Origin of the sequence: Marinobacter sp. CHS3-4 (genome assembly GCF_030053415.1) — a bacterium.
Taxonomy (GTDB): domain Bacteria; phylum Pseudomonadota; class Gammaproteobacteria; order Pseudomonadales; family Oleiphilaceae; genus Marinobacter.
This window is the reverse complement of the sequence record NZ_JASGBJ010000001.1, coordinates 745,582-801,355: the sequence shown is the minus strand read 5'-3', so window position 1 is coordinate 801,355 and position 55,774 is coordinate 745,582. Positions and strand designations below refer to the sequence as shown.

The 55,774-nt window shown below is 57.2% G+C and carries 57 protein-coding genes and 1 other RNA gene (2 of these 58 running past the window's edge); 41 read left to right on the top strand and 17 right to left on the bottom strand.

The genetic code is table 11. The features are described 5' to 3' along the window. A protein-coding gene (locus tag QLQ17_RS03715) for a DUF8198 family protein (RefSeq protein ID WP_283208190.1) crosses the window boundary here: on the top strand, window positions 1-161 show its 3' portion. Its footprint begins 589 nt before the window's first position; the window shows 161 of its 750 coding nt (coding positions 590-750); the start codon falls outside the window, past its left edge; the stop codon is at window positions 159-161. Between the two features lie 8 nt (window positions 162-169). Here the strand turns inward: QLQ17_RS03715 and QLQ17_RS03710 are convergent, their stop codons facing one another. Then, the gene (locus tag QLQ17_RS03710) at window positions 170-448 is read right to left on the bottom strand and encodes a polyhydroxyalkanoic acid system family protein (protein ID WP_283208189.1); all 279 of its coding nucleotides are present in this window, start codon (window positions 446-448) and stop codon (window positions 170-172) included. 155 nt (window positions 449-603) lie between these two features. On the opposite strand from QLQ17_RS03710, the gene ubiE reads away from it, so the two are divergent. Genes ubiE through QLQ17_RS03665 form a run of 9 tightly spaced genes read left to right on the top strand, consistent with a single transcriptional unit; the run spans window position 604 to window position 6,767 of the window. Further along, a complete protein-coding gene (gene ubiE, locus QLQ17_RS03705) occupies window positions 604-1,389 on the top strand; it encodes a bifunctional demethylmenaquinone methyltransferase/2-methoxy-6-polyprenyl-1,4-benzoquinol methylase UbiE (protein ID WP_283208188.1) in 786 nt (261 codons plus the stop codon). Continuing rightward, window positions 1,389-2,030 carry a ubiquinone biosynthesis accessory factor UbiJ gene (locus tag QLQ17_RS03700; RefSeq protein WP_283208187.1) on the top strand — a complete coding sequence of 214 codons (642 nt, stop codon included), beginning with the start codon at window positions 1,389-1,391 and terminating at the stop codon, window positions 2,028-2,030. The genes ubiE and QLQ17_RS03700 overlap by 1 nt, the downstream gene beginning before the upstream one ends. Beyond that, window positions 2,027-3,676 (top strand): ubiquinone biosynthesis regulatory protein kinase UbiB, encoded by a 1,650-nt coding sequence (ubiB, locus tag QLQ17_RS03695; RefSeq protein WP_283208186.1) that lies wholly within the window; start codon window positions 2,027-2,029, stop codon window positions 3,674-3,676. The genes QLQ17_RS03700 and ubiB overlap by 4 nt, the downstream gene beginning before the upstream one ends. Before the next feature lie 14 nt (window positions 3,677-3,690). Next, entirely contained in the window at window positions 3,691-4,131 is a 441-nt protein-coding gene (gene hisI / locus QLQ17_RS03690; protein ID WP_283208185.1) for a phosphoribosyl-AMP cyclohydrolase, read from the top strand. Further along, window positions 4,124-4,465: a phosphoribosyl-ATP diphosphatase gene (locus tag QLQ17_RS03685; protein ID WP_283208184.1), complete on the top strand. Its 342-nt coding sequence runs from the start codon at window positions 4,124-4,126 to the stop codon at window positions 4,463-4,465. Before hisI ends, QLQ17_RS03685 begins: the two co-directional genes overlap by 8 nt. A 42-nt stretch (window positions 4,466-4,507) precedes the next feature. Continuing rightward, the gene (gene tatA / locus QLQ17_RS03680) at window positions 4,508-4,762 is read left to right on the top strand and encodes a Sec-independent protein translocase subunit TatA (protein ID WP_283208183.1); all 255 of its coding nucleotides are present in this window, start codon (window positions 4,508-4,510) and stop codon (window positions 4,760-4,762) included. A gap of 10 nt (window positions 4,763-4,772) precedes the next feature. After that, window positions 4,773-5,270 carry a Sec-independent protein translocase protein TatB gene (tatB, locus tag QLQ17_RS03675; protein WP_283208182.1) on the top strand — a complete coding sequence of 166 codons (498 nt, stop codon included), beginning with the start codon at window positions 4,773-4,775 and terminating at the stop codon, window positions 5,268-5,270. After that, entirely contained in the window at window positions 5,267-6,034 is a 768-nt protein-coding gene (tatC, locus tag QLQ17_RS03670) for a twin-arginine translocase subunit TatC (RefSeq protein WP_283208181.1), read from the top strand. Before tatB ends, tatC begins: the two co-directional genes overlap by 4 nt. Window positions 6,035-6,047: 13 nt before the next feature. After that, window positions 6,048-6,767 (top strand): 16S rRNA (uracil(1498)-N(3))-methyltransferase, encoded by a 720-nt coding sequence (locus QLQ17_RS03665; protein WP_283208180.1) that lies wholly within the window; start codon window positions 6,048-6,050, stop codon window positions 6,765-6,767. Between the two features lie 40 nt (window positions 6,768-6,807). Here the strand turns inward: QLQ17_RS03665 and QLQ17_RS03660 are convergent, their stop codons facing one another. Genes QLQ17_RS03660 through QLQ17_RS03640 form a run of 5 tightly spaced genes read right to left on the bottom strand, consistent with a single transcriptional unit; the run spans window position 6,808 to window position 12,174 of the window. After that, window positions 6,808-7,728 (bottom strand): DUF808 domain-containing protein, encoded by a 921-nt coding sequence (locus tag QLQ17_RS03660; RefSeq protein WP_283208179.1) that lies wholly within the window; start codon window positions 7,726-7,728, stop codon window positions 6,808-6,810. Between the two features lie 18 nt (window positions 7,729-7,746). Continuing rightward, window positions 7,747-8,973, bottom strand: coding sequence for an FAD-dependent oxidoreductase (locus QLQ17_RS03655; RefSeq protein ID WP_283208178.1), 1,227 nt, complete (start codon window positions 8,971-8,973; stop codon window positions 7,747-7,749). Beyond that, entirely contained in the window at window positions 8,970-10,211 is a 1,242-nt protein-coding gene (ubiH, locus tag QLQ17_RS03650) for a 2-octaprenyl-6-methoxyphenyl hydroxylase (protein ID WP_283208177.1), read from the bottom strand. Before ubiH ends, QLQ17_RS03655 begins: the two co-directional genes overlap by 4 nt. Before the next feature lie 22 nt (window positions 10,212-10,233). Continuing rightward, entirely contained in the window at window positions 10,234-11,553 is a 1,320-nt protein-coding gene (pepP, locus tag QLQ17_RS03645) for a Xaa-Pro aminopeptidase (protein WP_283208176.1), read from the bottom strand. A gap of 24 nt (window positions 11,554-11,577) precedes the next feature. After that, window positions 11,578-12,174 carry a UPF0149 family protein gene (locus QLQ17_RS03640; protein WP_283208175.1) on the bottom strand — a complete coding sequence of 199 codons (597 nt, stop codon included), beginning with the start codon at window positions 12,172-12,174 and terminating at the stop codon, window positions 11,578-11,580. A gap of 132 nt (window positions 12,175-12,306) precedes the next feature. On the opposite strand from QLQ17_RS03640, the gene QLQ17_RS03635 reads away from it, so the two are divergent. Then, window positions 12,307-12,909, top strand: coding sequence for a ZrgA family zinc uptake protein (locus tag QLQ17_RS03635; protein WP_283208174.1), 603 nt, complete (start codon window positions 12,307-12,309; stop codon window positions 12,907-12,909). A gap of 23 nt (window positions 12,910-12,932) precedes the next feature. Here the strand turns inward: QLQ17_RS03635 and QLQ17_RS03630 are convergent, their stop codons facing one another. Next, window positions 12,933-13,406, bottom strand: a complete 474-nt coding sequence (locus QLQ17_RS03630) for a DUF3299 domain-containing protein (protein WP_283208173.1) — start codon at window positions 13,404-13,406, stop codon at window positions 12,933-12,935. 117 nt (window positions 13,407-13,523) lie between these two features. On the opposite strand from QLQ17_RS03630, the gene QLQ17_RS03625 reads away from it, so the two are divergent. The 6 genes from QLQ17_RS03625 (at window position 13,524) to QLQ17_RS03600 (ending at window position 16,968) form a co-directional block, all read left to right on the top strand. After that, window positions 13,524-14,240: an ABC transporter ATP-binding protein gene (locus tag QLQ17_RS03625; protein ID WP_283208172.1), complete on the top strand. Its 717-nt coding sequence runs from the start codon at window positions 13,524-13,526 to the stop codon at window positions 14,238-14,240. Continuing rightward, window positions 14,237-15,511, top strand: a complete 1,275-nt coding sequence (locus QLQ17_RS03620) for an ABC transporter permease (RefSeq protein ID WP_283208171.1) — start codon at window positions 14,237-14,239, stop codon at window positions 15,509-15,511. Before QLQ17_RS03625 ends, QLQ17_RS03620 begins: the two co-directional genes overlap by 4 nt. 100 nt (window positions 15,512-15,611) lie before the next feature. After that, window positions 15,612-15,818, top strand: coding sequence for a TIGR02449 family protein (locus QLQ17_RS03615; protein ID WP_283208170.1), 207 nt, complete (start codon window positions 15,612-15,614; stop codon window positions 15,816-15,818). Next, window positions 15,818-16,114: a cell division protein ZapA gene (locus tag QLQ17_RS03610; protein ID WP_283208169.1), complete on the top strand. Its 297-nt coding sequence runs from the start codon at window positions 15,818-15,820 to the stop codon at window positions 16,112-16,114. The genes QLQ17_RS03615 and QLQ17_RS03610 overlap by 1 nt, the downstream gene beginning before the upstream one ends. Before the next feature lie 68 nt (window positions 16,115-16,182). Next, window positions 16,183-16,364, top strand: a non-coding RNA gene (gene ssrS / locus QLQ17_RS03605) — 6S RNA. A 4-nt stretch (window positions 16,365-16,368) separates the two neighbouring features. Beyond that, window positions 16,369-16,968, top strand: coding sequence for a 5-formyltetrahydrofolate cyclo-ligase (locus tag QLQ17_RS03600; protein WP_283208168.1), 600 nt, complete (start codon window positions 16,369-16,371; stop codon window positions 16,966-16,968). 23 nt (window positions 16,969-16,991) lie between these two features. On the opposite strand, the gene QLQ17_RS03595 is transcribed toward QLQ17_RS03600, so the two are convergent. Both QLQ17_RS03595 and ilvA read right to left on the bottom strand, forming a co-directional pair. After that, window positions 16,992-17,156 carry a hypothetical protein gene (locus tag QLQ17_RS03595; protein WP_283208167.1) on the bottom strand — a complete coding sequence of 55 codons (165 nt, stop codon included), beginning with the start codon at window positions 17,154-17,156 and terminating at the stop codon, window positions 16,992-16,994. A gap of 115 nt (window positions 17,157-17,271) precedes the next feature. Continuing rightward, window positions 17,272-18,834: a threonine ammonia-lyase, biosynthetic gene (gene ilvA / locus QLQ17_RS03590; RefSeq protein ID WP_283208166.1), complete on the bottom strand. Its 1,563-nt coding sequence runs from the start codon at window positions 18,832-18,834 to the stop codon at window positions 17,272-17,274. Between the two features lie 144 nt (window positions 18,835-18,978). Here ilvA and rpiA point away from each other — a divergent pair, with 144 nt between their 5' ends. The 3 genes from rpiA (at window position 18,979) to ppa (ending at window position 21,552) form a co-directional block, all read left to right on the top strand. Further along, entirely contained in the window at window positions 18,979-19,659 is a 681-nt protein-coding gene (rpiA, locus tag QLQ17_RS03585) for a ribose-5-phosphate isomerase RpiA (protein WP_283208165.1), read from the top strand. Window positions 19,660-19,776: 117 nt separating this feature from the next. Next, entirely contained in the window at window positions 19,777-20,934 is a 1,158-nt protein-coding gene (locus QLQ17_RS03580; protein ID WP_283208164.1) for an acyl-CoA dehydrogenase family protein, read from the top strand. 90 nt (window positions 20,935-21,024) lie between these two features. Next, window positions 21,025-21,552, top strand: a complete 528-nt coding sequence (gene ppa, locus QLQ17_RS03575) for an inorganic diphosphatase (RefSeq protein WP_283208163.1) — start codon at window positions 21,025-21,027, stop codon at window positions 21,550-21,552. Between the two features lie 80 nt (window positions 21,553-21,632). On the opposite strand, the gene QLQ17_RS03570 is transcribed toward ppa, so the two are convergent. Then, window positions 21,633-22,682, bottom strand: coding sequence for a DUF2333 family protein (locus QLQ17_RS03570; protein ID WP_283208162.1), 1,050 nt, complete (start codon window positions 22,680-22,682; stop codon window positions 21,633-21,635). Between the two features lie 99 nt (window positions 22,683-22,781). Then, window positions 22,782-24,770 (bottom strand): bifunctional diguanylate cyclase/phosphodiesterase, encoded by a 1,989-nt coding sequence (locus QLQ17_RS03565; RefSeq protein WP_283208161.1) that lies wholly within the window; start codon window positions 24,768-24,770, stop codon window positions 22,782-22,784. Between the two features lie 202 nt (window positions 24,771-24,972). Between QLQ17_RS03565 and QLQ17_RS03560 the strand changes: the two genes are divergently transcribed. The 13 genes from QLQ17_RS03560 to QLQ17_RS03500 all read left to right on the top strand — a co-directional run bounded on the left by QLQ17_RS03560 (window position 24,973) and on the right by QLQ17_RS03500 (window position 39,038). Continuing rightward, on the top strand, window positions 24,973-26,589 hold the full coding sequence (locus tag QLQ17_RS03560) for a GGDEF domain-containing response regulator (RefSeq protein ID WP_283208160.1): 1,617 nt from the start codon (window positions 24,973-24,975) through the stop codon (window positions 26,587-26,589). 214 nt (window positions 26,590-26,803) lie between these two features. Beyond that, window positions 26,804-27,244: a type II 3-dehydroquinate dehydratase gene (gene aroQ, locus QLQ17_RS03555; protein ID WP_283208159.1), complete on the top strand. Its 441-nt coding sequence runs from the start codon at window positions 26,804-26,806 to the stop codon at window positions 27,242-27,244. A gap of 26 nt (window positions 27,245-27,270) precedes the next feature. Beyond that, the gene (gene accB, locus QLQ17_RS03550; RefSeq protein WP_283208158.1) at window positions 27,271-27,735 is read left to right on the top strand and encodes an acetyl-CoA carboxylase biotin carboxyl carrier protein; all 465 of its coding nucleotides are present in this window, start codon (window positions 27,271-27,273) and stop codon (window positions 27,733-27,735) included. A gap of 16 nt (window positions 27,736-27,751) precedes the next feature. Further along, window positions 27,752-29,098: an acetyl-CoA carboxylase biotin carboxylase subunit gene (accC, locus tag QLQ17_RS03545; protein ID WP_283208157.1), complete on the top strand. Its 1,347-nt coding sequence runs from the start codon at window positions 27,752-27,754 to the stop codon at window positions 29,096-29,098. Window positions 29,099-29,100: 2 nt separating this feature from the next. After that, window positions 29,101-29,997 (top strand): 50S ribosomal protein L11 methyltransferase, encoded by an 897-nt coding sequence (prmA, locus tag QLQ17_RS03540; protein WP_283208156.1) that lies wholly within the window; start codon window positions 29,101-29,103, stop codon window positions 29,995-29,997. A 62-nt stretch (window positions 29,998-30,059) separates the two neighbouring features. Beyond that, entirely contained in the window at window positions 30,060-31,307 is a 1,248-nt protein-coding gene (locus tag QLQ17_RS03535; RefSeq protein WP_283208155.1) for a DUF3426 domain-containing protein, read from the top strand. A 216-nt stretch (window positions 31,308-31,523) separates the two neighbouring features. Next, window positions 31,524-32,522 carry a tRNA dihydrouridine synthase DusB gene (gene dusB, locus QLQ17_RS03530; RefSeq protein WP_283208154.1) on the top strand — a complete coding sequence of 333 codons (999 nt, stop codon included), beginning with the start codon at window positions 31,524-31,526 and terminating at the stop codon, window positions 32,520-32,522. Then, complete coding sequence (gene fis, locus QLQ17_RS03525; RefSeq protein ID WP_283208153.1) at window positions 32,519-32,836, top strand: DNA-binding transcriptional regulator Fis; 318 nt, start codon at window positions 32,519-32,521, stop codon at window positions 32,834-32,836. The genes dusB and fis overlap by 4 nt, the downstream gene beginning before the upstream one ends. 82 nt (window positions 32,837-32,918) lie before the next feature. After that, window positions 32,919-34,499 (top strand): bifunctional phosphoribosylaminoimidazolecarboxamide formyltransferase/IMP cyclohydrolase, encoded by a 1,581-nt coding sequence (gene purH / locus QLQ17_RS03520; protein WP_283208152.1) that lies wholly within the window; start codon window positions 32,919-32,921, stop codon window positions 34,497-34,499. Between the two features lie 19 nt (window positions 34,500-34,518). After that, the gene (purD, locus tag QLQ17_RS03515; RefSeq protein ID WP_283208151.1) at window positions 34,519-35,805 is read left to right on the top strand and encodes a phosphoribosylamine--glycine ligase; all 1,287 of its coding nucleotides are present in this window, start codon (window positions 34,519-34,521) and stop codon (window positions 35,803-35,805) included. Further along, window positions 35,802-36,746, top strand: a complete 945-nt coding sequence (locus QLQ17_RS03510) for an alpha/beta fold hydrolase (RefSeq protein WP_283208150.1) — start codon at window positions 35,802-35,804, stop codon at window positions 36,744-36,746. The genes purD and QLQ17_RS03510 overlap by 4 nt, the downstream gene beginning before the upstream one ends. A 37-nt stretch (window positions 36,747-36,783) precedes the next feature. Continuing rightward, window positions 36,784-38,364 (top strand): cation:proton antiporter domain-containing protein, encoded by a 1,581-nt coding sequence (locus QLQ17_RS03505; protein ID WP_283208149.1) that lies wholly within the window; start codon window positions 36,784-36,786, stop codon window positions 38,362-38,364. Continuing rightward, entirely contained in the window at window positions 38,364-39,038 is a 675-nt protein-coding gene (locus QLQ17_RS03500; protein WP_283208148.1) for a methyltransferase, read from the top strand. Before QLQ17_RS03505 ends, QLQ17_RS03500 begins: the two co-directional genes overlap by 1 nt. On the opposite strand, the gene QLQ17_RS03495 is transcribed toward QLQ17_RS03500, so the two are convergent. Both QLQ17_RS03495 and senA read right to left on the bottom strand, forming a co-directional pair. After that, entirely contained in the window at window positions 39,013-39,756 is a 744-nt protein-coding gene (locus QLQ17_RS03495; RefSeq protein WP_283208147.1) for a putative 4-mercaptohistidine N1-methyltransferase, read from the bottom strand. The genes QLQ17_RS03500 and QLQ17_RS03495 overlap by 26 nt on opposite strands. Window positions 39,757-39,779: 23 nt before the next feature. Beyond that, complete coding sequence (senA, locus tag QLQ17_RS03490) at window positions 39,780-41,078, bottom strand: selenoneine synthase SenA (RefSeq protein WP_283208146.1); 1,299 nt, start codon at window positions 41,076-41,078, stop codon at window positions 39,780-39,782. Between the two features lie 193 nt (window positions 41,079-41,271). Between senA and QLQ17_RS03485 the strand changes: the two genes are divergently transcribed. The 7 genes from QLQ17_RS03485 (at window position 41,272) to QLQ17_RS03455 (ending at window position 49,727) form a co-directional block, all read left to right on the top strand. Then, window positions 41,272-42,594 (top strand): YjgN family protein, encoded by a 1,323-nt coding sequence (locus QLQ17_RS03485; RefSeq protein WP_283208145.1) that lies wholly within the window; start codon window positions 41,272-41,274, stop codon window positions 42,592-42,594. Then, the gene (locus QLQ17_RS03480) at window positions 42,572-43,636 is read left to right on the top strand and encodes a M48 family metallopeptidase (protein ID WP_283208144.1); all 1,065 of its coding nucleotides are present in this window, start codon (window positions 42,572-42,574) and stop codon (window positions 43,634-43,636) included. Before QLQ17_RS03485 ends, QLQ17_RS03480 begins: the two co-directional genes overlap by 23 nt. Before the next feature lie 84 nt (window positions 43,637-43,720). Continuing rightward, window positions 43,721-44,443 (top strand): ABC transporter ATP-binding protein, encoded by a 723-nt coding sequence (locus QLQ17_RS03475; protein ID WP_283208143.1) that lies wholly within the window; start codon window positions 43,721-43,723, stop codon window positions 44,441-44,443. 4 nt (window positions 44,444-44,447) lie between these two features. After that, window positions 44,448-46,826 carry an ABC transporter permease gene (locus tag QLQ17_RS03470; protein WP_283208142.1) on the top strand — a complete coding sequence of 793 codons (2,379 nt, stop codon included), beginning with the start codon at window positions 44,448-44,450 and terminating at the stop codon, window positions 46,824-46,826. Window positions 46,827-46,853: 27 nt separating this feature from the next. Next, on the top strand, window positions 46,854-48,077 hold the full coding sequence (locus QLQ17_RS03465; RefSeq protein ID WP_283208141.1) for an efflux RND transporter periplasmic adaptor subunit: 1,224 nt from the start codon (window positions 46,854-46,856) through the stop codon (window positions 48,075-48,077). A gap of 86 nt (window positions 48,078-48,163) precedes the next feature. Beyond that, window positions 48,164-48,658, top strand: a complete 495-nt coding sequence (locus QLQ17_RS03460) for an acyl-CoA thioesterase (RefSeq protein ID WP_283208140.1) — start codon at window positions 48,164-48,166, stop codon at window positions 48,656-48,658. A 52-nt stretch (window positions 48,659-48,710) separates the two neighbouring features. Continuing rightward, window positions 48,711-49,727 (top strand): hypothetical protein, encoded by a 1,017-nt coding sequence (locus tag QLQ17_RS03455; protein ID WP_283208139.1) that lies wholly within the window; start codon window positions 48,711-48,713, stop codon window positions 49,725-49,727. A gap of 105 nt (window positions 49,728-49,832) precedes the next feature. Here QLQ17_RS03455 and QLQ17_RS03450 read toward each other — a convergent pair whose 3' ends face one another. Continuing rightward, entirely contained in the window at window positions 49,833-51,422 is a 1,590-nt protein-coding gene (locus tag QLQ17_RS03450) for an isocitrate lyase (RefSeq protein ID WP_283208138.1), read from the bottom strand. 191 nt (window positions 51,423-51,613) lie between these two features. Further along, a complete protein-coding gene (locus QLQ17_RS03445) occupies window positions 51,614-53,560 on the bottom strand; it encodes a CASTOR/POLLUX-related putative ion channel (protein WP_283208137.1) in 1,947 nt (648 codons plus the stop codon). A gap of 126 nt (window positions 53,561-53,686) precedes the next feature. Between QLQ17_RS03445 and QLQ17_RS03440 the strand changes: the two genes are divergently transcribed. Beyond that, entirely contained in the window at window positions 53,687-54,628 is a 942-nt protein-coding gene (locus QLQ17_RS03440; RefSeq protein WP_283208136.1) for a ChaN family lipoprotein, read from the top strand. A 14-nt stretch (window positions 54,629-54,642) separates the two neighbouring features. Here the strand turns inward: QLQ17_RS03440 and QLQ17_RS03435 are convergent, their stop codons facing one another. Then, window positions 54,643-55,173, bottom strand: coding sequence for a macro domain-containing protein (locus QLQ17_RS03435; protein ID WP_283208135.1), 531 nt, complete (start codon window positions 55,171-55,173; stop codon window positions 54,643-54,645). 21 nt (window positions 55,174-55,194) lie between these two features. Next, window positions 55,195-55,774, bottom strand: the 3' portion of a protein-coding gene (locus tag QLQ17_RS03430) for a beta-N-acetylglucosaminidase domain-containing protein (RefSeq protein ID WP_283208134.1). Its footprint extends 494 nt past the window's final position; only the last 580 of its 1,074 coding nucleotides appear in the window; the start codon falls outside the window, past its right edge; its stop codon occupies window positions 55,195-55,197.

Sequence of the window (55,774 nt, the reverse complement as noted above, 5' to 3'; positions counted from 1 at the left end):
TGACCGATCTGCACAGTTTTCTGCATCGGGGGTATTCCGCATTCAGAGCCATGGACAACGTGGAAGCCTTGATTGATCGCCTGGTCGCCAGGGAAAGCCAGGTTCTGGAAAACATCCTGAACCACCATCCGAAGCCGTTCCAGTTGCCTGAAACGCTCTGATAAGGGACTCAGCCGCCGGTGAGCTTATCCAGCTGGCTGTGAATCTCCTGTTCAATCCGGGATTTGAACGGGCGCAGCATCAGGCCCAGTTCAAGATGGATATGCAGGTCCTGTTCAGAGATGTCCAGCTTGCCTTTCACGCCACTGCGCTTGAAGCGCAACAGGTTGCCGTCCCATTCGTAATTAACGTCAAACTGCTCTGAGAGGTCTTTTGCCAGAGCTTCTGCGGCATCCCGGGCGTGGGATTTGTCGAGCGAATGAGCGCGGCGTATATCAATGACGGACATGGATCAGGTTACTCCGGGGATTCATGGAAATGACAGTGTAAGGTGCCCATAAAGCTGTCGCTACCTTGATATGGTGGTGTTGCCACTGATGTCTACCCTTGTAGACCAGCGGGCAAGCGTTAGAATACCAATTCAGATTTCGACAGGACACAGCCATGAGTGAGCAACAAGCGCCGAATCCTCCAACCGGCGAAACCCAGGACGACGTGACCCACTTCGGTTTCCGCAATGTCCCTAAAAGCCAGAAGGCCAGTCAGGTCGCCAACGTCTTTCACTCCGTGGCCGGCAAATATGACCTGATGAACGACCTGATGTCGATGGGCATTCATCGCCTTTGGAAGCGATTCACCATCGAGCTTTCCGGGGTGCGCAAAGGCCACCAGGTGCTGGACATTGCAGGCGGTACTGGCGACCTGACCATGAAGTTCTCGGATCTGGTGGGCCCGACCGGCAAGGTCGTCCTGGCGGACATCAATGCCTCCATGCTGCAGGTTGGCCGTGGCCGACTGATTGATCGCGGTTATGCGGGTAACATCGAATACGTCCAGGCCGACGCCGAACACCTGCCCTTCCCGGACAACAGTTACAACGCGGTGAGCATCGCCTTCGGCCTGCGCAATGTGACCGACAAGGATCAGGCACTCAGAGACATGACCCGGGTACTGAAGCCGGGCGGAAAACTGATGGTTCTGGAGTTTTCCAAACCCACCAACCCTCTGCTCAGCAAAGCCTACGACGCCTATTCATTCAATGCGCTGCCACTGATGGGTCAACTGATTGCCGGTGATTCCGAAAGCTACAAGTATCTGGCGGAATCCATCCGCATGCATCCGGATCAGGATACCCTGAAAGGCATGATGGAAGACGCCGGACTGGTGAACTGCAAGTACTTCAACATGACCGGCGGCGTGGTGGCCCTTCACGTGGGGACCAAGCCCTGATGTTTCCCGGCCCAACGCTGATGTCGGCTGTCACCGCCATTCTGGAGCGGGCCGTGAATCGCGCCCTGGAACTCGATCCGGCCGGCCGCAAGTCACTCATGTCGGCGCTCTCCGGCCCGGTGCAATTTACGGTGGAAGCCCCGTTGCATCTGACGCTGTCGCTGATCCCATCAGAAGTCGGCATTCAGGTTGCCAGCCAGCCACCCGATGATCCTGCGCTTGAACTGGCAGGCAGACCCATGGCTTTCGCAGCCCTGGCCACCGGTGACGATCAGGTTTTCAGTGAAGGCCGCATCCGAGTAGTGGGGGATATGGCGCTGGCCCATCAATTCCAACGCGCCATCGACCAGCTGGACCCGGACTACGAGGCGGCCATGGCGGAGTATGTGGGGGATGTACCCGCGCATTTCATCGGCCAGCGGCTGCGCGGTACGGTGAAATGGAGCCGGCAGGCTTTTCGTTCACTCAACGCCAACGTGGAAGAGTACATTCACGAGGAAAGCCAGAGCCTGCCCGGACGTCGAGAGCTGGAGGCCACGTTCCAGGACATTGACCAGCTGAGCCTGAGAGCCGAGCGATTAGACGCGCGCATCCGACAACTCGAAAAACCCGCCGACCGCAATTCGCAGGAAACAACGTGACGCGACTGCAACGCCTTTTTCGCATTGCCTGGGTATTCTGCCGCTACCGGCTGGACACCTTTCTGCCCCTGAACCAGCTTCCTGTTCCGCTGCGGATCTTTTTCATTCTGGCGCCCTGGCATCTGTTCCCGAAGCCCAGAATGGATCGCGGCGACCAGCTCCGCCTGGCGCTGGAAGAACTGGGACCGGTGTTCGTTAAATTCGGCCAGATATTGTCGACTCGGCGTGACCTGCTGCCTGATGACATGGCGGACTCTCTCAAACACCTTCAGGATCGAGTGCCACCTTTCCCGGGCGCAGAAGCCCAACGCATCATTGAGCGCTCTTTGGGCGGCAAGGTGGGTGACAAATTTGCCTCTTTCTCTCAGGATCCAATGGCCTCCGCCTCTGTGGCACAGGTCCATGCCGCTACCCTGCCAGACGGCCGGGAAGTTGTGGTGAAAGTGATTCGTCCCGGCATTGAGAGGGTCATTAACCAGGACCTGTCTCTGATGTACTTGATGGCCGATCTGCTAGAGCGCTACTGGTCGGAAGGCCCCAGGCTGCATCCCCGTGAAGTGGTGGCCGATTACGACGCCACGATACACGATGAATTGAATCTCCAGAGGGAAGGCGCCAATGCCAGCCAGCTGCGCCGTAATTTCGAAAACTCATCGCTGATCTACATTCCCTACATTGACTGGGACTTCACCACCAAAGACGTGCTGGTGATGGAGCGAATTCACGGCATTCCCATTGCGGACGTTCCTGCCCTGCGAGATGCGGGCGTGAACCTTAAAGTGCTGGCCGAGAAAGGGGTCGAGATTTTCTTCACCCAGGTATTCCGCGACAGTTTCTTTCATGCCGACATGCATCCCGGCAACATCTTTGTGGATGTGTCGAATCCGGCTGACCCGAAGTACATTGCCATCGACTTTGGCATCGTTGGCACCCTGGCACCGGACGATCAGAGCTACCTGGCCCGCAATCTGCTGGCGTTTTTCAGGCGGGATTACCGTCAGGTGGCCGAGCTTCATATACAGTCCGGCTGGGTGCCACCGGATACCCGGGTCAATGAGTTTGAAGCGGCCATTCGCACCGTCTGCGAACCTATCTTTGAGAAGCCACTGAAAGACATTTCTTTTGGCCATTTCCTGCTCGGGCTGTTCCAGACTGCCCGGCGTTTCAATATGGAAGTGCAGCCGCAACTGGTGTTGCTGCAAAAGACTTTGCTCAACGTGGAGGGCCTCGGGAGACAGCTGTATCCGGAACTGGATCTGTGGACCACTGCCCAGCCTTTCCTGGAAAACTGGATGCGCCGACGCATAGGTCCGGCTGGCCTGCTAAAATCCCTGCAGTCTCATTTACCGGACTGGATTGAGCAGTCCCCCGAGATGCCGCAACTGGTGCACGATGCGCTACTGCAACTCCGCCATTCCGGCCCGACAGACACGGCCAGTCGACAGGCGCTTGAGCTATTGCAGGAAAGCAGGGCCCGTGCAGACCGTCGTTGGCGCCGTGGCATCGCAGCTGCCGCGCTGGCGGGCGCTGCCTGGCTGAGCATTGACCACGATCTGGCCAGCCTTGCTCAATCTCTGCCCGCTCACGGCTGGGCATTGCTGGCTGGCGCCGCGTGGCTGGTTGCCGGTATCGGCCGCAAACACTAACGGACGTCACAGAAATGCAAGATTCGAACGCTACAGCGCCAGATTGGCTGAACGACATCCGTTGGGATGCCGATGGCCTGGTACCGGCAATTGCTCAGGATGCCGACACGGGCGACGTACTGATGATGGCCTGGATGAACGCCGAATCCCTTCGGCTGACCGTCGAGGAGGGGCATGCGATTTACTGGTCACGGTCCCGCCGCAAGCTCTGGCGCAAGGGTGAAACCTCAGGACACCAGCAAGTCATTCGTGAAATCCGACTGGATTGCGACGAGGACGTCATCCTGCTGAAAGTAGAACAGAAAGGCGGCATGGCCTGCCACACCGGCAGGCGCAGTTGCTGGTACCGGAAGCTGGAAGATGGTCAGTGGAAAACAGTGGATCCGGTCTTGAAGAACCCGGATGATATTTACGGCACTTCACAGAACAAAACAGGTGGTACGCACGATGAGTGAGGTTCTGAAGGAACTGGCGCAGGTACTGGAAGCCCGCAAACAGGCAGACCCGGAATCATCCTACGTCGCCAGTCTGCATCAGAAAGGCCTGAACAAAATCCTGGAAAAGGTGGGTGAGGAGTGTACCGAGACTCTTCTGGCCGCCAAGGACGCTGAGCGCACGGGCGAAACTCGCGACCTGGTCAATGAAACCGCTGACCTGTGGTTTCACAGCATGGTGATGCTGTCCCGTCTGGGACTGGGGCCAGAAGACGTGCTCCAGGAACTGGCGAACCGCTTCGACCTTTCGGGACTGGAAGAGAAAGCATCGCGCGAGAAAGCTCTCAAAAAGTAACGTACACTTCTAACAAATGACACATAAGGCGAGGAACCCGACATGGGTATCAGTATCTGGCAACTTCTGATTGTGCTTGGCATTGTCATTCTGCTGTTCGGAACCAAGAAACTCCGTAACATCGGCGGCGACCTGGGTGGCGCCATCCGTGGATTCAAGAAATCCATGAACGAGGATGACGACAAAAAAGCCAATGACGAGTCGAAAAAAGAGGACGTCATTGAAGGCAAGGCCGACGATCAGGCCCAGCAAGCCTCCAAGGCGGAAGACACTCCACGGGACAAGTCCCACAGCTGAGACGGGCTGAATGTTTGATATCGGCTTTGTCGAACTGCTGATCTGCGGTGTCATTGCACTGATTGTGCTTGGCCCGGAACGGCTACCAACGGCCGCCCGCGCGGCCGGTCGTTGGGTAGGCGCTGCACGGCGCATGGTCAGCCAGTTCTCGTCAGAGCTGGATAGCCAGCTGAAAGCCGAGGAACTTCGTGAAGAACTTCGCAAAGCCGGTGACGTCGGCCTGGACGACGTCCAGAAATCCGTGCGCGGTGCTCTGGATGAAGCCAAGAAATACGAACACATGGTGGTGTCCGACAGCAAGACCATAGAGCGCTCATCTTCCCCGGCCGCCCGTCGCGCCCAGGAACCACCCGTCGCCGAACCGGAGCCACCAGAGCAACTGGATCCTGACGAAGACCCGACCTCGGCCAATAATTCAGGCCACTCTTCGCTGGATGAACCGGAGCCTGAATCCGACAATACATCGACCGATCAATCCCGGGAACGCTCACCGGATAGCCGCACATGACCGACGCCAAAAACAGTCAAAGCCAGGCAGAAATGCCGCTGGTTGAACACCTGCTCGAGCTGCGAAACCGGCTGTTAAAAATGGTGCTGGCCGTGTTGATCTGTTTCGCGGCCATTTATCCCTTTGCCAATGAGCTCTACCTGCTGATATCACAACCCTTGAGGGATCTGCTGCCGGCCGGGCAGACCATGATTGCGACCGACGTTACCTCGCCTTTTTTCGCGCCCTTGAAGCTGGCGCTGGTACTGGCGGTGTTCGCAGCCATCCCGATTATTCTGTATCAGCTCTGGAGTTTCATCGCGCCCGGCCTGTACGCCCACGAAAAGCGCCTGGCGTTTCCGCTGCTGTTCACGTCCATCATTCTGTTTTACCTCGGCGCCGCGTTTGCGTATTTCGTGGTGTTCCCGCTGGTCTTTGGATTCTTTACCGCCATTGGCCCCGAAGGCGTCGTTGAACTGCCGGATATCAGCAGCTACCTCAACTTTGTGCTGAAGATGTTCTTTGCGTTCGGGGTAGCCTTCGAAATCCCCATTGCTACCATCCTTCTGATTCTGACCGGTGCGACGACGCCACAGAATCTTGCGGCCAAACGGCCCTACATCGTCGTGGGCTGCTTTGTGATCGGCATGCTGCTAACGCCGCCTGACATCATTTCCCAAACCTTGCTTGCCGTACCCATGTGGCTGCTTTTCGAGCTGGGCATCATTTTTGGCTATCTGGCCCAGCGCAACAAGCCAGATACTGAAGACGCGCCCGAGTCTTGAGAGTTCAGCAGGCATGAACCTGGCACTATTGTTCGACGCTGATTTTATCGACGCAGATCGCGCACGGCTGACTGGCAGGCGCCGAACCCACCTGGACACGGTATTGAAAGCCGTTGAAGGCGACCGGATTCCGGTGGGTCGGGTTGACGGAAACATGGGAACTGGCGAAATCGTTAAGCTGACCGACGACGAAGCCGAGCTGATCGTCACTCTGGACACTCCGCCACCCCGCCCTCTGCCGCTCACACTGGTATTGGCAATGCCACGCCCGAAGATGTTCCGCCGCGTCTTGCAGACCGCCACCGCGCTGGGCGTAAAAGACCTGTGGCTGCTGAACGCCTACAAGGTGGAAAAAAGCTATTGGCAGACTCCCTGGCTGACAGAGGAAGCGCTAGCCGACAACATGGTACTTGGGCTGGAACAGGCCAGAGATACCCTGATGCCCAAAGTACACATCCGCAAACGCTTCAAGCCCTTTGTGGAAGACGAGTTGCCGGGGCTGGTCGGCGAACACCCCGCGCTGGTAGCCCACCCGGGGACTCAGACACCCTGCCCCACCCACCTGAACCAACCGGCGGTGCTGTGCATCGGACCCGAAGGTGGTTTTATTCCCTATGAAGTCGAGAAATTGCAGGAAGCCGGCTGCCAGGCGGTCCATCTAGGCCAACGAATACTGAGGGTGGAAACCGCCGTACCAGTGCTGATATCCCGACTGTACGACGGCTGTCTGTAGAGCGCCCAGAGCCTTTAGCCCAATCTTGAGCTAGAGCCGTTCAGGCGGCCGCCTTGCGCGCAGTCCAGAGTTTCATCAGCGGCGTAATCACCGCCACCAGAATGCCCCCGGCGATCAGCCCGATCAAACCATTGGCCAACGTTGGTACCAGCAAACCGGCAAGGCCGCCCAGGCCTTCGGCGAACTGGCTTATCCAGTCATACACCGGTGGCACGCCGTGGGCCAAAATGCCACCACCCACCAGAAACATGGCGATGGTGCCGAGAATCGACAGCCCTTTCATCAGGTAGGGTGCGACCCATACAATCCCGCCGCCCAATTTCTGAGAGAAGGCACTGCTTTGCTGCGACAGGTAAAGCCCGGCGTCGTCCAGTTTTACGATGCCCGCCACCAGGCCATACACGAACACTGTGACCATCACCGCCACGACCGTCAGCACCGCCGCTTGCATGGCAATTGCCTGGTTTGCCACGGTGCCAAGCGTGATGGCGAGGATCTCCGCCGAAAGAATAAAATCCGTGCGTATGGCGCCTTTGATTTTGTCCTTCTCCACGGCTTTCAAATCCGCGTCGGGTTTTTTCAGAGCCTCTCGAAGTTCCTTTTTGTGCGTTTTATCTTCTTCGCTGTGTAGGAACTTGTGCACCAGCTTTTCAAAGCCCTCGAAACACAGAAATCCACCACCCAGCATCAGCAAGGGCGTCACCAGCCAGGGGATGAAAAAACTGATCGCCAGCGCAGCCGGTACCAGAATCGCTTTGTTGATCATCGAGCCCTTTGCAACAGCCCAGACGACGGGCAGCTCACGGGCAGGCCTCACGCCGGTCACCTGCTGGGCATTCAAGGCAAGATCGTCACCCAATACACCCGCTGTTTTCTTGGTCGCGGTTTTGGTCATCAGCGCGACGTCGTCCAGAACCGTCGCAATGTCGTCGATGAGAATCAGCAAACTGCTTCCTGCCATGCCCTCTTCCTTTTTGAATCAGTGGCGGTTCAGCCCCATGGCCTGTGCCGCAATTCGTTGTTTGATCGGACCCATTCGGTCCAACCAGCGCATCCCCGTGTTTCGCAGCCACCGAACCGGCAGCTCGTCCGCCGCGAACAGCTGCTTGAAACCTTCCATCGCCGCCATCATCGACAGATTCTCGCCCTTCCGGCGGCGCTGATAGCGGGCCAGAATCGACGGATCGGCGGGGCTGAGCGCCGCCTTTCTGGCACGGGCTAGTTCCTGCAGCAAAGCGCGCGCATCCGAGTAACCAAGATTAGCGCCCTGACCCGCCAGCGGGTGAATGGTGTGGGCAGCGTCACCCACCAGGGCGATACCATCTGCAATGTAGGTCTTGGCGTGACGTTGTCGCAATGGAAAGGCGAAACGATCTGACACCACCTCCACTGCACCCAATTCCCGCTCAATGGCGGATTCCAGTTCGCTGGCAAACGACCCTTCGTCTAATGCCATCAGCCGTCGGGCCTCTGCCGTATCCTGTGACCAGACGATAGAGCAGAAATGGCTATCGCCCTGTTCGTTACACAGCGGCAAAAAGGCCAGCGGCCCAGTCTGAGAAAACCGCTGCCAGGCTGTGTGCCGATGGCTTTGTGTTGTGCGAACCGTACAGACAATTGCCTGCTGGTCATAATCCCATTCACGGGTTGGCAGGCCAGCCCATTGGCGGAGACGGGAATTCGGGCCATCAGCGGCAACCACCAACTCGGCCCCCAACAGACGATCGTCGTCCAGCCTGACACCGCGGCGACCGCCTTCCTGCCACCAGCCCGCAACGTTAACACCGTCAATCAACTCAACCTCGCTGTCTGCCAGCGCAAGCATAAGCGCGCGTACCACAATGCGGTTTTCGACAATGACCCCCAGGGAGTCAGCTCCCAGCTCCGCGGCACTGAACTGAATACGGCCGGTGCCGTCGCCATCCCAAACGGTCATGGTCTGGTAGGGGCAGTGTCTTTCAGCGGCGATGCCTGCCCAAGCCCCAAGGCTTTCCAGCAGTTGTTGACTGGCGATCGACAGGGCACTCACCCGCGGTTCAAATTCACCCACTGAACCGGCTGGCGCAAGCGGCTCGGTCAGAGCCTTTGTCGATTGGCTTTCAACCAGCCCGACCCGCCAGCCCTGCTGACTTAACCCCAGCGCTGCGGCGGAGCCAACCAGGCCGCCGCCAACCACAAGAATGTCGAAATTCGAAGCATCGCTCATGGCTTTCTCACCCTGGCATTCAACCCCATGGCACGGCGAGCGAACCAGCGTTTGGCGCCGGGCAGCACGTCCAGTCCCGTCAATCCGATATCACGGGCAGCGGCCATCGCCGGCATGGATTGACCAAAGATCTCGATCAGGGAGTCCGAAAACTGGACGGTTTGCTGCCAGTCCTGGCGATGTTTCGCCTGGTACTGGTTCAACACAGACAGGCTTCCCAGTGGCTGATTATCGGCGACCGCCAACTTGAACTGTTCCACCAGCGCCATCAGGCCACGCAGCGCCAGGTTAAACCCCTGCCCTGCAACCGGGTGCAAGGTGTGGGCCGCGTTACCCACCAGTACAACACCCGGCCTAACCGACTCATCCACCGTCTGCAACGTCAGCTGATAATGACTGCATTCGCCAAAACGGGTAAACCGTCCCAGCCGCCAGCCAAAACGGGCCTGCAAACGTCGGCATTTTTCAGCTTCGTCCTGGGCCAGCAGATCTTCAAGGGTGTGGTCATCCAGCGTCCACACCAGGGACGATGTGGTTTCTGGCGCATCTGCATCACTGTGGGGCAAGAGGGCCATGGGCCCCGCATCGGTAAAGCGTTCATACGCCGTGTTCTGGTGGCTGTCAGCGGTCGACACATTGGCGATCAGCGCCTGCTGTCCGTAGGCCCTTTCATTGACTCGAAACCCCAGTTTCTCGCGCAGACCGGACCGACCACCATCGGCCACCACCAGGCACTGGGCGGTCAGTGATCTGCTTTCGTCACCCTCGCCAAGTGATACTTTCACGCCATCCACCAGGGGCTCCATATTGGTGACTGCGGCAGGCGCTTCCCAACGCACGTTGGTTTCCAAAAGCTCCCTCATCAGGCAGAGGCCCATCCAGCGGTTGTCCGCCACATAGCCAAGAGCGTCCTGCTGGTGATCTTCTGCGTGCAGGCGCGTGGCGCCGAAATGACCACGATCGGACACGTGAATATGCCGTATGGGGGTGGCATGCTCAGCCATCCGCTGCCACAGACCAAGCTCTTCGAAAATCAACCTTGAGCCCCAGGCCAGCGCCGTTGACCGGGCGTCGTAGCTGGGTTGGTAAGACGTTGGCAAAGCGTCAGACGACAGCGGAAAAGACTCCACCACCGTGACCCGCAACTCCGGAAGCGTGCGGGCCAGTGCAAGGGCGAGCGTTGCCCCGGCCAAGCCGCCGCCAGCAATCACAAGGTCGGTATCATGGGTGGTATTCATCGGCTTTGCGTCCAGCACTTGGTCAATCGGCCATCAATGCTTCGATTTCGGGGATGGTTTTGGGCACTGCTTCGGTCAGGTTGCGGCAGCCGTCTTTGGTGACCACCACATCATCTTCGATGCGAATACCAATGCCACGCCACTTTTCATCCACGTCCATATTATCCGGCGCGATGTAGAGACCGGGCTCAACGGTCATCGCCATACCCGGTTCCAGCTGGCGCCAGGCATCGCCAACTTTGTAATCACCGACATCGTGCACATCCATGCCCAGCCAGTGGCCGGTGCGATGCATAAAGAAGGGGCGATAGGACTGTTGTTCCAGGGCATCTTCCAGCGTGCCGCTGAGAATCCCAAGATCAATCAGCCCCTGGGTCAGCACACGTAAGGCCGCCTGGTGGGGGTGGTCCCAATGGTTACCGGGATGAATTTCGTCGATGGCAGCATACTGGGCCGAAAGCACAATTTCATAGAGCGCTCTCTGTTCAGGGCTGAACTTACCGCTGACCGGGAAAGTACGGGTAATGTCCGAGGCATAGCACTCGTACTCACAGCCCGCATCGATCAATACCAGCTCACCTTCTTTCAGCGGAGCACTATTCTCGATGTAGTGCAGAATGCAGCCGTTCGCGCCACTGCCCACAATAGACGGGTAGGCGGTGGAACGCGCACCATGATCCATGAAGGTATGGATCAGCTCTGCCTCAAGGTTGTATTCGTAGCCGCCCTTGCGCGCCCGCTTCATGGCCCGCTTATGAGCCTCGCAGCTGATCTCACCGGCCTTGGCCATTACCTTGATTTCCGCCGGACTTTTGTAAAGGCGCAGGTCGTGCAGCAAGTGCTCCAGAGCAACAAACTCGCCGGGCGGGTGCGCACCGGATTTCACTTTGCTGCGAATCATCTTGACCCATTCCATCACCCGCGCATCAAACCCGGTGTCTTTGCCCAGCGGGTAGTAAACCCGGCTGCGGCCTTCGATCATGCCCGGCAGGATGTCGTCGATATCAGCAATAGGAAAGGCGTCGTCCAGTCCATAATTCTCGATGGCACCTTCCTGACCAACCAGAAAACCGTCCCAGAGTTCTTTTTCGGGATTCCGCTCGCGACAGAATAAAACCGATTCCCCATGCTCTCTTCCTGGAATCAGGACCAGAACCGCCTCTGGCTCGTTAAACCCGGTCAGATAATGAAAATCGCTGTCCTGACGAAACGGGTGAAGCACATCACGATTGCGCACCCGCTCCGGTGCTGCCGGCAGGATGGCGATGCTTTCAGGCGCCATCCGGTCCATCAGTCGACGTCGACGTTCATTGAATTCCTTCACGGGTATCGTAGCGGCCATAGTGTCTCCCACAGCGTGTCGGTTTCAGTGCAGAGTTGGCGTGTCCTGTTGCGGCTTTTCGGGAGGATTGAACTCCGTAAACACCGATAACGCACCCAGGCGCACATACTCGATAATTTCCATCAGTTGCTGTTCGCTCTCGTCGTCCTGATCTTCCTCGTCCGAGAGTTGGCTTATCGCAACCATGTCTTCAATCAGCTCACGTATTTCGTCCGGCGCCTGGCCCAGGGACTCGCCTGCCGACAACGCCATACCTTCGAGAAAACCCCGAACCCAGGAGATCAGCGCTTCAAGGCGCTGCTCAATGGCGTAATCATCGTCCGGCAGCAGCGGTCGAAAACTCATGTCCGCTGATTTCAGCTGCTCCAGGGTGTCGTTGTAGGCGTTCACCATAAACCGGGTCAGTTCCGCCGAGTCATCCGTAGCGTTGGTGGCCAGACCCATATGCTCACAGACCATCGTGAGCCAGTCGCTTTCCTGAATACGCGCACCTGCGGCAAGACGACCACACAGGGCACCGTGCAGTTCCGAGGGGTGGCTGAATGCCTGGTGCGAAGTGAACACATTCGCCCATTGTTCAAAGGCGGCAGCCGGGGATGTGGAAAGGTCAGTTTCGGACATGAAACGGGACGTTCCTGTATCGGTGGATGAGCGCCTATCCTAGCATTCAGCAGGGTGTAAGGCACTTGCCTGTTGATTGACGACGGTGAATCGATACATTATGTTATAACATATCAAATTAGAGACCCTGCCATGCCTGATTTTCCAAAGACACACCCGGTTTTTGTCGCCCATCGTTCCAAACGTGCAGGCATCGCCATCTGCGCCATGGCTGCCTGCGCTGTGCATACCGGTGCTTTCGCAGCAGACAACCTAGGGGCGCACGAACACGGACATGCACGCCTGCAAATGGCTCTGGAAGACGACCGAATAGACCTGATGTTCACCTCACCCGCCTACAACCTGGCAGGGTTCGAACACAAAGCGCGCACGGCAGAAGAAAAGGCCCGACAGGCCGACATTCGTCGCTGGCTTGAAACACATCCACTGGTGAATACCAGCGGCGACGATTGCAGTCTGTCGGACTCAATCGTCCGATTGGGCGGCTCGACGGATGCTCATGACGACCATGATCACCACGGGGAACATTCACATGCCGATGAAATAACGCACAGGGACTACGAGGTCACGCAACAGCTAACCTGCAACGGCAACCCGATTGGTCAATCGTTCGTGTCTGCCGTCATGACCAGGTTCCCTGAAGTGAGGGCTCTGGATATCGAGTGGGTCAGTGCGACCGGTCAGGGCAGCCTGGAAATGACGTCGCCCGAAAGCACATTTACCCTGAGCCAATAGCGGCCGGGCAGAACATCCAGGCTCTACTCTTCGTAGGCCCGAACATTCTGGGCGACGATGGAGTAAGACGACGATGCAACATCGTTTTCCGTTCTCTCGATCTGCAGCGTGCCTTCAATCCACACGGGGTCGTACAAAGCCTCCAGCGTAAAACCTTCCTCGTATTTGACGTGGATAATCTGGTTCGGCGGCGGGGGTGGCACGTGGATGCAGGCACCGTAGTAGGGCACCAGGAAGAATTCGAGAATGCGCATGTCGTCAGTGGTTTTCAGTGGCACCACGAATCCGGGAATCCGGCCAGTCTTTCCCCCCATTTCTGGAACGACACGGCCAGTCATGATTTCATCAGGCAGGGCCGCGGGCCCCTCGCCCTCGTGCTGAACTTCGGGCATATTCTCCAGCAAATGGAGATCTTCGGCAGGCATCAGCTCCAGCCAATCAATTTCCTCAAGCTCTTCGGCAAAGGCTGTAGCGGGAAGAAGCAGACACAAGACCATCAGTAAGGCCGAGCCTGTGCTGGGAACTGAGTGTCTTCCAAACCTGTTTCTGGGCATCATTGAATCTCGATTACCGTGACTATCGGCTTATCATACATTGGAACGGCAACACCTGACATGACAAACAGGACACACCAGAGCGACCCAACGCCGGACACAGAACCACAGACTCTGAAGCTAAGCGGCGTGGCCTTTCAGTGGGATTCGTCAAAGGCCCCCCTTCGCTATCCGGATGTGACCCTCCAAGCTGGCAGCCATCTTTTTTTGCAAGGTCCCAGTGGTAGTGGGAAAAGTACATTGATGAGCCTGCTTGGCGGACTCATTACACCGAGCGAAGGCAGGCTGGAAGTTCTGGGCACTTCCCTGGCCTCCCTGAGCAGCGGTCAACGGGATCGGTTTCGGGCCGATCACATCGGCGTTATTTTCCAGCAGTTCAATCTGGTGCCCTACCTGAGCCCCATGGATAACGTGCGATTACCCTGCCGTCTGTCACGCAAACGCCTGCAACGAGCCAAGCCTGATGCCACTACCGAAGCCCGCTCTTTGCTCACCGCACTGGGCATCCCGGAAGACAGCTGGCACCGCTCGGTGCTGCAGTTGAGTGTCGGCCAACAGCAACGGGTTGCCGCGGCACGTGCGCTGATTGGCGGGCCAGAGCTGATCCTAGCGGACGAGCCGACCTCCGCCCTGGACACAAACAATCGGGACCGCTTTATTGCACTGCTTCTGGAACTTGCCGCAAAACAGCGATGTTCTGTGGTGTTTGTCAGTCACGATCAAAGCCTGGCCAACCAGTTTGACCAACAACTGCACCTGCAGGAGTCCACTCGATGAACCTCAAGCTGGCGTTCTCCCTGTCAATTGCCAGCCTCTGGCATCGTCGCAACGTATTGGCCCTGGTCACCTTGACCTTGACGCTCAGTATCACCCTGCTGCTTGGCATTCAGTATCTTCGAACCGAGGTGAAACAATCGTTTACCAACACCATTGCCGGCACGGACCTGATTGTCGGGGCGCGCAGCGGTCAGCTTAACCTTTTGCTGTATACGGTGTTCCATATTGGCAATGCCACCAACAACATCCGCTGGGAATCCTTTCAGGACCTGAAAACCGATAACCGCATCGACTGGTTGGTGCCCATCTCTCTTGGCGACAGCTACAAAGGGCATCGGGTCGTTGGCACCACAGATCAATTCCAGAAGCATTACAAATACGGCCGCGGAGAGCCCATTGAGCTTGCCCGCGGTGCATGGTTTGAGGAGGTGTTTGAAGTGGTGTTGGGAGCCCAGGTGGCGTCAAAGCACCAACACAATGTCGGTGACGCCGTCGTGCTCTCCCATGGTGGCGGACGGACCAGCTTTTCCAACCACGAGGCTACGCCCTTCACCGTGTCTGGCATACTGGCGCCAACAGGAACGCCAGTGGATCAGGCCGTCTATGTCAGCCTGGGCGGCCTGGAAGCCATTCACATCGGCTGGGAATCCGGCGTAGCGATACCGGGCCGAACCGTGACACCTGAACAAGCCAAAGAACGGGATCTCACACCAGACGCCATTACTGCCGCACTGGTAGGCATAGAAAGGCGCATTCTGACGTTTCAGGTTCAGCGTGACCTGAACCAGTATTCGGGCGAACCCTTATCGGCCATTCTGCCCGGCGTGGCACTCAGCGAGCTGTGGCGCATCATGGGCCAGTTTGAAAACGTCTTGCTGGCTATTACCGTTTTCGTGGTACTGACCAGCCTGATAGGCCTGGCTGCCGTACTGCTGTCGCTGCAGGTCCAGCGCCGCCAGGAAATCGCCATACTTCGGGCGACGGGCGCCTCGCCGCTGTTGATTGCTCTACTGTATGTCATCGAATGCCTGCTGCTGACGCTGGTCGCCTGTGGCCTGGCCCTGGGCGTTGGTGCGGCCGGTATTACCCTGGTTAGCCCCTGGCTGCTGGACACCTATGGCCTCAAGATCGCGCTGCGCCCATTGAGTGGCACGGAATGGTTGATCCTTGCCGGCGTACCTTTGGCTGCCGTTTGCGTTAGCCTTCTGCCAGCCATCAAAGCCTGGAGAAGCAGCCGAAAGCAGGGCCTTGGGCATGCCAATTCCTGGTAAAACAGCTACGGTGTCTGCGCCATGACAACCCTGTAAATTGACCAACTTGCAGTCCACACTTATAGTTAGTTCACTTCTTTCATTCAGGTGTTGAGCACTCATGGAACAGTCCGAACTTCAGGCATTGGCGGACAAGCTGGACAGGCTGATAGAACGCTGTAACAAATTAGAGCGCGACAACGCCATGCTGCGCGAGCTTCAGGACGACTGGAACCGCGAACGTGCTCAGTTGATGCATAAAAATGATCTTGCCAAAAACAAGATCGAAGCCATGATCGGCCGCCTGAGATCCCTGGAGCACCACTGATGGCAGAACAGCCAACCACCGTTGAAGTCAAAATTCTGGACAAGGACTATCTGGTCGCCTGTCCTGATGAAGCGCGGGACGAATTGCTACAGGCAGCCAGGCACCTGGATTCCAAAATGCGTGAAATCCGCGCCAGCGGAAAAGTATTCGGTACGGAACGCATTGCGGTGATGGCAGCCCTGAACATCACCCATGATCTGCTGGAGCGGGACACCATGTCCGATGCCGCAAGCAATATCCTTAACGCCATGGACGAAAAGCTCGACGGCGCTCTTGGTGAAAATTCCGGCGGCTGAACCGCGAAAACCGGCGCCGTTTTCACAAGAGTTGCATTCAGCCCCCAAAGTACCCGTATAATGATTTGAACTTCCTGGGCTGTACGCAAGTCGGATTCGTCCTCGAGCCGATGCGCACTACCCAGGTGGCTACTTCAGGGCATTGTGAGCACGTCCCCCGCGAAGGGGAAAGCCTAATATGTCACAGCGGCCACCGACCTTGAACTTTGGGTTCAAGGGCCACATCCGACAACGGCAGCCCGGGAAGCTTTATTTTGTCCACCAACTCCCTCTCCCGCACAGCCTTACGTAAAGAGCTTCGCCAGAAACGTAACGCCCTGACACACCAGCAGCATCAGGACGCGGCGAACAATATTGCCATCAATCTGCTTGGCCACCCGGCGCTCCGCCGAGCCCGACATGTTGCGATCTACCTCCCCAATGACGGTGAAATCGATCCCTCTGTGTACGTCAGTCTGGCGCGTCAGCGGGGCATCAAGTTTTATCTTCCAGTACTCCACCCGGTCTACAAACGACGCCTGGTGTTCAGCCCCTTTGGAGACGACACACAGCTGACGCCGAATCGCTTCGGTATTCCAGAGCCGACTTTTGCGGAAAGCCTCAAGCGACCATCCTGGGCGCTGGATGCGGTGCTGTTTCCACTGGTTGGGTTTGATGAGTCTGGCGGTCGTCTGGGCATGGGTGGCGGATTTTATGACCGCACCTTTGAATTCACACGTCACAGACCCAGGCCGGCGCCAAAGCTGATCGGGCTGGCCCACGAATGCCAGAAAGTGCCGGCGCTACCCGTTGAAAGCTGGGATATCCCGCTACAGAGTATTGTGACGGACGAGCGACGTTACGATGTTAAGTAGCGGTGGAGTGACAAAAGGACGTTTTAATTTGGGCGGGCACTGTCATTGGGTGAGGCTTCACTCACATAGGCGTTGACCGTCTCTGACAAACCACCGTCAGGCGTCTGCATCGACGTGAAGCCAGTAATGACAAGGCCCACCACGAAGATGATAGCGATAGTGCGAATGATGTCAGGCTTGCGGTTCATACCTGCGAGCTCCGATGCCCAAAACTAAACGTGACAAAAATCAGTGAGATAATGCGAGTTCTGATAATCAGCAATAAGATTATCACGCAACTCGCATTTTACAATTTTTCACACATTAATTTTCGGTAACCTTAATCGCAGCGTCACATTTACCGGTATTCCCCGCACCCAGGAAGAGCTGATAGGCCTCGTTGTCCGTCATATTTTCATAACGGAAGCCGATCTTATCCAGCATGGTTTCAAAATCTTTCACCTCATCATCATTCACCTGAGCACCCAGCAGAACCCGGCTGTAAGCCGCACCATGGTTACGGTAATGGAACATCGAAATGTTCCACCGGGTGCCCATGGACATCAGGAATTTCAACAGTGCGCCTGGGCGTTCTGGAAACTCGAACTGAAAGACCTTCTCGTTGGTAATCGTCGGGGCATGCCCCCCGACCATATGGCGGATGTGCTGTTTGGCCAGATCGCTGTCGGTCAGATCCACCACACCATAGCCAGTCTCACGCAGATCCTGCACCAGCTCGTCGCGGCCCAGACCGCCCGCCTGAATCTGGATGCCCACGAAGATCGTGGCTTCAACGGCATCGGCATAGCGGTAGTTAAATTCCGTGATGCTGCGTTTGTGCAGGGCATTGATGAACGATTTGAACGCGCCTGGTTTTTCCGGAATGGTCACCGCCAGGATGGCTTCACGCTTTTCACCCACTTCCGTGCGCTCTGAAATGTAGCGAAGCCTGTCAAAGTTCATGTTGGCCCCGCTAAGGGTAACCGCCAGATTTTCACCTTCGATCTTTTCCCGGTCGATGTACTTCTTCACACCGGCAACGCCGAGGGCACCGGCTGGCTCCGCAATGGAACGGGTATCCTCAAAGATGTCCTTGATGGCCGCGCAGATTTCATCCGTTGATACCGTGATGACCTCATCCACGTGATCCTTGCAGATCTCCCAGGGATGCGCTCCGATCTGTTTGACGGCCACACCGTCGGCGAAGATACCCACTTCCGGCAGAATGACCCGCTCACCAGCGGCAAGCGCTGCCTGAAGGCAGTTTGAATCTTCCGGTTCGACCCCGATGACTTTCACTTCAGGGCGCAAATATTTGATGTAGGCCGCCATGCCGGCGATCAGTCCGCCACCACCCACACACACGAATACGGCGTGGATCGGCTTGGAGAACTGCCACAGCATTTCCATGGCGACGGTGCCCTGGCCGGCGATCACATCCGGGTCATCATAGGGCGGAATGTAGGTGTAACCGTGTTTTTCGATCAGTTCCTGGGCGTGTGCGGCGGCTTCATCAAAGGCGTCGCCCTTGAGAACGACCTTGGCGCCATGGTCACGAACGGAACGCACTTTGATCTCGGGCGTGGTCTGGGGCATCACAATCACGGCCTTGATACCCAGATTCTTCGCGCCAAGAGCCACACCCTGAGCGTGGTTTCCGGCCGACGCGCAGATTACGCCTTTGGATTTTTGCTCTTCCGACAGATGGGCAATGCGGTTATACGCGCCACGAATCTTGAAAGAAAACACCGGCTGCAGGTCTTCGCGCTTCAACAGAATGTTGTTGCCAAAACGCTTGGAAAGGCTTTTGGCCTCGGTCAGCGGTGTCTCGATAGCCACGTCGTACACGCGGGCGTCGAGTATTTTCTTGATATATCGTTGCGGCATGGGGCTTTCCACGTTCGGATTCAGAGTTTTGTCGGAAAAACGCACAGTGTAGAAACTTTGGTCGGGTGCCGTCTATAAGGCAGAGGGTCAGAACGGCTATAATGCCGGTCTCATTTACCTTTTCGGCATATTCCGGAGCCTTCGATGAATCAGGACGAACTGAAAAAAGCCGTCGCCCAGGCCGCACTCGACTACATCAAGCCCCATCTCGACGACAACAGCATCATCGGCGTGGGTACCGGAAGCACGGCCAACTGTTTTATCGACCTGCTTGCCACCATCCGCAATGATTTCGACGGCGCGGTGGCCAGCTCCGAAGCCACCGCCGAGCGACTGAAAGGCCATGGCATTCCGGTTTATGATCTGAACAGCTCTGCGCCGCTGGATTTCTACATCGACGGGGCGGATGAAACCAATGAACATCTGGAGCTGATCAAGGGCGGTGGTGGCGCACTGACCCGAGAAAAGATCGTTGCGGAAGTGTCCAAAACGTTTATCTGCATTGCGGATGAATCCAAGAAGGTGGACATTCTGGGCGATTTTCCGCTGCCAGTGGAGGTGGTACCGATGGCTCGCAGCCACGTGGGACGCGAGATCGTCAAACTGGGCGGCGACCCGGTCTACCGTGAAGGGTTCACCACAGACAACGGCAATGTGATTCTGGACATCCACAACATGGATCTCTCGCGGCCGATTCAGGTTGAGGAGCGGCTGAATAACGTGGTGGGCGTGGTGACCAATGGTCTGTTTGCTCGCCGACCGGCGGATGTATTGCTGTTGGGAACCAGCCGGGGCGTTCAGACCATTACTCGAGACAAGTCCTAGTTTCTTCGCCTTCGGTCTGAGTGATGGGCGCAAGGAGTCCGAACCTTTTTGGGCCTATCACTAACCAAGCGCTTGCTTGGTGTTGGAATTTGCGCAAGACTGCTCCAGTGAATTTTGATGCATTGGAGACCTTCCGTGTCCGACTACTTCAACGACACCCACGAACAAGTCCGCCAGAGCGCCCGCAAGTTTATTGCGACCCACGTGCTGCCCTACATCAACGAATGGGAAGAAGCCGGCGAGTTTCCCAGGGATCTTTACCGCAAGGCCGGTGAAGCCGGACTACTGGGCGTAGGCTTTCCGGAGAGTCTGGGCGGTGTTGGTGAAGGCGATATCTTTATGAAAGTCGCCGTCTCCGAAGAGCTGATGCGCTCAACCTCAGGCGGTTTGGTCGCCGGCCTGGGATCGCTGGATATCGGCTTGCCTCCGGTGGCGAAGTGGGCCCAGCCTGACGTAAAGGAAGCGATTGTGCCGCCAGTGCTGCGCGGCGAGAAAATCGCGGCCCTGGCGGTAACCGAACCGGGTGGCGGCTCGGACGTGGCGAATCTGAAAACCCGTGCCGTTAAAGACGGTGATCACTACGTGGTGAACGGCAGCAAAACATTCATCACCAGCGGCATGCGGGCAGATCATTTTACCGTGGCGGTGCGTACCGGTGGCGAAGGCCACAGCGGGATCAGCCTACTGCTGATCGATCGGGACATGCCCGGGTTCTCCAACGGCAAAAAGCTACAGAAAATGGGCTGGTGGGCCAGCGACACAGCGGAACTGTTTTTCGAGGACTGCCGGGTGCCCGCCAACCGGCTGATCGGCGCCGAAAATGCCGGCTTTATTGCCATCATGAGTAATTTTCTTTTTGAGCGCCTGAGCCTTTCCATCATGGCTTACATGACGGCGGAACTCGCGCTGGAGGCATCCATGGATTGGGCCAAGCAGCGACAGGCCTTCGGCCGATCCATCGGGGGTTTCCAGGTAACTCGTCACAAGCTGGTGGACATGGCAACCCGTGTAGACGTTGCCAAAGAATACACTTACCGATGTGCGGCACTGATGCAGGCGGGCAAAAACCCGATCAAGCAGGTCGCAATGGCGAAAAACTTTGCCGTGGAAGTGTGCGAAGAAGTCACCCGCGAAGCCGTTCAGATTCATGGCGGCATGGGATACATGCGGGAATCCGTGGTGGAGCGTCTGTTCCGGGATGGCAAAATACTGTCGATTGGTGGCGGCACCGACGAAATCATGAAAGAGCTGATCGCCAAACAGATACGATTATGAAGACCATGGTTTAGTTTCGATCCGCAACATTGTGCCGTATAATTGCGCTCACTTTTTACGCACCTTAATGAACGGCAGAAAGGATCTTCCATGAACTTTGACAACATCCCGGCTGGTAAAAACCCGCCTGAAGACATCTACGTCGCTATCGAAATCCCGGCGAACAGCTCTCCCGTGAAATACGAACTGGACAAGGACATGGGCGCACTGCTGGTTGACCGGTTCATGGCGACGCCCATGTTCTACCCGGCAAACTATGGCTTTATCCCACACACCCTGGCAGACGACGGCGACCCGCTGGACGTGCTGGTCATCACGCCCTACCCGGTTCAGGCTGGTTCGGTAATCCGGTGTCGCCCGGTTGGCGTTCTGAACATGGAAGACGAAGCCGGCGGCGATGCCAAGCTGGTTGCGGTTCCTCACGACAAGTTGACCAAGTCGTACGCCAATGTGAAAGACATTGAAGACGTACCTGAACTGCTGCGTCATCAGATCAAGCATTTCTTCGAGAACTACAAAGATCTGGAGCACGGCAAGTGGGTCAAAGTCCAGGGCTGGGCCAATGCCGCAGAAGCCATGAAGGCCGTTGAAGAATCGGTGAAAGCCTATAAGGGCTGATAATTCTGAACACCATGCACAAAAAAACCGGGCCACGGCCCGGTTTTTTTGTGCATGGTGTTCAGCAAAAAAGGCTTGCTTTAACCTCGGGAGAGCAAGTCTCTCATATCGCTGATCGCCGCGCTGGCCCGTGACAGGTAGGCAGCCATCGTCAGTGAATGGTTCGCCAATACCCCGAAGCCGCTACCGTTAAGTACCACAGGACTCCACATGTCGCCCTGAGCGCCTTCCAACTCAATGATGATCTGCTTCACACTGGCCAGGGCATTCTTGTCGGCCAGGACTTTTCGGAAATCCACCTCGATAGCCCGAAAGATGTGCAACAACGCCCAGGAACTGCCCCGCGCTTCATAGAACACATCGTCGATTTTGGTCCAGGAAGTTTTCACCTGCTCACCCATCGTATCTTCAGACAACGGGTCGTTAGGATTGATATTGGACACCGCATCAGACACGGAGGCCTTGCCAACACTTTCGCCCAGGGTGCGGGACAAACTGCCCAGACGGGTCTCAAGGTCCGCCAGCCAGTTGGCCAGATTGTCGGCCCGGGCAAAGAATTGGGCGCTGGGCTGCTCGGGGCGCGACAGGCGGTCCAGATAACTCTTCAACGCATTGATACCACGACGATATTCCGCTTCGGTCGATGGAATCGCCCAGCTGCCGCTGTCGAAGTGAAATTGTGGCTCAGCGATAGTCAGGTCCGGGTCTTCCGCCGACTGACTCTGAGAACGGCTGATGTCTTTACGCATGGCCCGGGAAAGATCCCGCAGCTGAACCAGCGCGCCGTACTCCCAGTTCGGCATATTGTCCAACCAGAGCCCCGGCGGAAAAATGTCGTTGGAAATGTAGCCGCCTGATTTGTCCAGCAGGGTTTCAGCCAGGCGAATCATGGTAACGGTCGTTGCAAAACCAGTCACCGGCTCCCGCTGCATCTCATTGGCCACGCTACGGGTGTGCTCCCGGACTGAAAAACCCTCTGGCTCGCTGCTCCAGATCATGCCCAGCACCAGAGTCACCAGCAGGTACACCACGACGACGGCAACCAGAAACTTGCCTACCACACCGCCACCGGAATAATCCGCAATGTCGTCCTTGCGATCACTGAAATACTGCCTGATTTTGCCTGCCATCAGTTGTCTGTTCTCCTGTCGTGATTGCGCATTCCGTTTACCATGCAGCAATGCCCGTTGATATGCAATTTGAAGCCCGGGTAATCTGCCGCCGCCCGTTCAGCTACCGGCCAGCATGGATGGCCGCCCCAGATGATATCCCATCAACCCGTCGACCCCGGTTTCCACCAGCGCCTCATATTCTGCAGCGGTTTCGACGCCGGACACGAATACCTGCTTGCCGGCACTGTGGGCAATTGAGACCACAGACTCGACGAAGAAACGGTTTTCGTAATGATGGTCGACGTCACGTGAAAAGCTGTGGTCAATACGCACTGCAGTAAAGCTCAGATTTCTGAGGTAGCTAAATGGCACGCCTCCCACCCCGAAACGATCCGCGATCACCGGTACTTTCAGCTCCCCAAGCGTCCGAACCAGTCCCGCCACCCGGCTTCGATCGAGGTGCAGGGCACGCTCAGACACACCCAGCATCAGTCGCTGACGCTCCTGCCCTGCGACGCTCATCTGCCGAATCAGATCGTCGCGAAACTGCGATGAGGCCATTGAGCCTTCGCCCAGAGTGACGCTGAGCTGCAAATCAGCATCTGTTCGCAACAGATCAAGGGAGCGCGCTATGACAAACCGGTCAATATCGGCCACCAGCCCGAAACGCTCCGCCATGGGCACAAACACGCTAGCTCTGACCGGCCCGTCCTCCGAATCCAACCGGGAAGAAACCTGCTGAAAACGAATCGCCCCGGAACGAGACTCCATCATGGGCTGCGCCCAGAGCGACAGACGGTTAGCGTTGATGGCTTCGGTGATCAGGGCGTGCCACTGAGTGCTGCTCCGATGTTCCGTACGGCCCCGGTCTGCCAGGCAGCAACCCGATGGACCGGCCACCTGGGCCTTCCTGAGAGCTTCATCGGCCGCTGCCCAGAGATTGCTCACAGATTGTCCTTCCAGTCGGTCCGCCAGGCCCGCATGAACCGCCATCGTTTCCTGGTGCCGGTCACCGGCGTAAATCAGGCCGAGCTCACTGACCAATTCCCTGACCCAGACCAGCGCATCGGCACCGGATGCCGGTATAAAAAGCGCAAACTCGGCACCGCTGCGACGCCCGGAAAACGTTCCGACATGGGCGGTTGTAAAGGCCTGAAGACAATTCGCTACTCTGACAAGCACAACATCCGCTTCGTCTCTGCCATGTCGCAGGTTGTAGTCGGCAAATCCGGCCAGATGAATGACCGTCAACACACCAGTCGCCGCACGTTCCTCAGACTCGATTTCCGCGGTCAGCCTCAAATCAAATGCCGCCCGGCTGGACAAGCCGGTCACGGCGTCTTCGTTGTTGAGCCGGCGTAAATGCTCAATCAATCGCGCCTGCCCTTCAAACTGCTCCTCCATATTGTCGGCCATTTGATTCAGCGCAACCGTCACTTGATTCAGCTCACGAGTGGCGTGCGGTTTGACCCGATGACCAAACTCCCGGCTACCGAGGGCTTCCGCCTGCACTTCCAGCGCTCTTAGAGGACGAAGCAGGCGCCCCGTCAGCCAGACCAGAGTCGCCGCTCCGAGACCGCCAATGATCATGGCCCCTGCCAACATATGCAGTGCGCCGCTCCAGAGATCCTCATAAGCGGGCCCCGGATGGCTTACCACCTCCACGCTACCTAACTGGGTCCAGCCATGAACAACTGCCGCCTCGCCGGTCGGTGTTGGAAGGCTCACCAGTGATACGAACCATGAGGGGACATTCAGCCCACTCAACCGGCTTTCGCGAGCCACCACTGAGTCGCCCTGCGGGCTCAGGTAGCGAATAGAAAGATAACGGCCGCTGTCGAAAACGGCGTCGACAAGGGAGGCTGCCGCCACCGGATCCCGACCATCTATTGCGTTGGAAAGGGACAAGCCAATCGCCGTCGCGCCATCTCTGGCGTGAACCTCAAGCTGTTGTGAGACATAATCGCGGAAGCGGTCGAAGCTCGTCACGGCTGTCGCGGTAATCACAAGAAGCATCAGACTACCGGTAAACAGCACCAGTATAGTTTTCAAAGACGCAGCACCACGCTGTCCACTGTTCATGACGTGACAGATTGGCTGGTCCATGAGTGGCAACTCCTGATTGTGAACAGACGACGGGGAATCAATTTGCTTGCTATGCTCTTGGGGTCGTTGACAAAGATTTACACAGCGTCACCTACGCCCACAACACTAAACACTATAAACTCTGCAAAGAGTCTAATGTGGGACTTGGTTATCTGGACCGGAACCGGGTGGCCCAAAAACTAGAAAAACAGGCCGGAGCACGATGAACGACGAAAGCCAGAAAGAGAAACTCAGGCAGCATTTTGCGCGCCGTGTCACCACTCAGGCACGGGTGGTTCTGGATACCTGGCAGAAAATGCACGAAGACCCTGACGAATCTGCCGGTTTCAGGGATGACTTTTCGCGGGCCGCCGACAAACTTGTACGCTACGCCCAGCGCTTTGAAATGGACAGCCATGCGAAGGCTGGCCAGAAAGTGTTTGATCTTGTTCGTGACTGGCCGGAAGGCGACGCGCTGCCCAAGGAACTGATCGAACCTCTTGAAAATGCCATTGAGCAGCTTTCCCGCAGTACCTTGCGCAGAACCGATCAGGAAGCCTCGGAAGCGCCACAGCAATATCGTCGCACACCTGTTTATATCGCGCTGGCTAACGAAGAGATGGCCAGCCGCCTGATCCGCCAGCTGGAGTTTTTCGGATTTCGCGCCTCAGCCTTTCCCAACGCCGACGACCTGATTGAAGCCTGCGGCCTGCACAAACCCGAAACCATTCTGATGGACGTCAACTACGGCAACGAGCCACTGGCCGGTATTGCCACCATCGAGAGACTGCAGGAACGGCACGACACCCCTATCCCCATCATTTTCATGAGCGATGAGGATGGCACCATTGAGACTCGCCTGCGCGCTTCCCGCTGCGGCGGCGAGGAATTTTTCTACCCCGCCGTGGACCCGGGGCAATTGATCGAGAAAATCGAGACCTACACCCACGGCAACACGGTCGAGCCCTATAAAGTCCTGGTACTGGACGACTCCCGCGCTCAGGCAAAATACATGGAAACGGTGTTAAAAAAGGCGGGCATGAACGCCCACATCATCACCGACCCGATGCAGATCATCACGGCGCTGGAGAGCTTCCTGCCGGAAATCATCATCCTGGACATGTACATGCCTGGCTGTACCGGCATGGAAATCGCCCGGGTCATCCGACAGCAGGACCGATTCCACAGCGTGCCCATCATCTATCTGTCAGCAGAAGACGATGTATCAAAACAATTGCACGCCATGAGCTTGGGCGGTGACGACTTCCTGACCAAGCCTATTGATCCCAAACATCTGATTTCAACCATCCACAATCGCGGCCGTCGGGCCCGCTCACTGCTGGCACTGATGATTCGCGACAGCCTGACGGGGCTGTATAACCACACTCACACACTGTATTTGCTGGACCAGGAGATCGTGCGGGCACAGCAAAAAGATCAGGCACTGTGCTTTGCCATGATCGACATCGACTACTTCAAGAAGGTCAACGACACCTTTGGTCATCCCATTGGTGACCGGGTTCTTCGCAGCCTGTCCATGTTCCTCAAGCAGCGTCTGCGTAAATCCGATCACATTGGCCGTTATGGCGGCGAAGAGTTTGCCATCATCCTGCCGGAAACCAGCGAAAGTGACGCCCGCAATGTGCTGAACGAGATCCGCGAGCGCTTTTCCGAACTTCTGCAGCCTGCGGGCGACAGGGAATTTAACGTCACTTTCAGTTGCGGTGTCGCCACATTGAAACCCGGCGAAAGCTCCCAGTCATTGTGCGAACGGGCTGACCGGGCGCTCTACCGCTCCAAGGAACAGGGGCGCAACTGCGTCACGGCCTACAGCGACTGAACCCCGCGCGACCAGCCCCGTCCGGGGCTGGTTTATGAAACCAACGTCTTATAGAAGTCTCTTCGACCCTTCACGACAATAGTGCTGTGACAACGGATACGATCCGGGCTCATGGCCCAACCATCACCATCGTTCCGTTAAAATCCATCCATTTGCTGGAAAATGTCGAGATATTCGGCGATCCTGTAGGAAAGTCAGCAACGCAGAGACAGACATGTCTACGATATTGGTACTTCATGGCCCCAACCTGAATATGCTCGGAACCCGCGAGCCAGCGGTCTATGGCCATGAAACGCTCGCCGATATCAACGAACGGTTGCACAACCTGGCCGCCGAAGCTGGCCATCACCTGCTACATTTACAGTCAAATGCCGAATACGAACTGATCGAACGGATACACGATGCGCGCGGGGAAGGGGTCGATTTCATTCTTTTTAACCCGGCAGCGTTCACACACACCAGCGTGGCCCTCAGGGACGCCATCCTTGCTTCAGGCATTCCGTTCATTGAAGTGCATCTTTCAAACGTGCATGCGCGGGAAGCGTTCCGCCATCACTCTTATTTTTCAGATATCGCTGAAGGCGTTATCTGCGGGCTCGGCAGCCACGGGTACGATCTGGCACTCACAGCTGCCCTGCAACGAATTCACCGCTAGACCTGACCAACGGAACCGGACTGACTATGGACATTCGCAAGATCAAAAAACTGATTGAGCTGCTGGAAGAATCCGACGTCGAAGAGCTGGAGATTCACGAAGGGGACGATTCGGTTCGAATTTCCCGCCGTCGCGAACAGGCCCCAGCGCCCCAGTACATGGCACATTACCCGTCACCTGCGCCTGCACCACAGGCTGAACACTCAGCGTCCTCCTCAAGCGGCAGCTCTGAGCCAGCACCTGCAGCAGAGCCTAAAGGCCACCAGCTAAAATCGCCGATGGTGGGTACCTTCTATCGTTCACCTTCGCCCACCTCCAAGGCCTTCGTGGAAGTCGGGCAGGAAGTGAAAGCCGGCGACGTGGTCTGCATCGTCGAGGCGATGAAAATGATGAACCAGATCGAAGCCGATAAGAGCGGTACGGTGTCCGAGATCCTGGTAGAGAACGGACAGCCGGTTGAGTTTGATCAACCCCTGATCATCATTTCCTGAACCCGGTGACATCCTCATGGCTATGTTAGAAAAAGTTCTGATCGCTAACCGTGGCGAGATCGCGCTGCGCATATTGCGGGCCTGCAAAGAGCTGGACATAAAGACGGTGGCTGTTCACTCCCAGATCGACCGGGATCTCATGCACGTGCGCCTGGCCGACGAGTCGGTCTGCATCGGCCCCAACAACGCAACCGACAGCTACCTGAATATCCCAACGATCATCAGCGCAGCCGAAGTAACCGATTCCGTTGGTATACACCCGGGCTACGGTTTCCTGGCTGAAAACGCCGATTTCGCAGAACAGGTAGAGAAAAGCGGATTCCGTTTTATCGGTCCGAAAGCCGAAACCATTCGCCTGATGGGCAATAAGGTCTCGGCCATCAACTCCATGATCAAGGCCGGCGTGCCGACCGTGCCCGGTTCTGACGGCCCCATTACGGATGACGACGAACGAACCCTGAAGATCGCCAGACGCATTGGCTATCCGGTGATCATCAAGGCGGCTTCCGGCGGCGGTGGCCGTGGCATGCAAGTGGTGCACTCAGAAGCCGCATTGTTGAAAAGCATCCAGATTACCCAGAGCGAGGCCAGCAACACCTTTGGCGACGCCACCGTTTATCTGGAGAAATACCTGGAACGGCCGCGCCACGTTGAAGTGCAGGTTCTGGCCGACACCCACGGTAACGTCATTCACCTGGGCGACCGCGACTGTTCCATGCAACGCCGTCACCAGAAGGTTATCGAGGAAGCCCCGGCGCCGAATATTGATCCGGCTGCCCGCGAGAAAACCCTGAAAGCCTGTGTCGATGCCTGTAAGGAAATCGGCTACGTTGGCGCGGGAACCTTCGAGTTTCTGTACCAGGATGGCGCCTTTTACTTCATCGAGATGAACACCCGTGTTCAGGTTGAGCACCCGGTTTCCGAAATGGTCACCGGGGTGGACATCGTTCGTGAACAGCTACGCATTGCCAGCGGCCTGCCCCTGCAGTACACCCAGGACGACATCAAGATTTCCGGCCACGCCATGGAATGCCGGATCAATGCGGAGGACCCGAAAACCTTCGTCCCCAGCCCTGGCAAGGTCAAGCACTACCACGCTCCCGGCGGCAATGGTATTCGCGTCGATTCGCACCTTTACAGCGGCTATTCAGTGCCCCCGTACTACGATTCCATGGTGGCGAAACTGATCACCTGGGGCGACGACCGTGAGATTGCGCGCAAGCGAATGAAGAACGCGCTTGACGAGCTGGTGGTGGAAGGCATCAAAACCAACCAGCCCTTGCATCGAATGCTGGTACGCGACGGTGGCTTTAAACAGGTAGAATTCACCATTCACTACCTGGAAAAACTGATACGGGACTAATCATGCCCTGGATACAACTACAGATCCCGGCTGATCCAGACAATGCGGATCAGCTGGAGGATCTGCTCATGGAAATGGGCGCCGAGGCCGTTTCCATGGAAGACGCCGCTGATCAACCGCTTTACGAACCCGACCCCGGCACCACCCCACTCTGGCACCAGACCAGCGTAACCGGCCTGTTTGACTCCCAACGGGATATCGATCAGCTTTGCGCCGCCATCAAAGATGCCTGGCATCAGCAGACCCAGCAATCGCTGCCTGACGTTGAGGTCACCCTGGTGGAGGACAAAGACTGGGAGCGGGAATGGATGGACAACTTCAAGCCACTGCAATTCGGTGAACGACTCTGGATTGTCCCCAGCTGGCACGAAGCACCGGACCCAGATGCGGCCAATCTGGCCCTGGATCCCGGCCTGGCCTTCGGCACCGGTACGCATCCAACCACCGCATTGTGCCTGGAATGGCTTGACAGTCAGGATGTCTCGGGCACCCAGGTAATAGACTACGGCTGCGGCTCCGGTATTCTTGGCTTGGCAGCCCTGTTACTGGGCGCGGACCACGTGATTGGTGTCGATACCGACCCTCAGGCACTGGAAGCCAGCCGTGAAAATGCCCGCCGCAACAAGGTGGAGGATCAGAAACTGGATCTGTACCTGCCAGAGGACGAACCGGACGCCATTGCAGACGTCATGCTGGCCAACATACTGGCGCAGCCGCTGATTGGCCTGGCCCACCACCTGGCCCGCAAGGTCAAACCGGGCGGCCAGCTGGTGCTTTCGGGCATTCTGTCCTATCAGGCGCGAGAGGTGATGGAAGCCTATGAGCCCTGGTTTACCATGGACGAACCCGAGCAGCGTGAAGAATGGATCCGGCTCACAGGACGGCGTAACGACGGATGACGAACCTGCGTGAACCGACTAAACTCCGTGACTCGTAGCGATATTGCTGACAGGACCCCGGCATGACCCAGAGCAGCTTACAGACTCAGTGCCCAAAATGTGACACCCGGTTCCGGGTGACAGACGCGCAACTGGGCGTGGCGAACGGCAAGGTTCGCTGTGGAAATTGCATGTCGGTGTTCAATGCCCTCGAGCACAGAATCGACGAGTCGACATCCCCTGCACCGGAGAAACAGCCGGAAGCAGCCCCCCAAGATCAAGATAGTGAAACAACCAGCTCCGAAGAAGATTTCGTATTCGCCGACAACCCGGAAGAAGACGCCGCAGAAAGCACTTACACGGGAACCAAGCTGACCTTCTCTGACGATGAATTGAGTGACAGCTTCCGCTCTGTGGACGAACCTGGAAAAACCTCAGCGTTTGGAGCAGAAGACGAAGACGATTCAGAAAACACGGTGGATGAAAGCTGGGCCGAAGACATTCTGTCTGACGACGACGCGCCGGCTTCAGAGCCGGAACCGACCGCGCCGTCCAAACCAGAACCAAAGCCTCAGCCAAACTCCAAACCCGATCCGGAACCTCAAACCAAAGCAAAAGAGGAGTCAGCGCCACCAAAAGCGCCTGAACCGGCACCCAAGCCAGAGCCCGAACCAGAGCCAGAGCCGCGGACAGACGATTACGACGGCTTTTTTATCGACGAGCCCGAATCTTCCGATTTTGACTACGATCTGGACGAGCCCGAGCCGGACAACGGCCCGCGCGTCAGCGAATCGCCTTATCAAAACCTGCGCCGCGAACCCATTGGTGTGTCCGGTGGCGGCAGCGGTCGGTTACGAGGCGTCCTCTGGTTCCTGGTTGTGGTGGCACTGATTGGTGCACTGGTTTCCCAGGTGGTCTGGTTTCAGTTTGATCGCCTGTCAGCCATCCCTCAGCTGCGCCCTTTTTATGAAAAAGGCTGCGAGATGTTTGACTGCGAACTCAAACCGCTCATTGATGTCCAGTCCATTCAGAGCCGCAAACTGGTGGTCAAGACCAATCCGGAAAACCGCAGCCAGCTGATCGTGGATGCGGTCATTATCAACCGGGCCTCTTTCGAGCAGCCTTTCCCGGCCATTGCCCTGACGTTTGCCAACCTGAATAACGACGTGGTCGCGCAAAGCGTGTTTACGCCGGAAGAATATCTGGCGGGCGATGGCAAAGATCTGGAAGCCATGCCCATCGACACCCCGGTGCGGATCGTGATCAACATTCGTGATCCCGGCAAAGACGCGGTGAACTACAACATTGCCTTCCGGGCCCACTCGCCCTGATCCGGCATACGCCGGTTTCTTCAACTGCCTTCGCCACTGGGTCGGACAAAAGTCAACCAGAAAGAGCGAAAAATAATCAATTTTTTCAGGGGCTCTCCCCTTCAATACCATCCTGTGCGGCGGTATCATTACCGCCTTTCGGATGGCAATCGGTTACTTATTGAGCAATCCTTGTCATCCGTTCTCGCTGATTCTGTATCAACACGGACTGAGACTATGCTGCCAACGGCAACCATCGGGCCGTACACATTGCCGAACTCGTTGATCGTCGCGCCCATGGCCGGAGTGACTGATCGCCCCTTTCGCCTGCTGTGCAGGCGCATGGGTGCGGGGCTGGCCGTGTCCGAAATGGTGATCGCAGACAGCAAGCTCTGGCATACCCGCAAGTCGCGGACACGCATGAATCATGACGGCGAGCCAGAACCCCGGTCGGTGCAGATCGCCGGCGGTGATCCAGATATGCTGGCCAACGCTGCCAGACTGAATGCCGAATCCGGTGCCCAGATCATCGACATCAATATGGGTTGCCCGGCGAAAAAAGTCTGCAACAAGGCAGCGGGCTCTGCATTGATGAAAGACGAAGCGCTGGTCAGGGATATCCTGGAAGCGGTCGTCGCGTCGGTGGACATTCCGGTCACGCTAAAAATGCGTACGGGCTGGGACCGGGATCACCGTAACGCTCCGCTGATTGCCAGAATGGCAGAAGATGCGGGCATTAAGGCTCTTGCGGTACATGGCCGCACCCGGGCGGATGCGTACAAGGGCGAGGCCGAGTACGACACCATCGCCGCCGTGAAGGAGCAGGTCAGCATTCCGGTGTTCGCCAACGGCGACATCTGCAGCGCTGAAAAAGCCCATCAGGTACTCCGCCATACCGGCGCTGATGGCTTGCTGATTGGCCGCGGCGCCCAGGGCCGCCCCTGGATATTCCGGGAGATCCAGCATTTTCTGGAAACCGGAGAACACCTGGCGGAACCGCCAGTGGAAGAGGTAGAGGCCATCCTGCTAGAGCATCTGGATGCCCTGCACGATTTCTACGGCATGCCCATGGGTGTGCGTATCGCCAGAAAACACGTGGGCTGGTACCTGCAGTCCCACGACGAAGACAAGCTATTCCGAAAACGCTTTAACGCCATTGATGACCCGTTAGAGCAGGCAGAAAGCATTCAACAGTACTTTGCAAGCATTCGAAATGGAGAGGTATTCGCAGCATGACCGCTGACACTTTGGCCAAAGACAACACCGCCCAACCCGCCAACGATGACATTCATCAGTTGCAGACGATGAACAGCAGCGGCAACTCGGTAACCCTGCGCGACAGCGTTGAAGTTGCACTGAAAAACTACTTCGCCCAGCTGGATGGCGCCCCGGTCACCGAGGTTTATCAGCTGGTGCTCTCAGAGGTAGAAGCGCCTCTGCTGGAGCAGGTCATGAAGTATACCCGCAATAACCAGACCCGCGCGTCTACCATGCTTGGGCTAAACCGCGGGACGTTGCGCAAGAAGCTCAAGCAGTACGGTTTGCTATAATCGAGCAACCCAGTTTTTAGGAGGGCCTCCCGGAACCATTCGCGAGGCCTTCATTCGTTCATACCCGGCAGAAAAGTGAACCATGGCAAATCAGGCTAATACCCCCGTTCGTCGCGCCTTGATCAGCGTTTCCGATAAAACCGGCATTGTCGAGTTCGGCCGCGCCCTCACCGAGCGAGGCATTGAATTGCTGTCTACCGGCGGCACCTTCCGATTGCTGAAAGACAACCAGGTACCGGTTACCGAAGTCAGTGACCACACCGGCTTTCCAGAGATGATGGACGGCCGGGTTAAGACCCTGCATCCCAAGATTCACGGTGGCATTCTGGGCCGTCGCGGCACTGACGACGCGGTGATGAAGGAACATGACATTCAGCCCATCGACATGGTTGTGGTCAACCTTTACCCCTTCGAGGAAACCGTGGCAAAACCGGACTGCGATCTGGCCACCGCCATTGAGAACATTGATATCGGCGGGCCAACGATGGTGCGTGCCGCCGCCAAAAACCACGCCGACGTCGCCATTGTGGTCAATGCGTCGGATTACGGTCGGGTACTGAAAGAGCTGGAAGCCCATGACGGCGAACTGACACACGCCACCCGGTTTGACCTGGCCGTGAAGGCCTTCGAACACACCGCCGGTTACGATGGCGCCATTGCCAACTACCTTGGCGGTCGCACCGCTGATAACGATAACGCCGACTTCCCACGCACCTTCAACAGTCAGTATGTGAAGGTTCAGGACATGCGTTATGGCGAGAACCCTCATCAGCGCGCTGCTTTCTACGCTGAGAAGTATCCGAAAGAAGCCTGCGTCGCGACCGCCAAACAATTGCAGGGCAAAGAACTGTCCTACAACAACGTCGCCGACACCGACGCCGCGCTGGAATGCGTCAAGCCCTTTGCCGATCCGGCCTGTGTCATCGTCAAGCACGCCAACCCCTGTGGCGTTGCCATTGGCACCGATATCGCCCAGGCATATGACCTGGCGTTTGCCACTGACCCCACCTCGGCGTTTGGCGGCATCATTGCCTTCAACCGTGAACTGGATGCGGCCACCGCCAGGGCCATTGTGGATCGGCAGTTTGTGGAAGTGATCATCGCACCCACCATCGCGCCGGAAGCGGTGGAACTGGTGGCCGCCAAGAAGAACGTTCGCCTGCTGGCGTGCGGCGAGTTCGATGGCAACCGCGCCCAAACCATGGACTTCAAACGTGTCACTGGTGGCCTGCTGGTTCAGGATCGGGATCTGGGCATGGTGGCCATGGAAGACGTCAAGATGGTCACCGAGCGCCAGCCCACCGAACAGGAACTGAACGACCTGCTGTTCGCCTGGGAAGTGGCCAAGTACGTGAAATCCAACGCCATCGTCTACGCCCGCGCCGGTCGCACCATCGGCGTTGGCGCCGGACAGATGAGTCGCGTCTACAGCGCCAAAATCGCCGGTATCAAAGCGGCGGACGAGAATCTGGAAGTAAAAGGCTCGGTGATGGCTTCCGACGCTTTCTTCCCATTCCGGGACGGTATCGACGCAGCGGCTGCCGCAGGCATCACCGCAGTGATTCAGCCGGGCGGCTCCATGCGCGACCAGGAAGTGATCGACGCCGCCAACGAGCATGGCATCGCCATGGTCTTCACCGGCATGCGCCATTTCCGCCACTAAGCCCAGAGGGAGAATTGCGATGAATGTTCTGGTCATAGGTTCTGGCGGTCGTGAACACGCACTGGCGTGGAAAGCGGCCCGATCTCCTCAGGCTGACCGCGTGTTCGTGGCGCCCGGCAATGCGGGTACCGCCCGCGAGCCGGGCCTGGAAAACATCAACATTGACGTGCTCGACCTGAAAGGCCTCGCAGACTTTGCGGCTGCAAACGGCGTTGGCCTGACCATTGTTGGCCCGGAAGCCCCGCTGGTCGAAGGCATTGTTGACCTGTTTGAAGAGCGCGGTCTGCGCGTCTTCGGCCCCACCGCTGGCGCCGCGCAACTGGAAGGCTCCAAAGCCTTCACCAAGGACTTTCTGGACCGCCAGAAGATTCCGACCGCCGCCTACGCTAACTTCACTGACGTAGACGACGCCCTGGCCTATGTTCGCCAGCAAGGAGCGCCGATCGTGATAAAGGCGGACGGCCTGGCCGCTGGCAAAGGCGTGATCGTGGCCATGACCCTTCAGGAAGCTGAAGACGCCGTGCGTGACATGCTGGCCGGGAACGCCTTTGGTGAGGCGGGCAGCCGTGTGGTTGTTGAAGAATTCCTCGACGGCGAAGAAGCAAGCTTCATCGTGATGGTGGATGGTCAGAACGTACTGCCTATGGCCACCTCTCAGGATCACAAGCGCGTCGGTAACGGTGATACCGGCCCCAACACCGGCGGCATGGGTGCCTATTCGCCAGCACCGGTGGTCACCGACGAGGTACACCAACGCATCATGGATGAAGTGATTTACCCCACAGTCCGGGGCATGGCGGCCGAAGGTCACCCTTACAAAGGGTTTCTTTACGCCGGTCTGATGATCGATACCAGCGGCGCACCCAAAGTTATCGAATTCAACTGCCGCTTCGGCGACCCGGAAACCCAGCCAATCATGCTGCGCATGAAGTCGGATCTGGTCGAACTCTGCAATGCGGCCATTGATGGCAAGCTGAATCAGTGTGACTCCCAGTGGGATGACCGCGCCTCTGTAGGCATCGTGTTGGCAGCCGGTGGCTACCCAGGCTCCTACCGTAAAGGCGATGTCATTTCTGGTCTTCCGGAAAGCGAAACCGACGGCGAAAAGGTATTCCACGCGGGTACCCGCCTGAACGGCGATCAGGTGGTCACCAACGGCGGCCGCGTACTCTGCGCCACCGCACTCGGCAACACCGTCACTGAAGCCCAGCAGAGGGCGTACAACCTGGCACGGGCTATCCAGTGGGACGATGTATTCTGTCGCTCGGATATCGGCTTTCGCGCCATTGAAAGGGAAAATTCATGATATCCAGGTCTGCTTTATCTCTGATCGCAATTCTGATCTCCGCATTGCTGATCAGCGCCTGCTCCAGGCAAACGCTCTATGACAAAGCCATCGCCTGGGAACGCTCTGGGGCTGGCCTGCAGACGGCTTCTCTGACGGTGGACGGTCTCGACATTGCCTACCTGAAAAATGAAGAGCCCGTGGATGGCGACACCATCGTGATGATCCACGGCTTCGGCGCCAACAAAGACAACTGGACTCGCCTGGCGAGGCAACTGACGGACGAGTTCAATGTCTACGCCGTCGATCTGCCTGGCCATGGCGACAGCAGTAAGCCGCTGGACATCGGTTACCACTTTGATGAACAAGCCGTGCGACTGGAAAGAATTCTGTCGCAACTGAACCTGGGCCGGTTTCACATGATGGGCAATTCCATGGGTGGCGCCATCACGGCACTCTATGCCGCCAGGTATCCCGATCAGATCCAGTCAGCCGTCCTGTTTGATCCAGCCGGCATCTGGGCTTACGAGTCTGATCTATCCGAACAAATGGTGGCGGGGGACAATCCCCTGATCCCGACCAAAGAAGGCGACCTTGAAAAGCTGATCGATTTTGCGCTGGAGGAAAAGCCCTTCGTGCCCTGGCCGGTCTACAGCGTGATGGAAGAAAAAGCCATTGCGAACAAGGAAGTCAACACGGTGATCTTCAACGACATCCGTGACAGCACCATGGCGGCACAGTTTCAAGAGAGCATCACCGCTATCGAAGCACCGGTACTGATTATCTGGGGCAAAGAAGATCGCATCACAGACCCACGGAATGCGGACGTGTTTGTTCAGCAAATACCGGATGCTCGCAAAGTCATGCTCGATGGCATCGGCCACGCTCCGATGATCGAAGCACCGGAAGAATCCGCCGAACTGTTCCGCCTGTTTCTGGCCGAGTCGGTGAAAACACGCTAGCCTAGGCCAAGTCCAAGCCACTAACCTAGCGTCACCCATGTCTGAAGCCGTCTGGATTTCTTTTGCATTCGGCCTTGGCCTTCTGGTCAAGGCCATTGGCCTCCCGCCCCTCGTCGGCTACCTGTGCGCAGGATTCCTTCTCAGTGGCCTGTCTTCGGTCACTCCCATCGACGTGGGCTCTACCGAAGTCCTGAACCATATCGCGCATATTGGCGTGCTTCTGCTGCTGTTTACCGTCGGGCTGAAGCTGAAACTGCGCTCTATCATCAGCCCTGAAGTCATCGGCGGCAGCCTGCTGCACTTCGCCATTACCTGCGGCATTTTCACCCCGGGCCTTTACCTGATCATGGATCTGGACTGGCAGACATCGCTGCTGCTGGCCATCGCCCTGTCGTTCTCAAGCACCGTTCTGGCCGCCAAAGTGCTTGAAGCCAAGCGTGAACTGCGGGCATTTCATGGCCGCGTTGCCATCGGCATCCTGATTATGCAGGACCTGATTGCGCTGGTGGTGATGAGTATCACAGCCGGCCAGACGCCGTCGGAATGGGCATTGGTGATCTTCGGCTTACCCTTGCTACGCCCGGCTCTGTTCCGTTTGCTGGATGCCAGTGGCCACGATGAACTGCTGGTGCTGCTGGGGTTGGTACTGGCCCTGGTACTTGGGGGTGCCGGGTTCGAGGCCGTGGGGTTGAGCTCAGAGCTCGGCGCGCTTGTCTTTGGTGCCATGCTGGCCAGCCATCCCAGGTCACAGGAGCTGGCCAAATCCCTCTGGAGCGTTAAGGAAATGTTTCTGGTGGGCTTCTTCCTTCAGATCGGCATCGGCGGCCTGCCGGGATCTGACGCGCTTCTGTTCGCGGTGGTTGCCGCCCTGGTCCTGCCATTGAAGGGCGTGCTCTTTTTCTTCCTGCTACTGGCCTTCCGTCTGAAGGCTCGCAGCAGCTTTCTGAGTACGCTTTCGTTGACCAACTACAGCGAGTTCGGCTTGATCGTTGCCAGCGTCGCGCTGCCACAATGGCTGGTGCCTCTCGCCATTACCGTGGCGCTCTCATTCGTGATCTCAGCCCCCGTCAATCGCTTCACTCACACCATCTACGAACGCTTCAGCCACCGCCTGATTCCGTTTGAAAGCAAACGGCGCCATCCGGATGAGCAGCCCATTTCCCTTGGCGACACCCGCGTTCTGGTGATGGGCATGGGGCGAACCGGAACCGCCGCCTATGACGAAATTGCAGGAGAAGAACCGCGAATCATGGGCCTGGATTCGGACCCCACAAAGACTGCACAGCAGCAGGCTCTGGGACGCAACGTCGTCTTTGGTGACGCCGAGGATACGTCGTTCTGGCAGGGCCTTCAGATGCCCCAAGTGGAATCGGTTATTCTCGCCTTGGGCGGCGACATCGAAGGCAAACTGATTGCCGTGCGCAACCTTCGTAAAAATGGATTCACCGGATTCATTGCCTCACACACGTTATACGAAGATGAAGCCAAGCAGATCCGCGACGCCGGCGCCGACGAGGCCTACCTGACCATGAGCGAAACCGGGGTGGCGCTGGCAAGCCAGATACTCAGGCGCAAGAGGCCTGATCACCCTGTACCCCCCGAACACGGCACGACCTGATGCAAAAAAGGACCTTCGGCAACAACAGCTCCATGACCCAGATGACCTCCCTGCATGAGGAGCGACTGGACCGGGCAGCCAGCATGCTGAAATCCACCGGGGCAACGCGGGTTCTGGACCTTGGCTGCGGCTCTGGCTCATTGATTCACAGGTTACTCGCCGATCCACATTTCACCCACATTGTCGGCCTGGAACAGTCTGGCCAATCGTTACAGCAGGCCAGACAGATTCTCGGAAACCATTTGCGGAATGCGCCTCATCGCCTTCAGCTCATTCGCGGCTCATACACCCAGGCCAACCCCGCTCTGAGCGGATTCGAAGCCGCGGCAATGATCGAAACCATCGAACATGTGAATCCGGAGCAGTTGTCGCAGGTCGAGCGCACCGTCTTTGGCGAGTACCGCCCAGGATTCCTGCTTATGACAACACCCAACAAAGAGTACAACCCACTGTATGACCTCGCCCCAGGCGAATTCCGTGAGCCCGATCATAAGTTTGAATGGGATCGCCAACGGTTTCAGAAATGGGCCCGTGGCGTGGCTCAGCGAAACGGTTACACCGTCACCTTCGGGGGCATCGGCGAATACGCCGCCGGTCTGGGCCAACCGACCCAAACCGCCCTGTTTTCGCTGGCAGACGCCCAAAAACTTATTGGCGACGACGCCAGGCGGTGAGCTCTGCCACTGTGTGCTGGAATTTGCGTCGGGTTTCTCGAATCACAAACGGCACATCCTGGGGTTCCTGAATTTCTTCGAAGTGGTGTGACAGAATCTCCCGCATTCCCTCGAGAACCGTTCGGGGCTGGCCGCCGCGTTCGAACCCCCCAATCCAGTTTGCCCGTGGCGTGAACTCTTCCAGCAACGTATAAGGTGAACTGATCACCAGGGTCCCAGTGTCGGTGAGTCTGCGATGAATATCCCGAAGAAAGGCTCCTGGATCCTGCAGGCGATCAATCAGATTACCGGCAAAAATCAGATCGTAGCCTGTATGGTTTTCAGAAAGCTGACAGGCATCTCCGGTTGAGAATGCCACCTTGTCCGCCGCTCGGGAAAGATCCAGGTCAGCCAGACTGACGGTTACGCGACGACCCAAATCCCCTTCATCCCGGCGAAAGAAATCAATGGCGCCGTCTTTGCGCATCGTGTTTGCGGCATCGACAAACCTTCGCGATAAATCGACGCCTTCCACGCTCTCAAAGACTCTACCAAGCTCCAGCGCGGTGCGACCCACAGCACAGCCCAGATCCAGAGCTTTGGCTTTGTCGCGACCCATCATTAGTTCCTGGCAGATACGAGCACAATGAGCTGGATAATTGCCGACCCCGAAATAACTATCCCCGAAATGAAAGTCCAGATACTGGCTCAGTAACTCATCCGTTTCATACACGTTCATTATGTGTCCTCACTGGTCGGTCATCAGGCATCGGATACGGCACAGGTGCGGAACCCGGTGAATACGTCGTTGCGCTGTGCCAGGTAAGCCTGCCGATAGGTGCCACGGATAAGGTTCGATGAGGTGGCGCAGCCGCCGCCCCGGGTTACCTTGTGATCACCGAACTGCAGGGTCGACATGAAGGGGTAGACGTCAATCTTGAATCCGTCGTAGGGGAAAAACTGGTCGCTGGTCCATTCCCAGACACTGCCAATCATCTGGCGACAGCCAAACGGGCTGTCGGATTCCGGATAGTCCCAGACCTGGTTCTGAGCCATGTTGCGACCATCAAGATCAGCCAGCACCGGCGTTGGCTGCTGGTTGCCCCAGGGGAATCGCCGGAATGGCTCACCGGGGCGGTTACCCAGGGCCGCCACTTCCCATTCGTATTCGGTTGGCAGGCGCCGCCCGGCCCACTGGCACCATGCCTCGGCCTCCCAGAAATTGACGTGTACAACCGGAGCATCCAGATTCAGGGCCTGCCATTGATCAAACAGCCGCTCCTGCCATTGCCCATCCTGCTGGCGCCAGTATGTCGGATGTGCCTGCTCCTGCGATTCCAACCACTTTCGACCACCAAACGACCAGAGCTCTGGCCGCTGGTAACCACCGTCCTCCACAAACGCCAGGAATTCACGATTGCTGACCGGCGTTTTGGAAATCGTAAAAGCCGGAAGCTCTACCTCAAATCGTGGTTTCTCATTGTCGAACGCAAAGTCCTCATGGGCGAAGGCGTCAGACTCGCCGGGCATGCCGATGAGCCAGCGACCGGCGGGTATCTGTGCATCGCCGGCCAAAGGTTCACCCGGCGCCACGCGTTCAGGCTGGAAATCGGGAATCGCCGGATAGGCCGAGGTTTGCCGACACCAGATAATGGATTCAATGTGCATGTTCTGGTGGAAAATCGAGTAGCGGTAGAGGTACAGCTCGCGATCCGTCAGCGGCCGGCTTTCAATCCGCGACGCCACCCGATCATAAATCGTATCAAAGTAAGCCAGGGTGGCGTCTCTGCCGGGAAACAGTTCCCGTGCCCAACGGTCTTTATGTTCGACGTGGAAGGAATCCCACAGGTCATCCATGGAAGGGTCATAGCTTGGCGTTCCGTCGAGCAGATTGAACACGAACACTTCGTAGAAAAAAGCCGCGTGCCCCATCTCCCAAAGCGGGGGATTCACACCCGGATGGTAGGGGACGTCCAGGGCTTCTTCGGGCAACGAAGTAATCAAGGCCCGAGTCCGCTTTCGTGCCGTCTCAAGCTCGGCAAGCAGAGTTGTTTTATCCACGTGCTTTTCTCCTGTCATTCACTCTCTGTTTGTACGTTATCAGAGCCACACACGGATGAATGCCCCACCGGCGACATAATGTCGTCTTTAAACCAGCAGAAAATTGAGGCTTTAATCATGCATTCGAGATAAATATCTGGTATTTTTTTCCGCAAACGGGCTTGCCACGGGCCTGAAATGCAAAGGAAATGCTATGACTAAACCGAATTATAGGGTCGTTTTTGACGGCAAGCCGCTTCCCGGATTTGATACAGAAACCGTCAGGTCCGCGGTCCAGTCAATGTTCAACCTGTCAGACGAGAAAACCGATCGATTATTTTCGGGCAAGCCAAAAATTCTAAAATCGGGGCTGACCCACGAGCAGGCCATCACCTACCAGGAACGCCTCGCAAGAATCGGTGCAGAGACTGAGCTGGCATCCCTCGAGGAGCGCGAACCTGAGCCTCTGACCGTGAAAACCAGTGAGTCGGAACCACCGACTGCGGAGCCACTGACAACGGAAGCGCCGGAAGCGCCGGAAGCCTCTGCCGACAGTATTCGACAGGCCGGGTTCCAGTTCACGGGCAATGGCAAAGAATATTTTGGTATCTGGATCGTCAACATTCTGCTGACCATTGTCACCCTGGGCATCTACTCGGCCTGGGCCACGGTACGGAACAACCAGTATTTCTACGGCAACACCAAACTGGACGACGCCAGCTTCCAGTACCTTGCCAAGCCCCTGACCATTCTGAAAGGCCGCCTGATCGCCCTGGCGGTGTTCGCAGCCTACGTCGTGCTATCAAATCTGTACGTTGAAGCGGGCTTGGTCTTCGCCGTTCTTCTGATTCCGGCTGTGCCCTGGATCATGATTAAATCCCTGCGATTCAAAGCTGTGAACAGCGCTTACCGGAACATTCGCTTTGATTTTCAGGGCCAATACGGCCAGGCCTTTATGGTGACCTTCGTCTGGCCTCTGCTGAATATGCTGACTCTTCTGCTACTGACGCCAGTGGTCATCAAAAAGACCCATGAGTTCATCGCCAATGGCAGCCGCTATGGCACCTCCGAATTTACCTTTCACGCCACCAATGGCCATTACTATCGTTTCTTTGGCAAAGGCCTGCTGATTGCGCTTGGCTTTGGCGTTGCGGCATTTCTCGCCCTGCGTTCGAACATGCAGGTCGTTGGCATGGTGATCGGTATCATCGGCTACATTGCGGTGTTCGGTTACTTTATCGCCGGTATCGCCAACCTGTTCCTCAACTCTGTGCAACTGTCAGATCACGGTTTTGAATCGGAACTGGAGCCCATGCAGATGGTGTGGATCTACTTCTCCAACAGCCTCCTGGTGGGCCTGACCCTTGGTTTGTACACCCCCTGGGCCAAGTGCCGCATCGCGAAGTATCGTGCCAGCCGTACCTCCATGCTCGTGGACGGAGACCTGGACCAGTTCGTCGCCGCGGAAGAGAACCGCACAAGCGCGTTGGGACAGGAATTGGGGGATGCTTTTGATGTCGACTTCGCAGCCATCTGAAGTCGCCATTGAAGGCTCATTGTTTTCCGGCCGGAACTCACATCGACAGGGCGCCACGCTGCGCTCTGTCGACGAGCTGGCGGTGATTGAATGGCCTGGGGGAAAACTCAGGTTGGAACCCGATGATATCGACATTTCACCTCGCATCGGCAATACACCACGCTACCTCTACCTGCCAGACGATCAGGTATTCGAAACCACGGATAACGACGGTGTAGACCGGCTCAGCAAACAGATCGGAGCGGGCGCCAGCCGATGGATTCACCGGCTGGAAAACCATCTGGGGCTGATTCTGCTGGCTTCAGTCTTTACCCTGGCCACGGTTGCCTTTGTGTTTGTTTATGGGGTGCCCTGGACTTCACAGGCCATTGCCAACGCCCTGCCAGACGAACTGGTAGAACACGTCGGCGACTCCAGTCTGGAGACGCTGGACAAGCTCTGGTTCGAGCCAACCAATCTGCCACCCGAGCGCCAGAAAACGCTGCAATCCAGGTTTGCGCCCTTCCTGACCCCGGTCGATGGACAGGATCTGGAGGTAGTGTTCCGATCCTCGGATGCCATCGGAGCGAACGCCATGGCGTTGCCAAATGGCACGTTGATATTCACCGATGACCTCGTCAATCTTGCCGAAGATGACAACGAGCTGGTGGCGATTCTCGCCCATGAAATCGGTCACGTGGCCCACCGCCACGGTATGAAAGGTGTGGTTCAATCCTCTTTGACCACCTGGTTAATCGTCTTGATGACCGGCGACCTGTCGGCCTTTTCTGACACCACCGTCGCCCTTCCTGCGATACTGATGAGCCTCGCCTATTCCCGTGATCTGGAAAGGGAAGCCGACGGCTATGCACTGGAAACCCTGAAAGCCAATCAGATTCCTGCCAGGCATTTCGCCAACATTATGGAACGCTTGATGGCCACCCATGGTGAACCCGAGTCAGACGAAGACAACGACAGCGATGGCTGGCATCAGATCGGTGATTTGCTGTCGAGCCATCCCGGTACCGCGGAGCGGATTGAACGCTTCCGACAACAACCCTAGCGCCCTGATGCGGGCTTCCGGGCAAACGAAGGCCTGCTATATTGAAGAGATCAGCAACGGACATTGCGAAGGAATGCCGTCGATATGGAAGCCCGTCGTCCGGAGCAGGCTGTTTTTCAGACCCGCAACCTCACCAAAATCTACCAGCAGGGCGAAGTGGAAATTGCCGCCCTGAGAGGCATCAACCTTGACCTTTTCGAGGCCGAGCTGGTGGTTATGCTGGGCGCCTCGGGCTCCGGCAAATCGACCCTGCTGAATATTCTGGGCGGCCTTGACGTGCCCTCCGGCGGAGAAGCCCGCTATCTGGACATCAACCTCAGCCACGCCGGAGACAGAGAACTCACTCGCTACCGCCGCGACTTCGTGGGCTTCGTTTTTCAGTTCTACAATCTGATACCCAGCCTGACCGCCCGCGAAAACGTCGTTGCCGTCACCGAGATTGCGCAAGACCCGATGTCCCCGGAAGACGCTTTGGCCATGGTTGGCCTCGAGGAGCGCATGGACCATTTTCCTGCGCAACTCTCCGGCGGAGAACAACAGCGGGTCGCGATTGCCCGGGCCATTGCCAAGCGCCCCCGGGTGTTGCTGTGCGATGAGCCGACAGGCGCTCTTGATTCCACCACCGGTGTGCTGGTGTTGGCGGCACTTGAAAGGGCCAATCGCGAAACCGGCACAACTACGGTGATTATCACTCATAACGCGTCCATCGCCCGGATGGCTGACCGAGTCATTACCCTCTCCGACGGTGCGATCAGCGGGGAACACCGCAACGCGAAGCGTCAGGACCCAATGAGCCTGAGCTGGTAACGCCATGAATTTCTTTGGCTCCAACGTTCTTCGCACCAAACTTCGCCGCGAACTCTGGCAGATGCGCGGGCAGATGCTTGCCATTGCCCTGGTGATTGCCGGTGGCATTGCGGTGTGTCTGCTTTCGCTGGTGAATTACGACTCTCTTAGCGCGACCCGCGAACAGTATTACCGTAATTACCATTTCGCAGACCTGTTCCTGTCCCTGAAACGGGCGCCCCGATACCTGGTCCAGCAAGTGTCAGAGATTCCAGGCGCTGGGCGGATCAGTGCCCGCATTGAGGGTACCGCAAGGCTCGCCGTCTCCGGATTTTCCGACCCGGTGTCGGCCCGACTGGTCTCGTTGCCCACCACAGGACAACCGTCAGTCAATCGCCTTTACCTTCGCCACGGTCGCTTGCCCTCCCCTCAGAGGAATGATGAAACCGCCGTGATCGGCAGTTTTGCCGAAGCCCATGGGCTGACGCTCGGCGACGAACTGGGTGCCATCATCAACGGCCGCCAGCAATCTCTCCGCATTGTTGGCATTGTGGAATCGCCGGAATTCATTTACGTCATTCCACCGGGCGGAATGCTCCCGGATTTTGAGCGATTTGGTGTGCTCTGGATGACCGAGAAAGCCCTCGCCTCCGCCATGGACATGACCGGCGCATTCAATAGCCTGGCGATGGAAATCAACCCCGACACAACCATCGCCGACATGATCGACCGCATTGATCGCCTGTTCACCGCTTACGGCGGTGTCGGCGCGATCGGCCGGGAAGATCAGTTCTCTCATCGTTTTCTGTCCGACGAGCTCAACCAGTTGAAAACCATGGCGTCCATTTTTCCGGCGATTTTTCTGGGCGTGGCAATGTTTCTGCTTAACGTGGTGATCAGTCGGCTGGTCAGCACCCAGCGGGACGTCATTGCGGTGCTCAAGGCCTTTGGCTATTCCAATCGCGAAATTGGCTGGCATTACAGTCAGTTGGTGCTGATCGTCGCCCTGATGGGATTCGTCATTGGCTGTGTCGCCGGGGTCTGGCTGGGCCGCGAACTGGGCGAACTGTACATGGATTATTACCGGTTTCCTGAGTTGCTGTTCCAGATCAGCCCGGCATGGATCGCCATTCTCGCCGTCATCACGCTCTGCGTCGCCTGGCTCGGCGGCTGGAAGTCCATCGTTCAGGCTACGCGCTTGCCACCTGCGGAAGCCATGCGCCCCGAAGGCCCGGCTCGATTTCGGGTATCGATGTTGGAAACCTGGTTGTCGACCGGTCGGCTGACACAAACCTCAAGAATGATCGTCCGCCAGCTGTCCCACCGGCCCGGTCGAACCCTGTCGTCCGCCCTTGGAGTTGCCATGGCCACCGCCGTGGTGCTGATCGGCAACTTCCAGCTCAGCTCTGTCTCTATGATGGTTCACACCCAGTTCTCCGTGGCCCAGAAGCACGATATCAGCGCCGCTTTGTACGAGCCGGTGGGTTATCGGGAGCTGTATTCGCTCAAGCAACAGCCTGGTATACGGTTTGTGGAGGGTAGCCGGGTTGTTCCGGTTGAATTGATTAACGGCCATCGACGCCAGCGTACCGCGCTGAGCGGCATTCCCGAAGCCGCGAAGCTTCAGTCTGTGGTGAATGAACGGTTAAACGACGTTCCCATTCCTCCGGCAGGCCTGCTGCTCACCGACTTTCTGGCGACCAGTCTCGATATTCGCGCGGGCGACGAGGTCACGGTGCGTATTCTGGATGGCCAGCGAGCCACACTGACCCTGCCAGTTGCCGGTGTGACCAGTGAGTTCCTGGGCGTCGGTGCCTACCTGAATCTGGCAGCAATGAACCGGGCCATGGGTGAAGGCCCATTGATCAACCGGATTCTGATGACCCTCGATCCCGCGCAGCTGCAGGAGGTCTACGAGTACCTGTATGACATCCCCGGCGTCATGGCCATCAATCGTCGGCAAGCCATGCTGGACAGCTTCTACGAGACGCTGGCGAAGACGTTCCTGACCTACACGTTCATCATCAGTTTGCTCGGCGGCGTTATCGCCTTTGGCGTGATTTACAATACGGCCCGGATTTCCCTGTCCGAACGGGGACGTGATCTGGCCAGCCTTCGGGTGCTGGGCTACGGCCACAATGAAGTGTCCCATGTACTGCTGGGGGAACTCGCCCTGCTGCTTATGATTGGCATCCCGCTGGGATGGGGCATTGGTCACGTCATCGCAACGGCCATTGTGACGGCCATGCAAACCGAGCTTTACCGTGTGCCACTGGTGGTTTCAAACCACACGCTGGCGCTGTCAGCCACCGTGGTCATTGCATCTGCTCTGGTGTCCGGGTTCATTAGCTGGCGGAAAATCCGAAAGCTGGACCTGGTGTCGGTGCTCAAAACTCGAGAGTAAAACGGATAGCCTCAGGAGACCCTGAATATGTCACCAAGCAAATCGTCAGTCGGCAAACGGTCAATGGGCAAATGGCTGTTCTGGTTACTGTTCGCGGTTCTCGCCATCATCCTGGTTATCGGTGTGCTTCGTCCTGAGCCTATCTGGGTCGACGTGGCAGAGGCCAAACGCGGTCCTATCGAGGTCACGATTGCTGAACAGGGCACGACCCGGGTGAAAGACCGGTTCGTGGTTTCCTCTCCCGTCACCGGTTTCCTGCACCGGCTGGAATTTCAGGTCGGAGACGAGGTTATCCCTGGAGAGCTTCTGACCCACGTGAACCCCATGCCGTCCGAAATGCTTGATGCCCGCAGTCGCGCCGAAGCCCAGGCTCGGGTTGCCGCCGCCCAGTCAGCCCTCAATTCGGCCCGCCAGAACGTCAGCGCCGCCCGCGCCGATGCGGAATTTGCAGACAGCGAATACCAGAGGCTTCGAAGCCTGGAAAGCTCACAGTTTGTGTCCAAAGAACAGCTGGACAAAATCAAAGCGGCCCTGACCCGAGCCAGAGCGATTCTTCGTTCAGCGGTATTTGAAGAGGAGGTAGCCACTCACGAGCTGGCCGGGGCCCGCACGCATCTTGAGGTATCGGCGGCACGGGCAGCCGGAGAGAAACCCGCCGAACAGGTCGCCCTGCGTTCCCCGGTCAACGGCGCGGTGCTGGGCATCATGCGCAAAAGCGAGGGCGTCATACAGGCCGGCGAAGCCATTCTGGAGCTGGGCGATGCCGGTGCCCTCGAGGTGGTCGTGGATGTATTGAGTTCCGACGCGGTCAGGCTGACACCCGGGACAGCGGCAAGACTCCACGGATGGGGCGGAAATCCTTTAAATGCCGTGGTTCGTCGAATCGAGCCGGTGGGCTTCGAGGACGTCTCTGCCCTTGGCGTGAAAGAACAGAGAGTGCAGGTCATTCTCGACCTGACCAGTCCACGAGCCGACTGGGCCAACCTGGGCGATGGTTATGCGGTCGATGCCGAGTTCCTTCTCTGGTCATCCGAGGACAGCCTGCAAATTCCTGCCTCGTCACTATTTGTTAAAGACGGCGCATCGTATGTTTTCGTTGTGGAAGACGACACAGCAAGCGTTTCATCCGTTGAAACGGGCAGGAGCAACGGCTTGCGCACGGTCATCCTGAGTGGCCTCGAAGAAGGCGAAAAAGTCGTCCGGCATCCCAGCCGGGAACTGGAGGATGGAGATCGGATCCAGGTCAGATAAACCGGCCATGTCTGGTAAGCTTGGACTTTCGGCGAAAAGCGATGCTCTAGATCGCAAACCTCACGACACGACGAAAGGAAGCCAGAATGACCGCACGCAAGCGCCCCGTAAGTGCATCTGCCGTTGAAGGGCACGTCTACAAAGTCTTTCCAAATGACATGAACTCCCACCAGACTGTCTTTGGCGGCATGATCATGTCGAAATGCGACCGGCTGGCGCTCGTCGTGGCAGAACGTCATTCCGGCTGCGTCTGCGTAACAGCAGCGGTGGACTCCATCTATTTCCGGGCACCCGCCAAAGGCAACGATACTCTGATCTTCAGCCTGTCTTTGAACCGAAGCTGGGGCTCCTCCATGGAAATTGGCGCTCGCGTAGAAGCGGAAAACAGCTACACCGGTGACTGCCGACACATCCTGTCTGCATTTTTTACCTTTGTGGCTCTGGACGAAAACGACAAGCCAATTGACGTTCCCGCCGTCGAGCCCCAGAACGAAGATCAGCAACGCCGGTACGAAAACGCAGAAATCCGACGCCAGATCCGGCTCGAAAGCCGTGACCGGCTTAAAGCACGGAAGAATTAGCCCTCAAACTCAACTAGAATGATCTAAGACATTCTTCTGATCGGGAGCCGCGGTGTCTGCAATCATTCGCCTGGTTCTGGGCCTGACTCTGGCTGCAACCTGCCTCGCAAGAGCCGGTGAAGCAGCAACATCTGACAAACTCCAGATGCTGGTCATTCACAGCTATGGCCCGGATTCCATCTGGGTACAGGGCATTGAGGAAGGTCTGGCAGAAACTCTCCCTGTCGGGCTTGAGGTGCATTACGCCTACCTGAATACCAAGAGACTGCCAGCCGCACATCACGCAGAAGCTGCGGAAAGAGTCTGGGAGGACTTTCAGGCGCAACAGCCGGACCTGGTTCTGATCTGCGATGACAATGCCATGCATCTGCTTGGTGAGCGGGTCTCGGAACACGTGCCAACGGTATTCTGTGGCGTTAACGGTGGCCTTCGCGACGACTACCCATGGGCTCTTGATGGCCGCGCTGTCACCGGAGTCATCGAACGCCCCGTCATTCGTCGGGCGGCCTTCATGATCAGCAAAACGCTTGACCTCAATGCCCGAAATGCTCTGATTCTGCTGGGGAGTAGCACCACCGCCAGAGCATTTCTGAAACACGACATGGGCGGTGAAAGAAAGTCTCTTATTTGGGAGAATCTGCGCGCCGAGGTCAGAGTGGTGGATAATCTGGCCAGTTTTCAGGACGAAGTTCGCAGCAGCAAGGATGCAGGGTTCGATTTTCTTCTGGTAGCGGGCCATCAGGCCTTAAGGGACCAGAGCGGCAGAGCCATGTCTCTGGATGAGGTGAACGAATGGATCTCACGCCACTCTCCACTGCCAGCTTTTACGGTTCACCTGAATTCGATCGGAAAAAACCGTTTGATTGGCGGCCTCACGCTGCTCGGGTCTATGATGGGCAGAGAAACCGGCAATCAGATCAGCGCGTTGATAGAACAGGATATGGACACCCGAAAAGTTCCGATCATCCACTATGACCATGGCCAACTTGTGGTCAGTAAACACGAACTGGAACGCCATGGCCTGTCGATCCGCGACAGCTTCAGTGATCACGTTGTGTTCGTGGAATAACCCACAAAAAAGCCCCGCCGGTTTCCCGAGCGGGGCTTTTTTGTAGGCGACTCCCGGCGAACCGGGAGCGACAACTGTTTTCTAAACCTCGTTCAAGACCGGGTCTTAGAACTGGTTCATGGTGTTGTCTTTACCGCCTGCCTTCAGAGCCGCATCACCTGCAAAGAACTCTTTGTGGTCATCGCCGATGTTAGAACCGGCCATGTCCTGGTGCTTCACAGTCGCGATACCCTGACGGATTTCCTTACGCTGAACGCCTGCAACGTAGGCCAGCATGCCTTCGTCACCGAAGTAACCTTTGGCCAGGTTGTCGGTAGACAGAGCGGCCGTGTGGTAAGTCGGCAGAGTGATCAGGTGGTGGAAGATACCAGCTTCGGCAGAGCCCTTACGCTGGAAGTCCGCTGTCCACTCGTCGGCCAGCTTGCCGAGTTCGGTGTCGTCGTACTTGGCGTTCATCAGGTCTGCACGCTCGTAGGCAGATACGTCCTTGCCTTCTTCCTGCCACGCGTCGAATACCTGCTGACGGAAGTTCAGAGTCCAGTTGAAAGACGGGCTGTTGTTGTAAACCAGCTTGGCATCTGGAACCACTTCCTTGATGCGGTTAACCATGGAGGCGATCTGACCAACGTGCGGCTTCTCGGTCTCGATCCACAGCAGGTCGGCGCCGTTCTGCAGGCTGGTGATACAGTCCAGAACAACACGATCTTCGCCAGTGCCAGGCTTGAACTGGAACAGGCCAGAAGCCAGACGCTTAGGACGAACCAGCTGACCTTTCTGCTTGATCACAACGTCGCCGTTGTTGATGTCTTCGGCTTTCTCGATCACTTCACCGTCGATGAAGCTGTTGTACTGGTCACCCAGATCGCCCGGCTCGTTGGTCACGGCAATCTTCTGGGTCAGGCCAGCGCCCAGGGAGTCAGTACGCGCAACGATAACGCCGTCGTCGATACCCAGCTCAAGGAAGGCCAGACGAACTGCGTTGATCTTGGACAGGAAGTCAGCGTGCGGAACGGTTACTTTACCGTCCTGGTGGCCACACTGCTTCTCGTCAGACACCTGGTTTTCCAACTGGATGCAGCAAGCACCGGCTTCGATCATCTGCTTGGCCAGCAGGTAAGTCGCTTCGGCGTTACCGAAACCAGCGTCGATGTCGGCAATGATCGGCACAACGTGAGTTTCGTGGTTGTCGATCTGCTTGATCAGTTCCTGAGCCTTGGCGTTGTCGCCAGCGTTCTCAGCTTCTTCCAGTGCGCGGAACAGATGGTTCAGTTCCCAGGCATCCGCCTGACGCAGGAAGGTGTACAGCTCTTCGATCAGGCCAGAAACGGCAGTCTTCTCGTGCATGGACTGGTCAGGCAGCGGGCCAAACTCAGAACGCAGAGCAGCAACCATCCAGCCAGACAGGTACAGGTAACGACGCTTGGTAGTACCGAAATGCTTCTTGATCGACAGCAGCTTCTGCTGACCGATGAAGCCGTGCCAGCAACCCAGAGACTGGGTGTACTGAGAGGTATCGTTGTCGTAGTTCGCCATGTCTTCGCGCATGATCTTGGCGGTGTACTTGGCGATGTCCAGACCGGTCTTGAATTTGTTCTGGGCGCGCATGCGAGCCGCGTGCTCAGGCTTGATGGCGTTCCAGGTAGGGTTCTGCTTCAGAAGGGAAGCAATGTGGTCTACGTCTTGTGCGTATGGCATGGTCTCAGTCCTGTCTTCTAAGGTTTGAGGTGCTCTTTGAGTGAAGCTAAAAAGCGACTTCCGTGAGTCAGCAGCCGATCAAAAAACAACCAGCTTTCTGACGTTGACGACCACTCTAATGATTTTGATTTTATAATTGAAATTTATATAAATTATTTTCAGCATTTTTCTGGTGAATGGCCTGCTAATACTTAGGTATTACAAAGCACAATCAACCGATCGCCGGGTTTCAGGTCCAGAAAATCGCCTTTTTGCGGGTTCAAAAAACACTGCCTGCCGGTCTCGTCAGGCCTGGCTCGCCAGACACCCAGAGCCAGCTCGCCGCTTGCCGCCAGGACCTTTTCCAGTACCTGAAAAGAGGTGCTGGCAGGTAACGGGTAATCCTGCGGATCACGAAACTGAATTTCAGAGCCCCCTACTGTGAACAGCTCATCCAGCACCACCCTCAGCTCTCGTCGCAGAGCTACCTGAGCCAACACGTGACTGACAATCATCGGGCTGATCATCACTTCGCTCTGGTAGGCCATCAGCAAATTGCGGTTGTCCGGGTCACTGAGCTCCATCAGCATTTGCGGTGTGCGAGTGCCCTCACTGAGTAAATCTTCAAGTTGCAGATAACCCACCATGGTTCGAGCATCGGCCTCTTCTCCGGTAGCGAGACGGTCACTGCTTAACAACAGGATGGCGTCATAATTCAACGGGCCCACTTGCCTGAGCTCACCCTCGACCATGTAGTCCGCTTCTACATGACGGCAGATGACGCTTCTCTGATCTCCCAGATAACGATCGATTTCACGCTGGCGTTCAGACGCAGGCACCACAGACACCACATCGACTTCAAAACGCCGCTGGCTGTAGCTGACCAGTTCATGGATCAGGCCTGGCACCCTGCGGTTCCAGCCAAGTAACAGGACGCGATACACCTCTGTCGACGCCGAGGGCCTTCTCGGAACACTGGCGACGCGTTCGATCAATGGTGCGGCCGGGGCCTTGAGGTCGGCGTCGGTTTCCGTGTAATCACGAGCCAGCATCACCACCCGATCTTCAGCCGCAACTTTGATATCCGTCGGCGCAGGCATCTGAACCGCCCAGCTGTTTCCGGACGATTTCAGTATCCCCATCACAATCGCTTTCGGGCGTTGGCTGGCCACCTGAGCCAGGGTCTGGCCCACCATGTTTTCGCCTCCGCGAATGTAGACCTCGTTGCCGTTGCCCGATGAAAACAGTTCGTTGTAGATGCCAGACAGACCCGGGTGCAGGATATTCTGAACCATCAATCGGCTGATGGTGGCATCACCAGCCACCACCTCCAGCGCGCCTGGGTAGGCTCGCTCGAACACCGGGTATTTGCGAATGTCCTGAATCTCCGCCACGACGAACGGTAACGGGGCTCCCAGGCTCCGTGCCCGAGCGGCAATCGTCAGCAAGGCCTTCACAGTGCCTACGTCGGACGGCACCAGACTGCCCGCCTCGTGGACCGCGCTCGGCACAATAACCGCCGAAGCATCCAGGCAGGCCACCCGTTCAAGCGCCTCTGGCTGAATCGCAACGCCCGAGCGCAGGATGATCTGCCTGGCTTTGTTGCCAATCCCCGGTTCGGTTTTCAGTTCATGCACCTGCTGCGCAGACGCTGACTCAGACAGAACCACCAGCCGCAACTTACTGGCGTCGTGTTTCTCCAGGAATCGCCGCATACGGCCTGATGAGCTCAAGAGCTCCCCCAGCAAGGGCAAAGTCTGGTTGGTCCAACCCAGCACCACAATGTGGTTTCTCAGGGTTACCGGAGTCAGTCCGCGCTCAAGATCGGTCATCTTGGCGATCAACCAGCGAGTCAGGATGGCAACCAGTGTGCCCATGAAAACCACATAGCCGCTGATGGTCAGGATGGTGGACACCAACCGCTGCCAGTTGCCCACGTCATCGCCGAGATAACCGGGGTCTGTCAGTCGCAGGAACGCCCACCAGATGGCATCGCCCACGTCGCTGAAAGAGTCACCCAGGGGCACGACCAGCAAGCCGCCGATCAGAGAGATCAACCCGATAAAGACGCCCACCACGAGCAGCTGGAACCCGGCACCTTTTACGAGCTGGCGCTCTACGACAAATTTAACGCGATCAATAAGCCGAAACGGCAGCATGGTTTTCCTCTATGCAGGTGACACGAAACACATTTCGTGATCGTATATCAGTTTATGAGCTATTCAACGTTACCGCTGCTGATTTGTTTGTTCGCAATACTGGCCGGCTGCGCCAGTCCTGCTCCGATGCCTTCATCGCAACAACCGCTGCCACCCAAAACCCAGTATGACGCCATCCTGGTCGACAGCGCGGGCAAACTGCTGTCAATCAATCAGCTCGCCGGAGAACTGAAAGACGATACGATTGTGGTGATCGGCGAATACCACTGCCATCATGCCTCACATCTCCTCCAATCGCTTCTGCAAACGGCCTTGTATCAACAGAACCAACAACAGGTCTTGTCGATGGAACAGTTCGAAATCGATCATCAAGCAGAACTGAACCGTTACCTTAATGGAGAAACCGGGGAAACCGAGATGCGGAAAGACGCCGGTGCCTGGTCCAATTACACGGCGTCTTACCGGCCGCTGATTGAATTTGCCAGGGCCCGCTCCTTACCCGTTATCGCAGCCAACGCCCCAGCCGACGTGGTTCGTTGTGTCGGCCGACAGGGAATCGACTATCTGGAGTCTGTCAGCGATGAACAACGGGCGGAACTGCCAGAGCCTCCTTTAACCGAGCCACCTGCCTACCGCGAAAAATTCTTCGCGGCGCTCGGACACGGGCATGGCCAGGCAAGCGAGGATTCCGACATCAGCCAGAGAATGAAAAACAGCTACCAGGCCCAGTTGCTGCGGGACAATACCATGGCACAGCGGATCATCGAGGCCTCACGAGCCTATCCTGAGCACCAGATCCTCCACACCACGGGCACCTTCCATGCTGAAAACCGGCTGGGCACTGTCGCCGTGCTGGAGCAAAAGCGACCAGACCTGTCCGTGGCACTGGTCAGCCCCGTGCTGTGGGACACCGATAAATCTTTCGCAACCGTGTTCGAAAACAACCGCGACAAAGGCGACTACCTGTACCTGATCCAGCCCTTACCCACTGAATTCAAGGATCAGGAAAGGCAGCGCGAGTCGATGATGGCGAGGTTCGAAGCTGCAGGCAAAAAGACCTGCCAGTGAACCGGATCTAACTCCTAGCTTCGGGGCAGGTGGCTGCTGAATACCTTCTCATCCGCGGCGGAAAACAGCACAAACCGCACTCTCTCGACATTTGTTAGCTGAGGCAATATCCGCCCCACGGTATTCATCGCCACTGCCGCCGCGGTCTCCAGGGGAAAACCGAACGCACCGGCCGATATCGCAGGGAATGCGATCGACTCGATCCCTTTGCTGTCCGCCAGCTCCAGCGCATTGCGATAGCAGTCAGCCAGCAGCCGATCGGATGGCTCATCAACGCCGTAAACCGGCCCCAGACAATGAATCACGTATTGATTCGGCAGGTTGTGAGCGCCGGAGATGACGGCCTCACCAGGCCTGATCGGGGCCATAGGCTCGCATTCTTCCGCAAGCCCGGGGCCGGCAGCTGCATGCAGCGCACCTGCAACGCCACCGCCGGTGCGAAGTTGGGCATTAGCCGCATTTACCACAGCCGCCATGTCATCCTGACGGGCAATGTCGCCCTGAACACACTCCAACCATTTGCCTTTGAGTTCGACCTTGGCCATAACGGTCTCCTCAATCTGTCCTCACTGAGTTTGGACCATCTCGTCAGTGACCTGATAAACGCCGGACAGCCATTTCACGATTTCCCGGGCCGCTGGATGGTCAAAGCCGGAATAGCACCGGGTGAGTGACTCCCGACGTTCGGCACTGATTCTGTTGAGCCCTGCATCCTGTAACACTAGCAGGTCGGCGCTCAACTGCCCGGCCAGCTCCTGCCCCAACACCTGCTCGGCCGCCTGCCTGAAGGCCTGACCGTATTGATAACTCGGGCCCTGCGCGTAGCTCATCGACAGCGTCATGGCGGGAATGGTGGTCAGTACCGGTTGAAGAGCCGGATTGATGGCGTGCCCCGACAAATGCGCGGCGTTGGCCGCTGGCCTGCCCGTGAACGCGCGCAGGTGCAGGTGTTGGGACATCCGGTCTCCGTCGTTCACCGGGTAGTTGTCCCACAGCACCGGTTTGCGCTGCAATGACTCGGATACCCGCTGCAAATGACCCGGCGACACTTCCCGGGAGCAGACTTCCTCGCCGGTCCAGAACACCTGCACCGAAGAATCCAGCCGCCGGCCCAGGTCCTCAAGATAATGATCCGGTCGCTGGCCA

Excerpts from the sequence above, each read along its gene's own strand:
- QLQ17_RS03710 (WP_283208189.1), bottom strand. The coding sequence starts at position 448 with ATGTCCGTCATTGATATACGCCGCGCTCATTCGCTCGACAAATCCCAC.
- ubiE (WP_283208188.1), top strand. The coding sequence starts at position 604 with ATGAGTGAGCAACAAGCGCCGAATCCTCCAACCGGCGAAACCCAGGAC.
- QLQ17_RS03700 (WP_283208187.1), top strand. The coding sequence starts at position 1,389 with ATGTTTCCCGGCCCAACGCTGATGTCGGCTGTCACCGCCATTCTGGAG.
- hisI (WP_283208185.1), top strand. The coding sequence starts at position 3,691 with ATGCAAGATTCGAACGCTACAGCGCCAGATTGGCTGAACGACATCCGT.
- QLQ17_RS03685 (WP_283208184.1), top strand. The coding sequence starts at position 4,124 with ATGAGTGAGGTTCTGAAGGAACTGGCGCAGGTACTGGAAGCCCGCAAA.
- tatA (WP_283208183.1), top strand. The coding sequence starts at position 4,508 with ATGGGTATCAGTATCTGGCAACTTCTGATTGTGCTTGGCATTGTCATT.
- tatB (WP_283208182.1), top strand. The coding sequence starts at position 4,773 with ATGTTTGATATCGGCTTTGTCGAACTGCTGATCTGCGGTGTCATTGCA.
- tatC (WP_283208181.1), top strand. The coding sequence starts at position 5,267 with ATGACCGACGCCAAAAACAGTCAAAGCCAGGCAGAAATGCCGCTGGTT.
- QLQ17_RS03665 (WP_283208180.1), top strand. The coding sequence starts at position 6,048 with ATGAACCTGGCACTATTGTTCGACGCTGATTTTATCGACGCAGATCGC.
- QLQ17_RS03660 (WP_283208179.1), bottom strand. The coding sequence starts at position 7,728 with ATGGCAGGAAGCAGTTTGCTGATTCTCATCGACGACATTGCGACGGTT.
- QLQ17_RS03655 (WP_283208178.1), bottom strand. The coding sequence starts at position 8,973 with ATGAGCGATGCTTCGAATTTCGACATTCTTGTGGTTGGCGGCGGCCTG.
- ubiH (WP_283208177.1), bottom strand. The coding sequence starts at position 10,211 with ATGAATACCACCCATGATACCGACCTTGTGATTGCTGGCGGCGGCTTG.
- pepP (WP_283208176.1), bottom strand. The coding sequence starts at position 11,553 with ATGGCCGCTACGATACCCGTGAAGGAATTCAATGAACGTCGACGTCGA.
- QLQ17_RS03640 (WP_283208175.1), bottom strand. The coding sequence starts at position 12,174 with ATGTCCGAAACTGACCTTTCCACATCCCCGGCTGCCGCCTTTGAACAA.
- QLQ17_RS03635 (WP_283208174.1), top strand. The coding sequence starts at position 12,307 with ATGCCTGATTTTCCAAAGACACACCCGGTTTTTGTCGCCCATCGTTCC.
- QLQ17_RS03630 (WP_283208173.1), bottom strand. The coding sequence starts at position 13,406 with ATGGTCTTGTGTCTGCTTCTTCCCGCTACAGCCTTTGCCGAAGAGCTT.
- QLQ17_RS03625 (WP_283208172.1), top strand. The coding sequence starts at position 13,524 with ATGACAAACAGGACACACCAGAGCGACCCAACGCCGGACACAGAACCA.
- QLQ17_RS03620 (WP_283208171.1), top strand. The coding sequence starts at position 14,237 with ATGAACCTCAAGCTGGCGTTCTCCCTGTCAATTGCCAGCCTCTGGCAT.
- QLQ17_RS03615 (WP_283208170.1), top strand. The coding sequence starts at position 15,612 with ATGGAACAGTCCGAACTTCAGGCATTGGCGGACAAGCTGGACAGGCTG.
- QLQ17_RS03610 (WP_283208169.1), top strand. The coding sequence starts at position 15,818 with ATGGCAGAACAGCCAACCACCGTTGAAGTCAAAATTCTGGACAAGGAC.
- QLQ17_RS03595 (WP_283208167.1), bottom strand. The coding sequence starts at position 17,156 with ATGAACCGCAAGCCTGACATCATTCGCACTATCGCTATCATCTTCGTG.
- ilvA (WP_283208166.1), bottom strand. The coding sequence starts at position 18,834 with ATGCCGCAACGATATATCAAGAAAATACTCGACGCCCGCGTGTACGAC.
- rpiA (WP_283208165.1), top strand. The coding sequence starts at position 18,979 with ATGAATCAGGACGAACTGAAAAAAGCCGTCGCCCAGGCCGCACTCGAC.
- QLQ17_RS03580 (WP_283208164.1), top strand. The coding sequence starts at position 19,777 with ATGCATTGGAGACCTTCCGTGTCCGACTACTTCAACGACACCCACGAA.
- ppa (WP_283208163.1), top strand. The coding sequence starts at position 21,025 with ATGAACTTTGACAACATCCCGGCTGGTAAAAACCCGCCTGAAGACATC.
- QLQ17_RS03570 (WP_283208162.1), bottom strand. The coding sequence starts at position 22,682 with ATGGCAGGCAAAATCAGGCAGTATTTCAGTGATCGCAAGGACGACATT.
- QLQ17_RS03565 (WP_283208161.1), bottom strand. The coding sequence starts at position 24,770 with ATGGACCAGCCAATCTGTCACGTCATGAACAGTGGACAGCGTGGTGCT.
- QLQ17_RS03560 (WP_283208160.1), top strand. The coding sequence starts at position 24,973 with ATGAACGACGAAAGCCAGAAAGAGAAACTCAGGCAGCATTTTGCGCGC.
- aroQ (WP_283208159.1), top strand. The coding sequence starts at position 26,804 with ATGTCTACGATATTGGTACTTCATGGCCCCAACCTGAATATGCTCGGA.
- accB (WP_283208158.1), top strand. The coding sequence starts at position 27,271 with ATGGACATTCGCAAGATCAAAAAACTGATTGAGCTGCTGGAAGAATCC.
- accC (WP_283208157.1), top strand. The coding sequence starts at position 27,752 with ATGGCTATGTTAGAAAAAGTTCTGATCGCTAACCGTGGCGAGATCGCG.
- prmA (WP_283208156.1), top strand. The coding sequence starts at position 29,101 with ATGCCCTGGATACAACTACAGATCCCGGCTGATCCAGACAATGCGGAT.
- QLQ17_RS03535 (WP_283208155.1), top strand. The coding sequence starts at position 30,060 with ATGACCCAGAGCAGCTTACAGACTCAGTGCCCAAAATGTGACACCCGG.
- dusB (WP_283208154.1), top strand. The coding sequence starts at position 31,524 with ATGCTGCCAACGGCAACCATCGGGCCGTACACATTGCCGAACTCGTTG.
- fis (WP_283208153.1), top strand. The coding sequence starts at position 32,519 with ATGACCGCTGACACTTTGGCCAAAGACAACACCGCCCAACCCGCCAAC.
- purH (WP_283208152.1), top strand. The coding sequence starts at position 32,919 with ATGGCAAATCAGGCTAATACCCCCGTTCGTCGCGCCTTGATCAGCGTT.
- purD (WP_283208151.1), top strand. The coding sequence starts at position 34,519 with ATGAATGTTCTGGTCATAGGTTCTGGCGGTCGTGAACACGCACTGGCG.
- QLQ17_RS03510 (WP_283208150.1), top strand. The coding sequence starts at position 35,802 with ATGATATCCAGGTCTGCTTTATCTCTGATCGCAATTCTGATCTCCGCA.
- QLQ17_RS03505 (WP_283208149.1), top strand. The coding sequence starts at position 36,784 with ATGTCTGAAGCCGTCTGGATTTCTTTTGCATTCGGCCTTGGCCTTCTG.
- QLQ17_RS03500 (WP_283208148.1), top strand. The coding sequence starts at position 38,364 with ATGCAAAAAAGGACCTTCGGCAACAACAGCTCCATGACCCAGATGACC.
- QLQ17_RS03495 (WP_283208147.1), bottom strand. The coding sequence starts at position 39,756 with ATGAACGTGTATGAAACGGATGAGTTACTGAGCCAGTATCTGGACTTT.
- QLQ17_RS03485 (WP_283208145.1), top strand. The coding sequence starts at position 41,272 with ATGACTAAACCGAATTATAGGGTCGTTTTTGACGGCAAGCCGCTTCCC.
- QLQ17_RS03480 (WP_283208144.1), top strand. The coding sequence starts at position 42,572 with ATGTCGACTTCGCAGCCATCTGAAGTCGCCATTGAAGGCTCATTGTTT.
- QLQ17_RS03475 (WP_283208143.1), top strand. The coding sequence starts at position 43,721 with ATGGAAGCCCGTCGTCCGGAGCAGGCTGTTTTTCAGACCCGCAACCTC.
- QLQ17_RS03470 (WP_283208142.1), top strand. The coding sequence starts at position 44,448 with ATGAATTTCTTTGGCTCCAACGTTCTTCGCACCAAACTTCGCCGCGAA.
- QLQ17_RS03465 (WP_283208141.1), top strand. The coding sequence starts at position 46,854 with ATGTCACCAAGCAAATCGTCAGTCGGCAAACGGTCAATGGGCAAATGG.
- QLQ17_RS03460 (WP_283208140.1), top strand. The coding sequence starts at position 48,164 with ATGACCGCACGCAAGCGCCCCGTAAGTGCATCTGCCGTTGAAGGGCAC.
- QLQ17_RS03450 (WP_283208138.1), bottom strand. The coding sequence starts at position 51,422 with ATGCCATACGCACAAGACGTAGACCACATTGCTTCCCTTCTGAAGCAG.
- QLQ17_RS03445 (WP_283208137.1), bottom strand. The coding sequence starts at position 53,560 with ATGCTGCCGTTTCGGCTTATTGATCGCGTTAAATTTGTCGTAGAGCGC.
- QLQ17_RS03440 (WP_283208136.1), top strand. The coding sequence starts at position 53,687 with ATGCCTTCATCGCAACAACCGCTGCCACCCAAAACCCAGTATGACGCC.
- QLQ17_RS03435 (WP_283208135.1), bottom strand. The coding sequence starts at position 55,173 with ATGGCCAAGGTCGAACTCAAAGGCAAATGGTTGGAGTGTGTTCAGGGC.